Below are 57,671 nucleotides of genomic sequence, written 5' to 3' on the forward strand. Positions count from 1 at the left end.
ACAAGTCGAGCAGGGACGAAAGTCGGGCTTAGTGATCCGGTGGTTCCGCATGGAAGGGCCATCGCTCAACGGATAAAAGCTACCCCGGGGATAACAGGCTTATCTCCCCCAAGAGTCCACATCGACGGGGAGGTTTGGCACCTCGATGTCGGCTCATCGCATCCTGGGGCTGTAGTCGGTCCCAAGGGTTGGGCTGTTCGCCCATTAAAGCGGTACGCGAGCTGGGTTCAGAACGTCGTGAGACAGTTCGGTCCCTATCCGTCGTGGGCGCAGGAAATTTGAGAGGAGCTGTCCTTAGTACGAGAGGACCGGGATGGACGCACCGCTGGTGTACCAGTTGTCTTGCCAAAGGCATCGCTGGGTAGCTATGTGCGGACGGGATAAGTGCTGAAAGCATCTAAGCATGAAGCCCCCCTCAAGATGAGATTTCCCATAGCGTCAAGCTAGTAAGATCCCTGAAAGATGATCAGGTTGATAGGTCAGAGGTGGAAGCATGGTGACATGTGGAGCTGACTGATACTAATCGATCGAGGACTTAACCAAGTCATGTATTACTGGTGAACTCGTTTTTACAACACTTCTTCTGCATTATCTAGTTTTGAGGGAATGAAATTTTTAAAATTTCCTCTTGAAAAATATCAAAAAGACATTATAATAAAATAGTGTCGAATAAATGGTCTGGTAATAATGGCGAGAAGGTCACACCCGTTCCCATACCGAACACGGAAGTTAAGTTTCTCAGCGCCGATGGTAGTTGGGGCGAAAGCCCCTGTGAGAGTAGGACATTGCCAGGCTATATATGGAGGATTAGCTCAGCTGGGAGAGCATCTGCCTTACAAGCAGAGGGTCGGCGGTTCGATCCCGTCATCCTCCACCATATATAATATTTTTTTATTGTCGCGGGGTGGAGCAACGAGCGTTGCTTCGAAGAATAATCTGCGAGTTGTATCAATCGAGCTGCTGCTTGATTAAGCTTTCTGAGATTGATACAGTCATGCGTTATTTTAGCATGACGTAAACTTTTACTTCTTATTGTCGCGGGGTGGAGCAGTCCGGTAGCTCGTCGGGCTCATAACCCGAAGGTCGCAGGTTCAAATCCTGCCCCCGCAATCTGGTCTGGTAGTTCAGTTGGTTAGAATGCCTGCCTGTCACGCAGGAGGTCGCGGGTTCGAGTCCCGTCCAGACCGCCATTTATGATGGCTCAGTAGCTCAGTCGGTAGAGCAATGGACTGAAAATCCATGTGTCGGCGGTTCGATTCCGTCCTGAGCCACCATTTTGATTCAATTTTGCCGGTATAGCTCAATCGGTAGAGCAACTGAATCGTAATCAGTAGGTTGGGGGTTCAATTCCTCTTGCCGGCACGTTAGGCTGGCGCTTGCATAGTATAATGGTGGGGTAGCGAAGTGGCTAAACGCGGCGGACTGTAAATCCGCTCCCTCAGGGTTCGGCGGTTCGAATCCGTCCCCCACCACCACTTATATTTTTAAAAAAATTGGACATGCTAATTAGTATCCCATTATTGGGCTATAGCCAAGCGGTAAGGCAACGGACTTTGACTCCGTCATTCGTAGGTTCAAATCCTGCTAGCCCAGCCAAATAGTGAGCCATTAGCTCAGTTGGTAGAGCATCTGACTTTTAATCAGAGGGTCGAAGGTTCGAGTCCTTCATGGCTCATAAGTTATTGAAACCCCGGGATATTGTATCCTGGGGTTTTAGATTTTGCGGAGGTAGTTTATAGGCTCCACCATCTACTACATATGGAAATTCACCCTAGACCTTTTTTAGGTTTAGGTTTTTTTGTTTTATAAATTTACTAGCCTAATAATTATCTTACGGAAGGTACGAGACTCATCAAAGGGATCTAAATTAGACGGAAGAATGAGACCGTCGATTAATTGGTAGTTTAGTTCTCTTCTAAACCTTATTTCACAAACTTTGTGAATTTTATCAGGATTTTTCACAAACTTTCACTATTTTACTGATTTTTTCCCCTCTCGAGGCCATCTATTTGTCCTAATTTCCCTAATTTGGGCAGACGGGGGCCATCACCCGATTTTCGCATTTTTTGTAACGGTAAAAGGGCTTGATGGGTTCGGCTAATTTCTTAACCATAATTTTTAGATTGATGACCATGGCCGTCAATTTGGACGCAATCCTTAATGGTTCCCTTCCTCGTGTTCTTGGCTTCCTGAGCCCATGATGGTTGGCAGCTTCATGATTCGTCCTTTCCACATCATACCTGGCCCTTAATGCATGCTTTCCAGCTTCGGTTTGGTTAAAGGACTTCGCTTGTTCCATGAGTTCATAATAATCACTGATAAAGATAGACCGGCCGTCTTTATTCGTCGTACATTGTTCAAACAACGGGCAGGCTTTACACGTTTCTCCGAATTTAAATTGATACCCTTGCGCCTTGTTATTTCGTACTTTTTTAGAAGTCGAGTTCCCCAGCGGACAAGTGACTTCATCCAATTCAGTGTCATAGACAAACCAATCGTTTTCCAACAATCCCGTTGGATTTGTACTTCTTTGTATGGGGGCGCTCAGTAAGATCTGCATCTCTGTTATTTTCTGGCGATTTTCACCTGTACCATAAGCCGTGTCACCGATGACATGTTTCGGTGCCACACCATGGCGATTAATCATTTCCTCCACCATCGGGACAAGACGGTCCCCATCCCATTCGTTGCCTGGAATGGGTTCCGCATTTAAGATTAATCCGTGCTCCCTTGACTCCAAGACTTGGATTTTATCTCCGGTAAACTTCTTTGATTTCGTTTTGTGTCCACTCCGGATTTCTGGATCATAGGCACTTCGGATACGGTCTTGTGGTTTTTCTTTTTTCGATAATTCTTGGTAGTGGAGTGGTTCCTGTCCAGTACCTTCAGGTTTATTTGAAACCATCGGTTTCGTGTTCTCTTGTAAAATTTGATAGAGGGTCGCTTGAAGCTCCAAACAACGAAGCTGCTGCTCCGCTTTTTTCCATGTCCAAAATAAGGGGTGTACCCTTTCACTTTCTAGCCAATGTAATAGGCTGTAGGCTTCCACCGCCAGGCGGCTAAATAATACCAATCGATCCTTTTCAGTTGTTCGATCTGATAGCCGTTTCAGGAAGCTTTTGAGGGGACAGTCCTGTAAAAGATGGGTATATAACTTCGGATATGTACGTTTGATGTGTTGGATAAGTTGAAGGATCCCTTGCTGGATTAAACGGTATGCCCCCACCTTGGCAATGTTGGCGTAGGTATGAAAAGAATCGATAAGCCAACGGTCATCTTCTTTCCCCCATAGCCCTTTCGCCAAAGCCTGGGAAAGAATATGATGATGGCACGCATCAAAAAGGTCAGAACCCATGCGGTCTCGGTCGAGCCCCAAGGTACTATGATCGAATCCGTTAAAAGCTACAGGTACTCCGAAAAAACGTTTTAAATCCATACGATAAAGGATGGCCTCTTCCATTTCACGATCAGAGTAATTGTGATAGCGTTGAGCAAAATGAATCTTTAATTTTAATGAAGGGGCAAAAGGACGTTGCCCATTTGAGGAATATAAGGGCGCACAGAGTTCATCTGCAAAGGAAAAGTCAACCACTTGTTCCACTCGGCTCCAGAAAGGATGGGGAGGAACTGAAGCGAAGACTTCATAATCTGATAAGGTTAACTGGCCAAATGTTTTATATTTAATGTGCGCCATCACAATCACTCCATACATAAGATATATCTTAATTTTATCGTACATATGGAGTGGAGTGATAATAAAATAATAGAATTTAGAAAAGTATGTGAAAAAGGTGTTTGTGGTGAGTTAATCGACAGTCTCAGAATTCCGCTTATTTGGTAAATAGCGTTAAAAATAGCCAAAATAAACGGAGGAATTCCGCCTATTTACATAAAAAAGCTAAAAATGAGGGAATTTTCTTTGTGTAAGCGGAAAATCTCCCCTTATATTCGCCGAAACTGGCCCCATTCTGCAAACAACCGGAAATTTTCTGCTTATCCAGATACCCCATTATCTAAATCAGAGCATTTAATCGTCCATCTACATATATTCTCCTGCATAGGCCCCAACCCCGTATATATATACAGAGATTTGTCCAGTTGAGTCATTTGTTTGAAAGCGGTTAAAATATAAACATAGGAAATAGGGGAGGATCCAAAACTATGATAAAAAAGAAGCTTTCGATTATTGGAATGCCAATGGATTTAGGTCAAATGCGCAGAGGCGTGGACATGGGGCCGAGTGCCATCCGCTATGCGGGAATCAATGAACGGCTTAAACCATTATTTGACGAAATTCACGATTTGGGTGATATCGCGATTGGCAGACCGGAAGTAGTAGTGGATAAGGAGTCAAACCTAAGAAACTTGGATTTAATTGCGGAAAAAAATGTGCTGCTTGCTGAAAAAGTTGAAGAGGCCATTCAATCAGGAGCGTTCCCGCTTGTACTAGGCGGTGACCATAGCATTGCAATTGGGACACTGGCAGGTGTATCAAAGCATTATAAGAATCTCGGTGTCATTTGGTACGATGCACACGGCGATCTCAACACAGCTGAAACAAGCCCAACCGGCAACATTCACGGCATGCCGCTTGCTGTCAGTCTTGGACTAGGGCATGATAAATTGACGCAAATTGGCGGCTATGCGCCTAAAGTTAAGCCGGAGAACGTTGTCATCATCGGTGCACGTTCCCTTGACGAGGGTGAGAGGGCTTTAATAAAAGAAAAGGGAATCAAGGTTTACACCATGCACGAAATTGACCGTATGGGTATGGCGAAGGTCATGGAAGAAATCATTGCTTATCTGAAGGAAAATACGGATGGCGTGCATCTGTCCCTTGATTTGGATGGTCTTGATCCAAGCGAGTGCCCTGGCGTCGGAACACCGGTAATGGGTGGCATCAGCTACCGTGAAAGCCACCTCGCCATGGAAATGCTTGAAGAAGCAAAATTGATTACATCTGCAGAATTTGTAGAGGTAAACCCTATCCTTGATGAAAAAAATAAAACGGCTTCTATCGCTGTGGGGCTTATGGGATCACTGTTTGGAGAAAAACTTCTTTAAAAACTTAAGCTAAGTTTAATATAACTATTGTATAAATAGAGCAGCTGCAACAATCTAGCAGCTGCTATTATTTTGCTGCAAACCTAACTTCATGAAATCTTTACCAAATTTTTTAGCAATTTTTTGTAATCTTTTGTTAAAATTATAGGTATTGAGCATTTTTTTTCGTGGAGAACGAAACTTTTTCGCTAACGATTCGTATTATCGGATAGCAGCAATGGAGCTGAGGTAACTGAATGGAAGCTATTGTAAAAAAACGAATAAAGCAAGTTATTAAAGGCGATCAGGATGCATTTGGGGAAATCGTCGAGATCTATAAAAACAGTGTTTTCCAGCTTTGCTTTCGGATGCTGGGCAATCGCCATGAAGCGGAAGATATTGCACAAGAGGCATTCTTGCGTGCATATGTTAATATAAAATCGTTTAATCAGGATTTAAAATTCTCCACCTGGCTGTTTCGAATTGCGACCAATCTTTGTATTGACCGTATTCGGAAAAAGAAACCGGATTATTATTTAGATGCGGAGGTAGCCGGTACGGAGGGGCTTACGATGTATTCACAGATTCCTTCCGATACACCGCTGCCGGAGAAGGAATTGGAAAGTCTTGAGCTGCAGGAAACGGTTCAGAAAGAAATTTTAAAACTCCCCGAAAAATATAGATCGGCTATTCTTTTGAAATATATTGAGGACCTTTCCTTAAATGAAATTAGTGAAATTCTTGACCTGCCACTCGGAACGGTCAAAACGAGAATTCACCGCGGACGTGAAGCGTTACGGCAACAATTAAAGTATGTATGATAAGAGGTGAATAGAGAATGTGTCCAGAACAGATCATTGAACTAATGCATGAATACTTGGACGAAGAAATTGACCCTGCAGATGAAGTAGTCCTGAGAGAACACCTCCAAGGCTGTAAAGAATGCGAGATCCTCTTCAATGAATTGGAAAAGTCAATTGCGTTTGTAAAGAGCCTGTCGCATATGCAGGCGCCGGCTGATTTTACCGCCAATGTTCTGGCCAGGCTGCCAAAGGAAAAGAAACAAGTCTTAATGGGGCGCTGGTTGAAAAATCACCCGATTCTGTCTGCTGCCTCACTCTTTATCGTTCTAATGACAGGAAGCTTATTATCTACCTGGAATCAGGAGAGGGAGTTTTCGGTGTCTAAGCAGGAGAATTTGGTGGTCAAAAACAATACGGTTATTGTGCCGGAAGGGGAAGTCGTCAAAGGTGATGTCATTGTTCGAAATGGGACATTGAGAATCGAGGGCGAAATTCAGGGCGATGCAACGGTCATTAATGGGGAAAAATATTTGGCCTCCGCTGGTCATGTAACTGGCGAAATCGAAGAAGTAAACGAGGTCTTTGATTGGATTTGGTATCATATGAAGAAGACAACCAAGGATGTTGTCCATGTATTTGATGATGAAGCGAATTAACGGCAAATCACTCTCAATCGGGTGATTTGTTTTTTTAACCAAGGAAAATGCCAATATGTCTTTGCATTCGCACCAATGGACTGCCTAATCCGAGAGTTTTTATTTGTATACCAACATATAATAATAGGTACAAGGCATATTTATGATATAATATATTGGCTATATTCTACATCGCTTTTGAAGATTAGAGACGGAGGAAAAACCATGCCGTTTGACGATTGGACATTTTGGAAGTACATATCGAGTGCTGTTGATATTCTGCTTGTGTGGTATGTGATCTACAAGTTAATCAATATTATAAGAGGAACGAAAGCAGTTCAGCTGTTAAAAGGGATTCTCGTTATTTTAATCGTTAAGGTGCTCAGTGACTTTTTAAACCTTACGACCATGAGCTGGATGATGGGACAGGTAATTACGTACGGATTCCTAGCAATTATTATTATCTTTCAGCCCGAACTCAGACGGGCGCTTGAACAATTAGGGCGAGGTAAGTTTTTTTCAAGGAGTACCAGCTCGGATGATGAAGGACAAGAGAAAACGGTCGAAGCAATTATTAAAGCGACAGATTATATGGCAAAACGTCGGATTGGTGCCCTGATTTCGATAGAACGGGAGACGGGGATGAGTGATTATATTGAAACGGGTATTCCGTTAAATTCACAAATTTCCGCCGAACTGCTAATTAATATCTTCATCCCGAATACCCCGCTCCATGACGGTGCGGTCATTATTCAAAAAAACAATGTCGCAGCCGCAGCGTGCTATCTTCCTTTATCGGAAAGCCCTTTTATTTCAAAAGAGCTGGGTACAAGGCACAGGGCTGCCTTGGGAATAAGTGAGGTAACCGACAGTATTACCGTTGTCGTTTCTGAAGAGACGGGCAATATCTCGCTAACGAAAAACGGGGAATTGCACCGTGACTTAAAGGTCGACGGACTACGGGAATTACTGAACAGTGAATTAATTGAAACAGATAAAACGAAACAAGCTTCTTCAGCTCGTTGGAACTGGAGGGGGAGAATAAATGGATAAATGGATGGATAACCCCTGGTTTATCAAAGTCTTGGCCTTAGTTTTGGCGGTATTGCTATACTCTTCGCTAACCAATACGAGCGATAAAGCGACAGATGAATATGTGCCAGGGGGAAGCACCACCGAAACGATCAAGGATATTCCGGTTAAAGTGTATTATGATACGAAAAACCTGGTCATCACCGGCGTTCCTGACACGGTTGATGTCACAATAAAAGGTCCGATCACCCATGTTCAAACCGCCAAGGCGTTAAAGAACTTTGAGGTGGCTGTTGATTTGACAGATGCCAAGATCGGTCGTCAGAAAGCTAAAATGGAAGTAAGAAATTTATCCGATAAAATAAAGGCAACGATTAAGCCAGCCTCAGTCACTGTTACGATTGAGGAGAAAATAACGCAGGAATTTAATGTCGAGGCAGAGTATAATAGCGACCTGATAGGTCAAGGATTTTCTGCCGGTAAACCCGTCGTCCAGCCGAAAAAGGTGAAGGTGACCGGGGCCAAGAGTGTGATTGACCGAATCACTTATGTGAAAGCAGTAGTGGATCAAAGAGACAGGCTTAATGAAACCACCACAAGAGAAGCCAGCGTACAAGTCCTTGATAAAGGCTTAAATAAATTAAATGTGCAGGTAGAACCAGCAACGGTTAAAGTGACAATTCCAATTAAAGAGAATAGCAAGACAGTCCCAATCAATATCGTTCGAAAAGGAACGCCGCCAGAAGGTGTAACAATACAATCGATTGATTTGGAAACTACAGAAGCGGTCATAACCGCGGACGAAGACGTGTTAAAAAATACGGAGAGCGTCAGAGTGGAAGTCGATGTCAGCAAAATCACAGCTAATACAACACTTGATTTGCCGGTCATTATTTCCAATGGCGTCACTAAAGTTTCACCTCAAATGGTCAAAGTAAATGTGAAGGTGAACAGTCAGGCGGAGAAAACGGTCTCCGGGGTACCTGTAAAAATAAAAGGATTGTCTGCGGAGTATAAGGCGGACATTGACGACCCGGCCAATGACTTAATAAACTTAGTCATAAATGGTCCTAGCGGGACAGTAAATGCCCTAGGGCCGAGTGACTTTAATGTCTACGTGGATTTATCCGATCTTGAGGCTGGCAGTCATGATGTAAATATTCATGTAGAAGGGCCAGCAAATATTAACTGGAAACCTGACAAGGCAACTGCTAAAGTAACAATAACGAATAATGCCTAATTTGAAGCAAAACATGTTGAAGGAGCGGATTTTATAATGGGAAAATATTTCGGTACCGACGGTGTACGCGGTGTGGCAAATACTGAATTAACACCGGAGTTAGCCTTTAAAGTAGGCCGATTTGGCGGCTATGTATTAACGAAGGATAAGGCCCGTCCAAAAGTGCTGATTGGCCGTGATACCCGGGTATCCGGACATATGTTAGAAGGAGCCCTGGTAGCAGGCTTGTTATCAATTGGTGCTGAAGTTATGCGCCTGGGAGTTATTTCCACTCCAGGTGTTGCCTATTTAACGAAAGCATTAGGGGCACAAGCAGGTGTGATGATTTCTGCATCCCATAATCCAGTCGCGGATAACGGTATTAAATTCTTCGGACCGGATGGATTTAAACTTTCTGATGAACAGGAAGCCGAAATTGAGGAATTGATGGACCAACCAGGGGACCAATTACCACGCCCTACTGGCGCTGACCTTGGCAATGTGATTGATTATTTTGAAGGAGGGCAAAAATACCTCCAATATTTGAAGAATTCCGTTGAGGAAGATTTCTCTGGCATTCATGTCGCTCTTGATTGTGCCCACGGAGCAACCTCATCATTGGCATCGCATTTATTTGCTGATTTAGAGGCTGATTTGTCAACAATGGGGGCATCGCCAAATGGGGTTAATATTAATGAGGGTGTCGGTTCAACCCATCCTGAAGCACTTGCAGCTTTCCTAAAAGAAAAAGGCGCTGATGTCGGGTTAGCCTTCGACGGCGATGGAGATCGTCTGATAGCAATCGATGAAAATGGAAATATCGTTGATGGAGATCATATCCTATATATCTGTGGCAAATATATGAAGGAGTTTGGCCGGTTAAAACACAATACAATCGTTTCAACAGTCATGAGCAATCTTGGTTTTTATAAAGCAATTGAAAATCAGGGACTTCAAAGTGTAGCGACTGCTGTTGGTGACCGATATGTCGTGGAAGAAATGAAGAAAAATGGCTACAATCTTGGCGGTGAGCAATCGGGACATATCATTTTCCTTGATTACAATACGACTGGTGACGGATTATTAACAGGTTTGCAATTAGTTAATATTATGAAAGCAACGCAGAAGAAATTGTCTGAATTGGCGGGTGAAATGAAGAAATATCCGCAAAGACTGGTAAACATTCGTGTAACAGACAAATATCATGTTACAGATAATGGAAAGGTAAAAGCCGTAATTGACGAAGTGGAAAGTGAAATGGCTGGAAACGGCCGGATTCTTGTCCGTCCTTCTGGAACGGAACCGCTTGTCCGTGTCATGGCGGAGGCTGCGACCCAAGAGCTTTGCGATGAATATGTTAATCGTATCGCGGCGGTCGTTCAAGATGAGATGGGATTAAAAGAGGCATAAGCGGAACCCAAATAATATGCATAAGGGAACGATACCACTCCCTTATGCATATTTTATTATTGTAGGTTTGTTTACCTTTTTGGAAATTTATGTTGACGAGTTCTCCATCTTCCTGTTAGTATTAATTTGCTTGTTTTATACAGCGAATGCAATGAAAGGAGGGCAGTGAAAGAGGTAAATTGTATCATTAAAGCGCCAGAACTAACATTGAGGTTAGTTGACGAGGTGGAGGTTTATCGAAATGTTCGGCGGATACCTCCCGGTTGAAACGCACAACCGCAAATTTCTCCTTTAAAACACAGAGGCAACTTTGTGCACAAAGGGGAGAAAATGCGCATACTAAAACTAATGTTGAAAAAGGTATAGACAGATACCTGGAAAAAACAGAGATAAGGGGGCAAGTATGCCTCCAAGCCATCTTGCCCCCTGTATCAGGGAGGAAAAGATTAAATGTGCGGAATTGTTGGATATATCGGAATTAATGACTCGAAAGAGATTTTATTAAAGGGTTTAGAAAAACTCGAATATAGAGGTTATGACTCAGCCGGGATTGCTGTTAAAAATGAAGACGGCATCCATGTTTTTAAGGAAAAGGGACGCATCGCCGATTTGCGCAGCATCGTGGACGAAAGCGTGTTTGCACAGGCAGGAATTGGTCATACCCGCTGGGCTACTCATGGAGTTCCAAGCAGGGTGAATTCCCACCCGCACCAAAGCACGTCAGGTCGGTTTACTTTAGTTCATAACGGCGTTATTGAGAACTATGATCTGTTAAAGCGCGATTATTTAATCGATGTGAAGTTTAACAGTGAAACTGACACGGAAGTCATTGTCCAGCTTATTGAGAAGTTTGCTAACGAAGGCTTAGATACATTAGAAGCTTTCCGCAAAACACTAAAGCTGCTCCATGGCTCATATGCGCTTGCATTGTTGGATGCCCAAGATAACCAAACCATTTATGTTGCAAAAAATAAAAGCCCGCTGCTTGTCGGCCTAGGGGAAGGCTTTAATGTGGTCGCAAGCGATGCTATGGCCATGCTGCAGGTTACCGATCAATATGTTGAATTAATGGACAAAGAAATGGTTGTCGTCACTAAAAGCGAAGTAGTGATTCAGAACCTTCAAGGTGAAGTCATCGACCGTACGCCATATAAAGCAGAGCTTGATGCCAGCGATATTGAAAAGGGCACTTACCCGCATTATATGTTAAAGGAAATTGATGAACAGCCTGCTGTCATTCGAAAAATTGTTCAGCAGTATCGAAATGAGCAGGGTGAACTGGAAATTGCCTCTGATATTATTAAAGCGGTTAATGAATCCGACCGCATCTATATTATTGCTGCCGGTACCTCCTACCATGCAGGTCTTGTCGGTAAACAGTTTATTGAGAAATTGGCAAAGATTCCAGTGGAGGTTCATATCTCCAGCGAATTCGGCTACAACATGCCGCTGCTGTCCCAAAAACCATTGTTCGTGTTCATTTCACAAAGTGGTGAAACGGCCGACAGCCGTGCCGTTCTAGTGCAAGTAAAGGAAATGGGCTATCCTGCTTTAACGATTACCAATGTGCCTGGTTCTACACTTTCACGTGAAGCGGATTATACTTTATTGCTGCATGCCGGTCCGGAAATTGCCGTGGCATCAACTAAGGCGTATACTGCACAGTTGGCTGTTTTGGCAATTTTGGCACAGGTCACCGCAACCAGCCGTGGATTGGATAGCGGTTTTGACCTAACACATGAGCTCGGCTTAGTGGCCAATGCGATGGATGTCCTATGCGACTCCAAAGAACTGCTGGAAATTATCTCAAGAGAATTTTTCTCAACTACACGCAATGCCTTCTTTATCGGCCGCGGTATCGATTTCTATGTCGGCCTTGAAGGTGCCTTGAAGCTAAAGGAAATTTCTTATATTCAAGCCGAAGGTTTTGCTGGCGGCGAATTAAAGCATGGTACAATTGCCTTGATCGAAGAAGGCACACCGGTTATCGCGCTAGCGACACAAGAAAGCGTCAATTTAAGCATTCGCGGCAATGTGAAGGAAGTTGTTGCCCGCGGCGCCAATCCGTGCATCATTTCAATGAACGGACTTAACATGGACGAAGACAGCTTCGTCATTCCGGAAGTACACGAATTATTAACACCACTTATCTCTGTCGTACCATTACAAATCCTTGCCTACTATGCAGCCCTGCACCGCGATTGCGACGTCGACAAACCGCGTAACCTCGCGAAATCAGTCACTGTAGAGTAGGAAACAAGGGACGGTTTTATGCTTTTGTTGAAAGACAAAAAAGTCGGGAACTGGACAAAAAAGTCGGGAACCGTACAAAAAAGTTGGGAACTGGACAAAAAAGTCGGAAACTGACTTTAAATTATTTTTCAACAATTACCATTAAAAATATGATCAACTAAGACTCAATCCAATTTCAGGATTGGGTCTTTTTTTGTTAAGCAGGAATTCTTGAAAAATATTTGAATTAAGAATTGGTTGTATAATGATTTTTAATTGATAAAGGATATTAATGTTAAAATAAGAGTGTAGATTGTGAAAGAATGTACTTAAACTAACGGGGCAGGTGTGCGGCCGAGCCTAGGTCGTATCATATAGCGGGTGGGATTCCCGCCGAGTAAGAACTAGCCATTCACTCGTAGCGAGTCTTGGAGGGCTAAAGGTAACTTTAGTCTTTAAGCGTAGACAGTTAGGTGACGGGCCGAAAGCCAAATGGTTGAAGGGATTGAGCTCCATAATCGTTAGTAAATCGGGAAGGCTGATGCCTTACCTGCGTGCAGAAAGCAACATTTTATCCTTCGTAAAAGGCAAGAAGGGTAAAGCTTCCCTGGAGTCAGAGACCTTGGCACGTTACACATTGATATGATACGGCAACTCGGGAGACCCTACCGGTCTTTTCTTTTCTTTTGAAGAGTATGGTCTACAAGCGATAACAAGCAAGGAAACCAAATGCCGATGGTAGGGAGTCGGATAGCAGCGTAGTACCAATGAAGTTGGGTAATGCCTATGGAGGGAAGGCTAGCTACCAGTTATCACCCTTACTAGGGACACATTTACTACACACAGAGGTAGGAATAATAAATGGAAACAAAACTACTAAGGATAGCAGAATTAGCAAGATCTGAGCCTAAAATGAAGTTTACCTCTCTTGCACATTTACTGAATGAGCAATCTTTAACTCAGTGTCATCATGAATTACCTAATAAAAAGGCAACTGGTATTAACGGAACGACAAAAGAACAATACAGTGACAGCCTGGAAGAAAACATAGCAGATTTAGTAAGTAGGCTTAAAAGCAAAAGTTATCGTCCTGTTCCTGTAAGACGAATGTATATACCAAAGCTCAATTCAAACAAGATGAGACCATTGGGAATACCGGAACATGAAGATAAAATTGTTCAAAAGGGCATTACGAAAATACTAAATGCCATCTATGAAAATGACTTTCTAGACTGCTCATTTGGGTTCCGTCCAAATAGAAACTGCCACGATGCGCTGAAAATACTGAATCAATATATTGAGAAGAGAGCAGTAAGCTATGTAGTCGATGTAGATATTAAAGGATTCTTTGATAACGTTGACCACAAATGGATGATGGAATTCTTGAAACTCCGAATCACTGACCCAAACCTACTGAGAATAATCAGCAGGTTTCTTAAAGGTGGATACATGGAGGAAGGTAAGAAATACAAGACAGACAATGGCACTCCGCAAGGTGGAGTGATATCTCCTATATTAGCCAATGTCTATCTCCATTATGTGCTTGATCTATGGTTTGAGAAAGTGGTTAGAAAACAATGTAAAGGCCAGGCATTTATAGTAAGATACGCAGATGATTTTGTATGTTGTTTTCAGAATAAAAGCGAAGCGCATCAATTCTTCCATTCATTAAAAGCGAGGTTAAAGAAATTTAACCTGGAAATAGCTGAGGATAAAACGAAAATAATTCCCTTCGGACGGTTTGCGGAAAAGAATGCAAAACGTGACGGGACTGGGAAACCAGACACCTTTGATTTCCTCGGATTTACACACTATTGTGGGATAAGTAAACACGGGAAGTTCCGAGTAAAGCGGAAAACAAGCAGAAGGAAAGTCCAAGGCAAACTAAGAGAAACGAAAGAATGGCTGAAGAATAATAGAAATAAAGATATTCATATGATTATGGATAGATTTAAACGCTCACTAATAGGTTATTACAACTATTATGGCATCACAGATAATACCCAAACTGTTAATAACTTCAAAGCGAAAATTGAGTACTTACTGTTTAAGTGGCTAAACAGAAGAAGCCAAAGGAAATCCTTTACTTGGGATAAATTCAGGCTCTTTCTTAATAAATATCCACTACCTTCACCAAGAATCAAAGTGAATATCTATGACTTGAGAAAAGAAATTAGCTACATTCTGTGAACGGTAATTTGGAGGAGCCGTGTGCGTTAATAGCGCAAGCACGGTTCTGTGAGGGGGGAGGAGTACAATTTACCGAAAGGTAGAAAGGCTCCCTTCTACTCGACTAGTTGTGCGAAATGTTTCTAGCTTAAATGGAGGATGGTTACATTTCTCTGGTAAAGGCTAGACAGTTCCTGTCGGAACTGAAGGATTATATCGAAGAATCAAATGAAGGAGTAACGCCCTGAAGGGTTCTCTCTTAGTCGAATAGCACTTGATTTAGTAAGAAAGATAGTGTTATAAGCTCGGCGAAAAGGCGTGAGAATTTACCGTAACAGGTTAAGTTGACGAAAGCCTACCCGATGGGGTGGTGTAAATCATGATGCTTGAGTTGAATGAATATGGTGAGAATGCAAATTAAACCTAAAAGAAAAGGTTAAGCTGACAAACTTCTGAATGTACGGGTCTATACCTGCGATACATAGAAATGTGTATATCACCAAATTGTGAGGTTAGATGTGGGTGAGTAAAAATAACTAATATGAAAATCCATGATACGTTACAGGCGTATGAATGCTAACAGGCTTACAGGAAGCACCTAAGTTCATTCTATAATAGATATAATTCAACGTTGTAAGCTGATAACGTGGAGGGCTTACTCCCTAAGAAGCGTTGGCAAGGAAAGCAATATTGACATTAGTTATTGTATAACTTGCCTTTATGTCAGTGAAAGTGGTGGCACAGTACCAATGAAAGGTCTAATCAGCCTGGAGGGATAGCCACTAGACTAAAAAAGAATCATTTAATCATGCAAGGCAAATCTTTATCGGTTAATAAGGTTCTTGTGAGACTAATAGAGGTTCACCTCCTTCGGGAGGCACCGACTTATTAAAACGGAAGAATTGAGACGCGGAAGGGGCTGCGATTTCTGAAGTGTTGATGATTAAATCGAATTGGATTAGTTGGAACGCCGTATGAGGTGAAAGTCTCATGTACGGTGTGAACGGGGGGAAAAGGGAGCGATAACTTCAAACCCTTACCTATCTGTATAAAGAAGAAAGAGGTAATTCGAATATAGAAAAGGAATAGATAGTAGATAAATTTTTCTTACGGGGGAATAATATGTCATTTGAACAATGCCAGCGTATTACTTCACTAATGGCAGGGTTTAATAGAACGTGGTTCTTTGCTGGTGGATGGGCAATTGATCTTTTTATTGGTAAAAAAACAAGGGAACATAAAGATATAGAGTTTGCTGTTTTTCGAAAAGACCAACTATTTCTAAAAGATTATCTCAAAGAATGGGAGTTCAAAAAGGTCATTAAAGGTGAATTCCATACTTGGGAAAATGAGTTTTTAGAGTTACCAATTCACGAAATATACGCTTCGAATAAATTAAATGAAGATAAAATCGAAGTTCTTCTCAATGAAACAAAAGATAGTGATTGGAAATTTAGAAGAGATTTAAGGATTTCCTATCCACTCACTTCGGTTTGGACTTATTCTGAAACAGGTATTCCTTATCTAAATCCAGAAATTGTCCTTTTATATAAGGTGAAAAATACAAGAGAAAAGGACCATCAAGACTTTATGACAATAAAGGACTATCTCACTATTGAAAAGAAACAATGGCTTCGATATGCAATAGAATTACACGAACCAGAACATAAGTGGCTTCACTATTTGTAAAATTAAAGATACTTGAGCGAAAGAAAGGAGCTGTCATTTTTGGAAGCTTTTCTTGTTGCACTAACGGAGCAGGTTTGTTAAATAACGATTGAAACATTATTAATTGGAGAACGTATAAGAAAAGAGAATGATAAAAAGGAAATGACATAATGGACGCTTTAGTTGTTGGATTATTGTTATTAATTCCTGGAATAATCTTTTTCATATGGGTCTTGTTAAAATATACTGAAGACGCACATCTGAAGGAAGTTAAGAAGTGGAAATGGATAAGAAATGATACATATGCTTCTTGGGCAGAACAGGATATGATTCTTTTTCACAAAATAGCAAGTAAATCTTACATTTTAGCGAAAATAATTCTTCTGTTGTTATCACTTATTCCAGTAGTAATAGGTGCATTCGCTATATGGGTCTATTTTTCGTAAATTGACTCCTTGCTTAAGTCAGCTTGTGAAGGAATGTACTTAAGCTAAACGGGTGCTTTAATTAAAGAACAAAAGACCACTATTATGTGGTCTTTTCCTTTGGAACTGATATATAGCCAAAAATGATATATCCCAGTTCCCGACTTTTTTGTACGGCAGAAAAAAATGCGGTTCCCGACTTTTATTTTTAGATGTGACAAGAACGAACGTAGGAATGCGAGTTTCAACTCTCCATAGTTCCCGACTTTTTTGTACTTCAACAGCTTTTGTTCACCGACATTTATGTTGGTAACTAGACATCTATGTAAGTAACTAAACTATAATATTAGTAACCCGACAAAAATGTTGATAACCAGAAATATTCTGGTTATCAACATTTTTTAAAGAATAAAATGAATAAAATAGATTAATTTTGGTAATAAATTATTTAAATAGTTTCAGGGGCGCTAATTGTTGCCAGAGGGAAGAATAATTTAACCCAATAGCACCAATTAACATAAAAAATTTTAAGAATAGGTTTAATAAAATTTAATAAGCATTTAATAAATTAGATTTACCTCTAATGCTTATTTATTTTGTCTATTTTTAGATTTTTAATGTTAATTGGTGTTTTTTATTTTATATCTTTTTTGAATATTCAGGAGGTAAAAACACCACATAGTTATTCTAACTATCAAATAAAGAATGAAAAAGAAAGGAATACATTTATGTCAAGAGGGTCACGAATACAACAGCGGCAACAAAATCAAATCAGGGATGGAAGAGGCCAAGGGAGTGGAAAAGACTATAAACCCTTTATTCAAGCGCATGACAATAGAGTAGCTTCTGAAGGTTGGATGACTAGGCACTTAGGGTGGAAAACCCAAAGAATTGATCATACTTTGTCTAAACATGAAAGGAGATACCTGTATTTTTTGGAATGGGTAGATGAAATTGTTGACATAAGAGAACAGTATCCTCTTCTTCCACAAGGTAGAACAGAAGAAATAGCTCAGCAGCTTGGTATAAAGCATGCTCATGTAGAAGATCAATCGGTTGTAATGACCACAGACTTTGTTATTACTTTACAGAACTCAAATGGGTTAATTGATGTAGTCCGAACGGTAAAACCAGCTTCTAAATTAACTAAACGAACTTTAGAGTTATTTGAAATAGAAAGGAGGTTTTTCAAGGAACAAGGTATAGATTGGGATATAATCCTTGATCATAGAATCCCTCATACACTTATTTCAAATACAGAATGGATGTATGAAGGGCGATACTTAGATACTAGACCTGGTGGTCACTATGAAAAACCCTCTGGCTGTTTTTCCTCAAACATGACCTCGGTTTTCACTCAAATTCTACTCAAAAACACATTTCCAAATGAAAGATAAATTAAATAAAAAGGAGCAAAAAACATGAAGAAATCAAAATTTGTAAAATCAGTATGGAACCTATTAGGAGATATTGTAATTGAACATCATGAATATGAACCAGATACACTAACTATTCTTGTAAAAAATGTAAATGCAGAAATAGAAGGTGGAGAGTTAATGAAATATATTAAAGAAAAATTGGGAGTTGAGGGGGTTAAAGACATTAGCTTTAGTTTTGGAGATGGCTACTCACGATATTCGGAAGGTTACAACGGAAGAGGTCTGTTATTATGAAAAATGGAGAATGCTTGACGTTTAGATTCTCTTAATGGGCAAACATTTTTAGTTAGGGGCAAGGATGAATACCAGGAATTTTGTCTTCCTTTTTTGGGAGGGCCATTATCTTTCAGTGTTATTGATAGAACTGGTTTTCCTGATGTACGTGGTTTTGGAAAGATTGGTTTGCGTCCTCGTGGTAAATGCATGTCCAACCACTCTACATATTTATTTCGGGAATGAGAAAGGACAAATGAAATAAAATAAAGCTTTAAATCTCTATTCTCCGTTATTCTTAACTCTAATTTCTCCCCAATCTACCTGAACCTACATGCCGGGAGGCATTTCTTCAACGGCCTCATGGTGCCGTATATGTACCACTTTCGGAATATGATAGATATCCCTTAATTCACTGATATACCCCCTTAATGTACTGCTTCCAAACTTAAAGGTAGAATCCTTTCCCTTTAACCAATCCTCTACTTGAGCAGAAGAAAGATCAGGATGTTCCTTGAGCCAAGTGAGGACAATATCCCGGTAGGGATCTAACTTCTTACTCCTCGTCCCCAAACGAGAAACCCAATCCGTCGCCTCCTCAAATGTCATATCCAAATACTTATATACTGTATTTCTTGAAAGTCCTAGTTTCTTAGATATAGCAGCTACTTTAAATCCTTGGTCCTTTAATTGATGAACCTGAATATACAATTGCAGTTTTTCCACCTTTCAAATCCTTCAGCTACACTATGTTGATATAATCATAGCCTAGGTTAGGAGAAATGTAATGAAAAGTGTTCATTTTTATCTAGCAAAAACTGTTCACCTTAGTCTAGCAGTTACAAAGGAATCCTATCTCTTTTTACATAATAGGATTCCTAGTCCGCTAGTATTTATTGTGTGATTTGGTTCCATTACTACACAGACCCCTAAAGTAAGGAAAAAATTCGCGTAAAAATAATACCAAGAAAGCTTCCTATAGCGTAGCCAAAAATACCAGAAGCAACACCAGAAATAAGAACCTTTGGGTTTTTCAAATGAGTGACAACAACTGGGACATATCCCGGAGAAAATACTGCCCCAGCATGCGTTGATAACATTGTATCTGTATCAATCTTTGCAATCTTGCAGAATATTACACTTAATAAAAGAGTCAAATAGAGCATACCACAGCAGAACAGGAAGATATAGACCATCGACGGGTCTAAGAAAGTGCGTAAATCAGCGCCTGCAGTTAATGGGAAGGCAAAAATCATCACCACGTAAATACCAAGATTATATGTCCCCTTTATCTTTCGGAAAGGTCCTATTAATGAACAAAGGATACCAAAAATAGACGACCCGATAATAACTACCGTGCTACGTGCTCCAGGATCAAACAGTAACGAAAAGCCTTTGCAGACAAAGTAAATTGCTACCGTTAATACAAACATACTAAGGCACGGAAGGAGATTTTTCTCAGTGAAGATTCGAAGAAAACCACCCCATTCGGATGTATCTTCGGACGAGGCTTGCTTAGCTGCCGCAAGCTGACTATCCCAATCAGATGTTTTCACTGACGAGATTTGCCCAGTTGCTTTACGCTGCCCTTTGGATAAATATGAGACATTATCCTTATACGGAAGCAGGAATTTTCCAACCACCTGTTTCGCGCAGGTCACCATGAAGATCATCCAAGGAATTTCATAAACAAGCATCGAGCTCATCATCATAGTCAAAGTACCTTGAGACATGTCCGCTGCCTGCGCTACCGCTACTGCGTTAAACGTCGCACCCGTTAACCCGCCAATTAACGAACCCGCCATCTTATGCGCTTCTGGCAGTATATTTTTAAGAAGCAGAACCATAGTAAATCCGCTTACGGCTGCGGCGAGAGCCGAGCAGATAAACCCCCAAACCGACTTCAATCCCGATGTTTTCACCCAATGTTTAAAATCAGTTCCCATTAAAACTAGTGGAATTGCAAGCGGTATTGTAACTGTCGTAAACAGGCTACGCACCTCTAAATGTGTTTCTGGTGTGGGAAAGATATTTCCAAAGATCAGTCCAAGGAAAAAGCAGATCATCATTGCCCCAATCTTCATTAAAAAACTGTATTTTTGAGTCACCCACATTGCAAGGATCGGTACAACGATATAAGTAACCGCCATACCCCAGTCATACAGTGTCCATGTAGAAAAGAACATTTAACTACCCCTCTCAAAATTTGTATTGAACATTTGTAAATATAACTATGGATTAAGTAATTTTATCTTCTCCGTGTCTCTTTAAATACACGGAAGAAGTTTTCACTCACCACCTTTTTAGTATCTTCTTTACTAAAACCACGTTTGAGGAGATGATTAGTAATATTCATCAAATTTGCAAGGCTGACAATTCCCTCTGTAAACATTGATGTTTTTCCCTATCCGGCGTGTAGTTGTTTTTTCTTTATGTCTTTTTTCATGGATGGACGCCCTTGTTTCTTTGAATAAAGGACGTCTATACCTTGTTCTTCTAAAACTTTTTTCCACCGTAAAATGGTTGTTGGGGCTGAAATATTAAAGATCGCAGCAGTAATTCAATTTTAACTTATCCCTTGGTTTCCCATACTCCTACTCAATTTTGTGAGTGACCAAAAAAAGAACGTATCGTTGTTGTACCCGTTAAAGTTCTTTTACTTGCAGCTGTAGTACAAATTCTTTCGCTAACGTAATAAAAGGATTCACAATACAGGACTTTTCATTATTCCGCCAAACCACAGATGTTTCAATATTTGAAGATGTGTCATTAATTTCTTTAAAAACGATTCCATTTTTTTGATTGTTTTTCAATAGGTAAGGTACAATCGCTACCCCAATTCCTGCGGAAACAAGGGATGTAACCTCTGTCGAAACATGGGCAGTTGTAATTTTGGGGTAAACCCCTTTTTTATGGAAAATACCCATTACGGTATCATAATAAACTGAACCCTCTTGTCTTGGGGTCATAATAAATGTATCTTCAGCTAACTCTCGTAAATCTAAAGGAGAGTTGTTTTTAGCTAAGATATGGTTTTCTGGTAAAACTGCAACAAAATGTTGTCTTCGAATCGACATTATGTTTAAATTACTGTTTTCGTTAATGATGGGTGTGCAAATTAGCCCTATATGAATTCTTTCCTCATTTAAGGCGCGTAGTTGCTCGGTAGTACTCATCTGATGAACTATTACCTCAACGAGTGGGAACCTTGCTCTATAAGATTGCAATAGTGGAATGAGATCATAGGTTGCCGATCCCGTAAACCCAATCACTAATTCCCCAAATTCTCCTTGGTATACTTTCCGAGTTTGTTCACATGCTCTCTCTACCTCTCTAAGAATTTTATATGCTTTCTCCAAAAAGTACTTTCCAGCTTCCGTTAATTCAACTTTGCGTTTAGTACGATTAAATAACGAAACTCCTATTTCATTTTCTAATTGTTGAATTTGGTGACTTAGTGGGGGTTGGGAAATATTTAAACGATTAGCAGCATGACTAAAATTTAGTTCCTCCGCAACAGTGATAAAATATTTTAAGTGCCGTAGTTCCATGAACTTAACCCTCATCTCTAAATAGTAATACTTTAAAAGTATAATAACCTATTTTTTAAATATTTGTAATATTTTTAATTTAAATTAAAATTAAAAATAAGGTCAGAAGAGAATAGAGAGATTACTTAGAAACTTATATAACAATCTTCTGCTTACCAAAAAGTTTAATAGTGAAGAAATTATCACGGAATAGGAGATGATTATCCTCAAGTTGGAACTACTGAAGCTGAATAGTTTACTGATGTGCTCCGGTACTAGATACCCTTTTAGAAGATTTGTCTCAATTGGCGGGTGTGTATTTTGTTTGAAAAGTGGAGTGTGTAAAACACCAGGAAAGAGATTCATTATAAACCGAGAAATTTAAGAAGTTGATTTATGAAGGCTGAAAAGACTGCAATATTTTAACGCAAAATTGGAGGAAAATATGATGGAAAATTTATCACCATTGTTAACCATTGATGGCTGTGAATATGCGGAAGGGGATTTTGAAGGGTGCTCAGATGCGGTACTTCAATCTAAAATGAGTGCATTCTTCCTAACTTTGTCTTCCTTTGAGGGTTTCGCTGAAACAATTCGGTCAATTGGAAGGATATACAATTTAGCGGATAAGGAAGAGAAAAAAATTATGGTAGCACGATCCTATGGTGATTTAGTTAATGCTGCTGAAACGGGTAAAAAGTCAGTAATTTTAGCTTTCCAAGAACCCTATCCAATTGGTAATTCTTTAGATAACCTTCGCGTTTTTTATGAGCTTGGGGTGAGGGTGGTTCAACTCACCTATAATAAAGCAAATTATATTGGTACTGGTTGCACGGAATCGATAGATCGTGGTCTTACTGATTTTGGTAGGGAATTGATTGCGGAGATGAACCGGCTTGGTATGCTAATCGATGTTTCGCATTGCAGTAAATTAACTACACTACAAGCGATTAAAGAAAGTTCTCAGCCAGTCGTATTCTCCCATGCGAATGTAAAAAAAATAAGCGATAATCCACGAAACAAAACGGATGAAGAGATCAAGCTACTTGCTGAAAACGGAGGCGTAATCGGATTAACTCCCTGGTCACCGATTTGCTGGAAAAGAAAATTCGATCAGCAACCTTCCCTTAATGATTATTTAGATCATGTTGAATATGTTATCGATCTTGCAGGGATTGACCATGTAGGTTTTGGCAGCGATATCACGCCGGATGGAAAAGAAGATCGATCCGGAACGATTGTACAAGCAACCTTATATCCAGAAGTGGTAGGGGACTATTACAAAAGAGTAGGAACTGACCCAATTTTGGCACATGCAAAAAACTTTAAAGGAGCAAAAGAGATCGAAAACGTAATCGAAGGATTGGAAGAGAGAGGATACAGTGAGAATGAGATAGAGAAGTTTTTAGGTGGCAATTTTAAGAGAGTGATAAAACAAGTTTGGAAATAAAAAAGAAAGTTATTTAAGTGGGTCCATAGACGGTAGCTATTATAGAGAGGTGTTTTGTTAGATATTACTTTTTATAAGTGCAATCAAAGGATTAAGGTAACCTATACATGTTGGAAATAGATTGTCAGCCTAATTAAAGGTGGGGGATAATATGGGAATACCAAGAAAAATGACTAGTCTTCTTATGTGCGCTGTACTTGGTGTAGGAGTTATGGCAGCCTGTTCTCCTGGAAATAACAAAAAGTCTTCTTCGACGAAAAAACGCGACACTATTAACTATGCGATTAATGTAGATACTAAAACATTAGATCCTCAATATGAAAATGATAATAATTCTGAGCAAATTATTCGTCATATGTATGAAACATTGTTAGTTCGAAGCAGTGACGGTCCACAGCCTCACTTAGCAGAGTCATGGTCCATTTCAGAAGACAAATTGACTTGGACATTTAATCTGCAAAAAGGTATAAAATTTCATGATGGCACCGAACTCACTTCTGATGATGCTGTTGCTACATTCAGAAGAGTTAAAGAGCTTGGAGCGGGACGAACCCCTACAGGATTTGCTTTTGTAGATGCAATTGATAAGGTTGATGAATATACATTTACGATTCAAACGACAGAGCCAATGGGTGGTTTGCTATTTACTTTAACAGATCCAGCTTACTCTATTTTAGATGATGCTGCAATTAAGAAATACGGAACAAATATTGGTACAACTGTAGAAGCCGAAAATGGAACAGGCCCATATAAATTGGTTTCCTGGGAACTTAATAATAAACTTTTGATGGAAAGCTTCGAGGATTATTGGAAAGGAAAACCACCTACCAAGTATTTGAGTTTCATCACAATTCCAGAAAGCTCTTCAAGATTGGCTGCCTTGGAGAATGGTGAAGTAGATGTAATAGAAAAGTTCACTTTTGAGGATTTGGAACATCTGCGTCAGAATCCAGAAATCAATGTTACTGTAACACCAACTGATGGCTATAGGATATTCCAATTTGGAGCCGATGATCCAATTATGTCTAATAGTAAAATTAGAGAAGCTCTGATTTATGCAGTCGATAGACAGGCAGTAATTGATGCATTATATGGTGAAACTGCAGAACAGCCAACTTCAGTTATTGGTAAAAATGTTTTTGCTTATAAAGATTTAGGTGCTATCAAACCGGATCTAAACAAAGCAAAACAGCTTTTAGCAGAGGCTGGTTATCCGAATGGGTTTAAAACAAAAATTGTCACTACTCCAAGATATGAAAAAGGAGTAGAAATGGCAGAGATATTAAAATCACAACTGGAAAAAATCGGTGTAAACGCACAGATTGAAGTTATTGATTGGACCTCATTTGTACCAATGATTTCTGGCCTTACTCCAGAAGAATTCGATTGGCCAATCTTTATCATGGGTGTTGTTTCTATTACAGGGGATGCTGATAGTGCATTTAGAGGACTTTTCACTACTTCAGAAACGGGCAAGAATAATAGAAACTATGGATTTTATTCTAATTCAGAGGTTGATGAATTAGTAGCAAAGGCTGCAACAGAAATAGATCAGATTAAACGTAAAGAGTATTATGAAAAAGTTCAGAAAATTCTTTACCTGGAGGATCCAAGTGGAATCTGGATGTGGGGTGTAAATTATACCACTGCTTCTAATGCTAAATTAAAGAATATTACTATTCATCCTATTGGTGAACAAACCTTCGAGAATGCTGTTTTTGAGTAATAGCATTTGTGAAAGAGGGAGTTTTGATATAAACTCCCTTTTCTAAAAACATGGGGGAATATACATGACCGGATATATTTTTAAAAAAATTTTACAGCTGATCATAACATTATTCGTAATTTCAATTCTTGTATTTGTTTTAGTACATTTAGCACCGGGAGATCCGGTAAAAAACATGCTGGGTATGAATGTGTCGGAAGAAACGATCAATGCGGAACGTGAGCGCTTAGGGTTAGATAAACCGTTGGTTGTTCAATATACAAATTTTGTTAAAAATCTAACCCACGGCTATTTAGGTAAATCCATATATAGTCAAAGACCAGTAGAGGAGGAAATCCTGCAAAAATATACAGTTACCTTTCAATTGGCGTTAGGTGGTGTTCTTATGGCCACCGTTATTGGAATTATTTCAGGAATTATCTCAGCCACTAATCATAATAAAGCTATCGATAATATCATTATTACTCTTGCTCTTGTAGCTGTTTCAACACCACTTTTTTTCTTATCCATTATGGGGATATACTTGTTCTCTGTAAAGTTAGGTTTGCTCCCAAGCTTTGGCATAACTACATCCTTACATTATATTTTACCAATTACGATACTAGGTCTCTATTCAGCTGGAGAAATATCAAGATTGACAAGATCTTCTATGCTTGATGTGTTAAGTCAGGACTATATTCGGACATCAAAGGCAAAAGGAATACCTAATCGCATTATTATATATTTTCATGCGTTAAAAAATGCTGTCATACCGGTAATTACCAGTATTGGGTTACGTTTTGGCATTTTACTGGCTGGTTCAGCATTGGTTGAAACAGTATTTTCAATTCCTGGAATGGGCAGATATTTGGTAGACGGTGTATTAAACAGGGATTACCCGGTTGTTCAAGGAGCTGTATTAGTACTTGCAGCAACATTTGTTACTGTAAATACCATAACAGACCTGATATATGCCATTGTTGATCCTAGAATTAAATATTAATAGGAGGACGATAGCATGAAAGCATTTATAAGAAATTTTGCTCGCCGTAAAATAGCTGTTGCAGCATCTATTGTAATTATCGCTTTTATTTTAACTGCACTGATTGGACCTTTCCTTTTAAAATATGATCCTAACGCACAGGACTTGCTTAACAAATACCAGATGCCAAGTACGGATCATATATTAGGGACGGATAATTTAGGAAGAGATATTGCAACACGTATGGTTTATGGAGCGAGAATATCACTGTTGATAAGCTTTTGTGGTGTTATGATAGGAGCCCTTATCGGAGTAATCATCGGAGTTTGTGCAGGATATTTTGGTGGGGTTTTTGATACTGTGATTTCTGGAATTATTGATATATTACTAGCTTTTCCTGGTTTATTGTTAGCTATAGTAATCATATCCATTCTGGGGAGTGGGGTTACGAATACTATGTTAACTATCGCTTTTTATTCAATACCTAAAGTTGCCAGATTGGTTCGAGGAAGCGTCTTGGCCGTAAAACAATCTGAGTATATACAAGCATGCCGCACTATGGGAGCTTCTCATTTACGAATAATAACACTTCATATTATACCCAATATAGTGTCTGTCATAACTGTAGACACTACTTTAAGCTTGGGTTATGCGCTCTTAACAGCTTCTGGGTTATCCTTTCTTGGTATTGGTGTTCAGCCTCCAAATCCTGAATGGGGTGCGATGCTAAGTGAGGCTAGAGTTGCACTTCGGACTTTTCCATTGGGGGCAATTGTACCAGGAGTTGCTATAACGTTGGTAGTATTAAGTTTTAGTCTTGTAGGTGATGGTATTCGTGATGTGTTTGATCCTAAGCTAAAAAGAGGTAGGTGAGGATATGAGTGAAAATATATTAGATGTACAAAATTTGAAAATACATTTTTATACCGAAGAAGGAGAATTACCTGTTATAAATGGAGTTGATTTTTCTTTAAAAGAAGGAGAAATCATGTCAATCGTAGGAGAGTCCGGTTGTGGGAAAAGTGTTACTGCTATGTCTATACTGGGCTTAATTCCAAATCCTCCCGGTAAAATTGTAGATGGCGAAATTAAGTATAAAGGAAATGATTTGACGAAGCTCTCAAACAAAGAAATGGAAAAAATACGCGGGAATGAAATTTCAATGATTTTTCAGGAACCGATGACTTCCTTGAATCCTGTGTATACTGTTGGAAAACAGATTATGGAGTCCCTAAAATATCACCAGAGGATGAAAGCTAAAGAGGCCAAAGAAAAGGCAATTGAATTAATTAGTTTAGTAGGGATTTCTACGCCGGAACGATTCTTTTATAATTATCCACATCAATTAAGCGGAGGGATGCGTCAAAGGATCATGATTGCAATTGCATTGGCTTGTAACCCAAGAATATTAATTGCAGATGAACCTACGACAGCACTGGATGTTACGATCCAAGCTCAGATTATGAGCTTAATGGTAGACTTGAAGAAGAAAACTGGAACTTCCATTATTTTGATTACACATGATTTTGGTGTGGTTTCTAAAATGGCGGAAAAGGTAATCGTCATGTATGCGGGTGAAGTAGTAGAGGAGTGTTCAGTAAAAGAAATTTTTCGCAATACTCTGCATCCTTATTCGGAAGGATTACTAAAGTCGGTCCCTACGCTAAAGGATGAAAAGGAATATTTATATAACATTAAAGGAACAGTACCTACACCTAAAGACTTTTTGCCAGGATGCAGATTTGCCCCTAGGTGCGAATATGCAACAGATAAATGTCTACAATCCAAGCCACAGTTGAGGGAAGTGGAGCCTGGACACAAAGTGCGATGCTGGAATCGGGGGGCGTGACTATGGTTGAAAAAAAAGAATTAATGTCATTATCTGATGTGAAAATGTATTTTAGTATAAAAAATAATAAACGATTATTTGCAAAAAAACAGTTTTTGCGTGCAGTAGATAATGTCAGTTTTACAATTTATGAAGGAGAAACTCTCGGCATAGTTGGAGAAAGCGGATGTGGAAAATCAACCACAGGCAAGATAATGGCAAAGCTTCTTACTCCTACAGAAGGTAGAATTACATTTGAAAGTAAAGATATTAATAAATTGAACAAAAAAGAAGATTTGGCTTATAAAAAGAAAGTGCAATTAGTATTTCAGGATCCGTATTCTTCTCTTGATCCTAAATTTACTGTCGGTCGTTGCATTGAGGAACCACTAGTCATCCACAAGGTTGGAAACTCAAAAGAACGAAAAGTTGCCGCTTTATCACTTTTAGAAGAAGTAGGTCTATCAGCAAATGCTTATAAGAGACATCCACATGAGTTTAGTGGCGGTCAACGGCAGAGAATTGGAATTGCCCGTGCTTTGACGTTAAAACCTTCGTTAATAATATGTGATGAACCAGTATCAGCATTAGATGTTTCCATTCAGGCTAAAATCTTGAATATGATGAAGGATTTGCAGAAAAAGTACAATTTGGCCTATGTATTTATATCGCATAATTTAGCAGTTGTAAACCATATGTGTGACCGCGTTCTCGTTATGTACCTGGGGAATATTGTGGAAGAGGCAAGTAGGGAGGAATTATTTAATGCTCCATTGCACCCATATTCGGTCGCCTTGTTAAAAGCAATTCCGGTGATAGGGGAAGAAGGAGATTTTGGCGATGATATCCTTCATGGAGATGTACCTAGCCCTATTAATCCTCCAGAAGGATGCTGCTTTTATGGCCGGTGCAAATTTGCTATCGAGAGATGTCGTACAGAAAAACCAAAGATGCGAGCCACAAATTCTAACCATAGAGTAGCATGTCATATCATCTAAGTTGTATATCAATAGAAAGTACTGAGTTTTTATCCATTCTATGCTAAATAATTGGAGGAGAGATTATGTTAAGAGGCAAGCTAAAAGTAAAACTCGAAGACAATAAAGTAAAGCTCTCTTTTATGCAGAGAGGATTAACCGATGAAACAGCAAATGTTCCGGTGAAGATTTATCGTAGACAGGAAGAATTGCCCTATGGTACAGAAAATCGATATGAACCATGGGAGGAATATGTAGATAATCAATGTTATCAAGACAATTCCGAGCTCATATTTGAAGGTGTTCTTCCGTGTAATTATTCTTTTTGTGAATATGTAGACTGTGACGTTGAAATTGGAAAAACATATTTTTATTGGGTTGCAGCTAATTCCTATGGTGAAAATACAGTTTTAGGGGCAACAGCAGTTAAGGTTCGTGATCAAAATGTTTGGTGGTCTTATAAGAGAGCGGTCGAAGAGCTTTATAAGATGAAAGAGGAATTCCCAGCAGTTGAGATGAGCGTTGAACGGTATGGAGAAAGTACTTATCATGTGGATATTATGGGCATCACGATTGGAAAAAAGGATAATGCCATTGCCTTGACTGGTGCTATTCATGCTGGAGAACCTGGTCCAGAGCTTTTGATACTTGCAACTCGTTGGTTATTGGAAAATCACCCCGGTATGTTTGAGAAAGTTGGCTTTGCCATTCTTCCGGTTATTAACGTAGATGAAAGAGAAAAAGTTGTAGAGGGTGCTCCGTTCTATTTGCGTATGAATCCAAATGGAGTCGATTTAAATAGAAATTTTGATGCACAGTGGTCTAGAGAGTACGTGTATGGATTCGATAATGGTGTACTGGGTAGCAGTACATATCATGGACCATACCCTAATAGTGAGAACGAAACGAGAGCAGCAACCTTATTTTTAGAAAAGGTGAAGCCTAAGGGATTGTTTGTATATGATTCCTGTTCTGTGGTAACTGAAGACTATATGTTGTATTCACCGACGCCGGATGATCCTGAATTTGAAATGCTTCAGGCGGAAGTAGCAACATTATATTCTAAAGCATTTCGCGAAAATAATCCGGGATGCGGAACTTTTACAGCACCACATATTACTTATCCACATCAGTTGGAGGTGTTTTCCGATACTGGAAATCCAGTTGGAACTTATAATAATTTAGCTTACAATAAGTACCGTATTGTCAATTTTTCCTTGCAGGATGCTTGGTCCGATGAGGGGAAGAAGCACATGATAGATGCCACTGATGTTGATCTACTGAATAAATGGTCACTAAGGCATGCATATGCACTTTTAGCTATGATGAAGTATTTTTCAAAGTAATCAGATGGAAGTACAAAAGTAATAGATTGAAAGTATATGAAAGTCATCTATTTAATCATAAAATTAATTGCTGGAATCAGCACAAAGTGGAGGTAATAATAATGAATCTCGAAGAAAAATGGAAATTGGCAGGAGATTATGAAGTTAATTTTCTTTGTAATGATGATCCTGATTTGAAAGCTTTGGCAATCGAATATAATAATGCAATTTCACCTGAGGCTAGAAAATTGCATGATGAATCCATCATCATTGATATGTGTTCTTTCTATTTACACGAGTATAATTGGCAGTTGGAACAATCAAAAGCAACAGCTATGAATTTCACAATTGGTGATGTATACTGTCCAGATAGTAGCCAAATGTTAAGGGCTATTACGGGAATGCATAGTTCTGTCCACCGCTCGCCAAACCATTTAATGATGATTAATACCGTTGATGACATCTATGAAGCAAAGAAAACCGGGAAAACTGGCATAATCTTTGGTGCACAGCACTGCGATTTTATTTTTCATTCCGACATAGAGGCTTCTACGGAAGTGTTCTCTATGTTGGGCCTTCGTGTAATGCAGATTGCTTATAACCATCGGACTTTTGCAGCAGATGGATGTGCCTCAGGATCCGATGCCGGAATCACCAATCATGGTAAAATGTTAATCCGTGCTATGGAACGCAATGGTGTTACTTTGGATTTGAGCCACGCAGGAAGAAGATCTGCATTGGAGGCAATTGAATTTGCTGAAAAGCCAATGATCTATAGTCATCAAAATCCAACCGCTTTATTCCCTCACGTTAGAAACATTGATGACGAGCCATTGAAAAAATGTGCAGAGCGTGGAGGAGTAGTATGCGTTACTGCGTATGCCCCATTATTGTATGATGGTAAAAATTTACCGTCAGTAGAGAAATTTGTAGATGCAGTTGAACATTATGCTGATATACTTGGAATTGACCATATCGGTGTAGGCCTTGATTCTAATGGACAGGCTGGATGTTATGATAGAGATCATGCAATAAATTTGAATAAATTTCATCGTAGCTATTATGAAAAATACGGCTCTCCTTACATCGCTGGTATTGATGCAGGACGTGGCAAAGCTTCTGTTTGTGTAGATGGAATTATTAGTACAGCAAATTTACCTAATATAACATACCATTTATTAAACAGAGGTTTTAGTGAATCTGATGTTAAGAAGATAATGGGAGAAAATATGCTCCGTATTTTCAAAGAAACATGGAAATAATGGTATCTCGCAATTATAGTAATTGGTCTTAAAGGCGTTCGTCGCGCACCTCAGTTCTCAAAAAACGTTAATTCAACGTATCAAAGGCTCTCAAACAAATTATGGTTTGGGGGTCTTTTTTATTGTATAGCATACTAGGCCTAATCACAGGGTTACTGCTCTAGTCCGTCAGAAGATTACAATAAAAGGAAAATCGTTTAGTTTTACTGTTGCTTTGAAATAAGGTTGCGATGTTTATAAAAAAGACGCGATGTTTTAAAAAAAGTTACGATACTTTGTCTCTATCAATTAATGAATTTTAAGTGAATGTTGATCAAACTTTATTTCAAAGCTACACGAAGAAAGGCAATCAGAAATAGAGAACCCTTTACATTCTAATTTTCTTCCTTATTGCGGGTAGTGACAGCTTCGCTGGTACTACCCCATTAATTTAATACTGGAGATTCTAATGTATTTAGCTTCGTCTATTTGAGGAAGACTTGGGTACTTTTCAGCATTATATCCGTGTAGGTTGGTTATAATCTCATCGGATTGAATGTTAACTAATTGCTTTTCGATTACATTAAAATGTATTTTATCTAGAAATTTTTTACACTATTTCGCTTAAAAATTTGCAGATATAACTACACCACCTGTTTCATAAACTTCCAGCATCTGTACTCCATCTATCCCTATAGGAATGACTTTTTCAATTACGATATCCGAGTTACTTCCGACAAGTATTAAGCCATTTTGATTAGCAGATATCTTAATACCCGACAAAATAGGGAAAGGTATTATCCCTTATACTTTACCATTAGTTTACTGTCCACTTGTTTGTTAACTATCTCAACCATTTTAATAATGAATTGTTCCTCATAAAAAAATTCTTATTCCTTCTCCAAGTTAAGGAGGTTTTTGTTTAATTTGGCATAATTGAAAAAAACTCCATCGATGTTCTTTTTGTGTATGAACCACCAATATGAAGTTTTAGTTACCAACATTAATGCCAAGTCCATTTAAAAATCAAAAATTGGTTACCAACACTAATGTAGTTTAAATATTATGCCAAAAACTCGTTAATCCTTGATATTAAGGGTTTTTCTAATTACCAACATTAATGTCCCTAAACACTTTTATATACCTGTAACTTTCTCGGTTTCCATGCTACAAAGTCGGTACCCGACCGGTAGGGAATCCAGGCGGAACAGGCAGCAACATCATTAGTATCAAACCGTTAATCAAACGTTCGTAATATAAGGTTAGCCAGATTTTTCTGGTTGACCTTTTTCTTATTAGTCTTATTATAGCGGTAGTCGGGGTAGAACGGCTCAAACGTGGGACTTGATCCCGAAATCAAAACTGTTCACCCCCTACTTGTATGAACATGTTTCGGGCTGGTTGGGACGCAGATCCCGTTTAACAAGCGAACCTATGACATTACAAGGAGCTTTAGGGGTTACCGACTAATACTATATTTTGGAGGGGGAGATTAAGTCATGAATCCAGTCGTAGGTCTGGATGTAGCAAATGGGGAAAGCCAAGTTCAGGGCTTTTTAGATAAGGGGAAACCGTATCGTAAGGGATTTAGTTTTAAACATAATCTTGATGGCCTGGGGAAGTTATTGAGATTCCTTAAAGAACTTGAAAAAATAACAGGTGGTCATCAACCTTCGGTTGTGTTGGAATCGACAGGTCATTATCATACTCCTGTTGTTCATTTTTTGGAGGAACAGAACTATGTCTATATTATTGTGAACCCACTTATTTCTCATAGAGCTAAAAGTTCAAGTCTTAGAAAGGTAAAAACGGATGCGATTGATGCTTACCATTTATGTGAATTGTATTATAAAGAGGAATTAGAGCCCCACAAAAAGCGTGGAATACAACTTTTAAACCTTCGAAATCTTACAAGGCAACAAGAGTCTTTAGCTGAAGTAGCAGCTCAAACAAAGTTACAATTTCACGCTATTTTGGATCAGGTTTTTCCTGAGTTTAAAGGTGTATTCGGGAGTTTATTTTCAAAGGTTTCATTGCTTACTCTTCTAGCTTTTCCAACTTCTGAAGCGGTGTTAAGTGCAAGCGAGTGTGAAATAGCAGCTAAGATTACCTCACTGTGCCATAGTCGCTCGAAAAAATGGGCAAAAGAAAAGGCCCAAGCATTAAGAAATGCGGCCCTTCGTAACCCGTTTCAAAAAAACTTATATCAGAGTCATATTATCAATATCGAAATACTGGCAAATATAATTCTTCAATACCAAGAGCATCTATCGAAGTTACAAGCAGAAATAGATGCCCTAGCTAAAGAATTTGAAGAATATAAGATTATCCAGTCTATCCCTGGGATCGGAGAAAAAATCGCCGCCACGATTATTTCCGAAATTGGAGAGATAGATCGGTTTAATCACGCAAAAAAGCTGATAGCATTCGCAGGAGTCGATCCAAGTGTTTATTCCTCAGGTAAATTTACCGCCTCGAAAAACCGTATCACTAAACGAGGTTCTATCAGGCTCAGACATGCTTTATATCTGGCAGTTCAAAGTGGGATACGTGATTCTCGTAGGAAGAAAACAACAGAAGAAATCATCCCACGTAACAAAAGGTTAAGAGCTTTTTATGACAAAAAGCGAGACGAAGGAAAACCTTATAGAGTAGCTGTCATTGCCTGTGTTAATAAGTTATTACATTGGATTTATGCCTTACTAAAAAGCAAAACAAATTTCCATGATATGGATTAAATCCTATATATAACTAAATAAAACAAAACCTTCCAGTATAGTAGTGAGGGAAGGTTATTTGGCATGCTTATTTTTAGTATAACACGTGTATTTTTAACTTTTTACTGAAAAATGTTGACAAACTATTAGCTGGTTTTGTTTAAAACTAAAATTAATACAAAATCAGGCTGGATCCAAGAGCGGGTCCAGTCTTTTTCTGTTTATCCAATACGCCATCAATCCCTTGTCCAGTAAGGTTTTTTTATTTTTTATTCATTCCCCTGATTCTATTCTGTTGTTATCCACACTGGTTATATCCGTTGGGTTTCGATTCTGTTTCAATGTTTTATAATGGTATTATTATAATAAAAAGTAAAGAAGTGAGATGGAATGAAATCAGCGAGGATTATCCTTATAGATGATGAGGAAGCTATTTTGAATATGATTGATATAGTTTTACGAAAGGAAGGATTCGAGAACATTCAAACTGCTTCTACGGGAACAGAGGGACTCTATAAGTGCAATTCCTTTGACCCGGACATAATTATTTTAGATGTCATGCTTCCTGATATGGAAGGCTTTGAAGTTTGTCGTAGGTGTCGTGAAATAACCCGGGCCCCAATATTATTTTTGACTGCAAGAACATCTGACTTGGATAAGCTGATGGGTTTTGGGATGGGTGGAGATGACTATATTACCAAACCCTTTAACCCATTAGAGGTGGTTGCAAGGATTAAAGCTATTTTACGACGATCACAGCCGGAATATAAAGAAGAAAGAACACAGAATCGTATTTATGATTTTGGCCACTTTAAAGTAAATGAATCATCTGCAGAACTTATAGTAGATAACGAAAAAGTTACTTGTCCTGCAAGAGAATTTCAATTGCTTTTATTTTTATGTAAGCATCCAAATCGTGTCTTTAGTCGGAGCCAATTGTTTGAACAGGTATGGGGCGAGGAAAGTATAGGGGATGATAACACGGTTATGGTTCATATTCGCAGACTTCGAGAAAAAATTGAGAGTAACCCAGGTCATCCTAGTTTCCTCATAACTGTTCGGGGATTAGGCTACAAACTTGTTAGTCCTAAAATGGGGGACTGAGTTATGAACTTGTATTCTCGGATTACAATTAGGTTCCTGCTTCAAATTGTTTTACTTTTTATTGCCTTGTGGTGTGTCATTGGAGCCACCTTTATTTTTTATCTTTATAGTAAAAAATCCGCATCTGTGGAAGGGTTAAATTCTTTAGTTATCTTATTGCTACTTTTTACGGGCAGTTTGTTGGTAACGATTTTTGTGGCTATTTTCTTTGGACGTAGAATGGGTGCACCTATCATGCATATGATGCACTGGATACAGAACTTAGCAGATAAGACTTATTCGGAGCCTACCGACAAACAAGGAATCCCAAAGAGCAAAATTAATCATGATGGAGATTTACGCAAACCTTACAGAATATATCGAGATGTCTTTCTAGCTCTTGAGAATCTTGCTTTTTCATTGCAACAAAGCGATTTGGAGCGGAAGCGTATGGAAAAGACAAGAGAGGAATGGATAACGGGTATCACACATGACCTTCGAACACCACTTTCATCGGTCAAGGGTTATGCTGATTTGTTCGCAGCAGCAGAATACGACTGGACAGATAGGGAGATACGTCAGTTTGGTAACGTTATTTCTGAAAAAGCAACATATATGGAGGAACTTATTGATGATTTAGGGCTTACCTTCAGGCTGAAAAACGCAGATTTACCTTTAAACCGAAGTTCAGTAAACATCGTTGAAATTGTCCGTAGAGTGGTGATTGACTTAATCAACAATCCCCGTACAGAGGGACAGACGGTTCTTTTTGAAAATGATGTAGATACTCTCGTTTATCCGGTAGATACCAAGTGGATAACTAGAGCATTGGATAATTTGCTTACAAATTCTGTACTGCACAATCCAGTTGGCACCACGATTTCGGTGAGTATTCAATCTTTGTGTGAAAAGGACTTGCCATATTCAGGAGTATGTATTGAAATACGGGATAATGGTGCTGGAATGGATAAGGAAACAGTGGATCGTTTATTTGATAGGTATTACCGAGGAACGAATACATCTGACCATCAGGTAGAAGGGTCTGGTTTAGGGGCAGCAATCTCCAAGCAGATAATCGAAGCACATGGGGGTAATATTTCCGTTGAAAGCAGATTAGGTTGGGGAACTGTCATTGTGATAGAACTTCCTCCTGATAATTAAGGTCCTGTTAAGGTTCCGTTTAGCACCTTGTAAACTTAGTCCATTAAACTATGGACTGAGGTGATAAACAATGAGTGAATTAATAATCGAAACATCTAATCTTACACGAAAATATGGAAACAAAACTTCGGTAAATAAATTGAATCTGCAAGTACCTAAAGAAAGTATTTATGGATTTTTAGGACCGAATGGTGCAGGGAAAACGACCACCATTAAGATGCTGCTTGGACTCATACGGCCAACATCGGGAACCATTTCTATATTCAATCAGGAACTTTCTAAACACCGGATAAACATCTTGGGCCGTACGGGATCTCTTGTTGAAAATCCTTCTTATTATGGTCATCTAACAGGCTACGAGAACCTTGATGTCGTCGCAAAGTTATTAAAGGTTCCATCCAAACGAATAAACGAAGTGCTTGAGATTGTTCGTTTGACAACTGCAGCCAATCAAGCTGTCAAAGGGTACTCGCTTGGGATGAAACAGCGTTTGGGGATTGCCACTGCACTACTTGGAAACCCCGATTTAATCATTCTTGATGAACCTACTAATGGACTCGATCCAGCAGGTATACATGAAATTAGAGCATTAATTAAAGAAATGCCAACTCAACATGGAATTACAGTGGTTGTCTCAAGTCATTTATTAAGTGAGATCGATCAGATGGCAACTCATGTAGGGATTATAGACCACGGAAACTTATTATTCCAGGACGCTATTAGTAAACTTCATGAGCAGAGTGCTCCTCTGCTAATGATACAGGTGGATAAACCATATGAGGCGCAAAAACTATTGCATGCCAAGGGATTTCAAGTCTCAATGAATGGTGATGTATTACAGATTCCAAGTATAGACATGACAACCACCAATAGCATTAACAGATACCTGTTTCAGGCTGGATTTTCAATTTATCATATTAAAGAACAGAGTCGATCCTTAGAAGAAATTTTCCTTGATTATGTAGGAAAGGAGGGGAGTCTGTGATGAAAAGTGCACTCATGTCAGATTGGATAAAAATGCGAAGGACTTGGATAAAGATCCTTGTAGTTCTCGGTCCCTTTGGTGTGATCTCCTTAAATGCCCTACGATATATGCAAAATTTCCATGGTATTGTTAACCAAGGAGATGATGCCTTTAATTGGGCATTGCTCAATCAGAACATTAGCCACCTGTTAATGCCCTCCTTAATGCTAGGGATTGCATTGCTAACATCGTTACTCTGTGGTTTAGAACATCAAGGTCATTCTTGGAAACAGTTATTTGCTTTACCAGTGTCACCAGTTCAAATTTATTTAAGCAAGTTTATTTGGGTTACTGGACTATTGTTCATTTCAGCTACGCTTTGTGCTATTGGAACATTTGGAATCGGATTTGCTTTTGGTTTTACTACCCATATTCCTTGGCTTAAGGTTCTTCAAGGATGCTATTACCCTTATTTTGCGGCCTTTGGGATTGTCGCTATCCAGTTGTTGCTATCATTACTGTTTGCCAATCAGTCATTCGCCATTACATTAGGGGTTTTAGGAGTGATTGTTAGCGGGCTTACAAATGCGTTAGCACCTGACTCATTGGCACATGCGGAAACCTGGGCCCGGTGGGTACCGTGGACTTACCCGTCTTTGTCATCTATTAGTCATGGAGCAGTCCAACACATTAACTTTATCTATGTGATTTACGGACTCGCGGTAGCTGTTATAATGGTAGCCTTTGGGATTCGTCTATTCGCAAGAAAGGAAGTGCAATAAAACATTGATCTTCCGAATGTTAAGTTGCGAATGGAAAAAAATTTGTACTACGAGTATATGGATCCCTATTTTGGCAGTCCCACTATTGATGGTCCTAATTGGATTTATCATTCCGAGAAATTTGGGATTAATTGGTCGTGAATGGTCTTGGCTTTCTCTATATAGTGCAATGGTCCATATTTATGCCATTGTATTGCTTCCGATGGTGGCGGGTATACTTGCATCTTTATGTTGTCGATGTGAACATCTTTCAGGTGGTTGGAAACAATTACTGGCATTACCTATCAGTCGTATGGTTGTCTATAGTTCAAAGATATTTTATACTTTACTCTTTTTAGCAATAGTACAAGTTTTAGTCTTAGTGACTGTGCTTGTGGATGGATTAATGTTTTTGCATATAAAGGCACCTATTCCCTGGTATTTGTTGATAAAAGGTTTTATTGCCGGCTGGATTGCAACTATCCCGTTAGCTGCATTACAACTATGGGTTTCCACTTGGTGGAAAAGTTTTGGTGCCCCCTTTGCTCTGAACATCATTTTAACTATCCCTGCTTTAGCGGTTTCCAATTCCAGTGTTTTTGCACCTCTATATCCTTGGGCTCAACCAATGCTAGTCATGTTACCGTCTCATAATGGGATATTGAATTTAACACTGGAAACTACTATAACAATCACTACAGCTGGAATTGTTTTTATAATTGGTGGCTTGCTTCATTTTATGAAACAGGATATATAGAGTCTGGCATTAGTGGTGCTATTTTGATTAGTGAGATGCCGAGATATTATGGTAAGCGTTCTCTTTAAATCTTTGCTCTTTTTTCTATTGTATATAGCTGTAACTTTCCCTTTCCCTGTGCTTTATAGTCGGTACCCACTGCCGCATAGTCGGTACCGAAGCGGAAGGGAAACAGGCGAGTACAGGCAGCCGCAAAACTATAAATATGATCATTAAACAACCGTTAATCAAACGTTCGTAATATAAGGTTAGCCAGATTTTTCTGGTTGACCTTTTTCTTATTAGTCTTATTATAGCGGTAGTCGGGGTAGAACGGCTCAAACGTGGGACTTGATCCCGAAATCAAAACTGTTCACCCCCTACTTGTATGAACATGTTTCGGGCTGGTTGGGACGCAGATCCCGTTTAACAAGCGAACCTATGACATTACAAGGAGCTTTAGGGGTTACCGACTAATACTATATTTTGGAGGGGGAGATTAAGTCATGAATCCAGTCGTAGGTCTGGATGTAGCAAATGGGGAAAGCCAAGTTCAGGGCTTTTTAGATAAGGGGAAACCGTATCGTAAGGGATTTAGTTTTAAACATAATCTTGATGGCCTGGGGAAGTTATTGAGATTCCTTAAAGAACTTGAAAAAATAACAGGTGGTCATCAACCTTCGGTTGTGTTGGAATCGACAGGTCATTATCATACTCCTGTTGTTCATTTTTTGGAGGAACAGAACTATGTCTATATTATTGTGAACCCACTTATTTCTCATAGAGCTAAAAGTTCAAGTCTTAGAAAGGTAAAAACGGATGCGATTGATGCTTACCATTTATGTGAATTGTATTATAAAGAGGAATTAGAGCCCCACAAAAAGCGTGGAATACAACTTTTAAACCTTCGAAATCTTACAAGGCAACAAGAGTCTTTAGCTGAAGTAGCAGCTCAAACAAAGTTACAATTTCACGCTATTTTGGATCAGGTTTTTCCTGAGTTTAAAGGTGTATTCGGGAGTTTATTTTCAAAGGTTTCATTGCTTACTCTTCTAGCTTTTCCAACTTCTGAAGCGGTGTTAAGTGCAAGCGAGTGTGAAATAGCAGCTAAGATTACCTCACTGTGCCATAGTCGCTCGAAAAAATGGGCAAAAGAAAAGGCCCAAGCATTAAGAAATGCGGCCCTTCGTAACCCGTTTCAAAAAAACTTATATCAGAGTCATATTATCAATATCGAAATACTGGCAAATATAATTCTTCAATACCAAGAGCATCTATCGAAGTTACAAGCAGAAATAGATGCCCTAGCTAAAGAATTTGAAGAATATAAGATTATCCAGTCTATCCCTGGGATCGGAGAAAAAATCGCCGCCACGATTATTTCCGAAATTGGAGAGATAGATCGGTTTAATCACGCAAAAAAGCTGATAGCATTCGCAGGAGTCGATCCAAGTGTTTATTCCTCAGGTAAATTTACCGCCTCGAAAAACCGTATCACTAAACGAGGTTCTATCAGGCTCAGACATGCTTTATATCTGGCAGTTCAAAGTGGGATACGTGATTCTCGTAGGAAGAAAACAACAGAAGAAATCATCCCACGTAACAAAAGGTTAAGAGCTTTTTATGACAAAAAGCGAGACGAAGGAAAACCTTATAGAGTAGCTGTCATTGCCTGTGTTAATAAGTTATTACATTGGATTTATGCCTTACTAAAAAGCAAAACAAATTTCCATGATATGGATTAAATCCTATATATAACTAAATAAAACAAAACCTTCCAGTATAGTAGTGAGGGAAGGTTATTTGGCATGCTTATTTTTAGTATAACACGTGTATTTTTAACTTTTTACTGAAAAATGTTGACAAACTATTAGCTGGTTTTGTTTATAACCAAAATTAATACAAATTCAGGCTGGATCCAAAAACTACATTCTTCTAAGACCCAATCCATTTTTAGGTTTGGGTCTTTTTTCCTTCCTAATTTCTTCATAAATTTCACAAAAGATTGTCACTAATCTATCAAATGAAGGCACTAAAATTCCTGTCAACTTCCGTTACAATGAATGTGGATTAAATTTTTCGATAGTATTTGTGAATATATTCACAAATACTGGGTAAAGGGAGGATTGAATATGAAGTTTCAACACTTGTTTAAAGCGGGGAAAATAGGCGACTTGACCCTAAAAAACCGAATTGTCATGCCAGCCATGGGAACCAATCTGGCTGGCATTGATGGGGAGGTCACAGATCATCTTATCGCCTATTATGAAGAGAGGGCAAAGGGTGGCACAGGGCTCATTATTACTGAATTCACTTGTATCGATTATGAATATGGAAAAGGATTCGTCAGGCAATTAAGGCTTGATGAGGACCGTTTTATCCCTGGAATCTATCGTTTGTCCAATGCAGTACATAAATATGGAGCCAAGATTTTTGTCCAAATTCATCATGCGGGCAGACAGTCTAATTCGTCGTTAATCAATGGGCGACAAATCGTTGCTCCCAGCAGTGTGGCCTCTGCTGCAGTAGGTGAAGAACCGAGAGAATTAACAACAACAGAAGTAAAAGAATTAGTAGGCAAATTTGTGCAGGCCGCCGTAAGATGTAAGCAAGCCGGGATAGATGGTGTTGAAGTACACGGTGCTCATGGCTATTTAATTAACCAATTCTTAAGCCCTGAGGCAAATTTGCGTACTGATGATTACGGAGGAAGCTTTGAGAATCGAATGAGGTTCCTTGAGGAAATCATTGCTGGCATAAGAGAAAAGTGCGGTGAGGATTTCCCTGTTACCGTTCGTCTCAGTGTCGATGAATTTATCGAAGGGGGCATCGATTTAGAATCAGGCAAGGAAATCTGTCGCTATTTAGAAAAACTAGGAGTAGATGGACTCCATATCAGTTGCGGAACCTATGACTCTATGGACAAAATCATTGAATCTCCCTTATATGAACAAGGCTGGAGAGTTTATTTGGCTGAGGAGATCAAACAAGTGGTTAATATTCCAATCATTACAGTCGGGTCCATTCGCGAGCCACAATTTGTTGAAGATATTCTAACTGAAGGAAGAGCAGACTTCGTGGCCATAGGCAGGGGGTTAATTGCCGACCCTGAGTGGGTAAATAAAACAACCGAAGGACGCGAGACGGAAATTAGAAAATGTATCAATTGTCTCCATTGTATCCATTCGGTTACGGGAAACCTGCAAATTCGCTGTTCCCTTAATGCCAGAGCAGGCCGAGAACTGGAGTTTAAAGAGTTGCAGCACCTTTCTGCAAATGAACACCGCCATGTTGCAATTGTTGGCGGCGGCCCAGGCGGAATGGAAGCGGCACGAATACTGTCATTGAAGGGATATCATGTCACCCTTTTTGAAAAGGACGATAAGCTTGGCGGACAATTGCACCTTGTAACCGACCCGGTTTATAAACAGAAAATGACATGGCACATTCAGTACCTATGCAATGAAATGAAACGATTAAATGTGGATGTCATTTTGAATACTGAGGCTGCCGCCGCAGATATTACCAGATTAGATCCCTATGCTGTTTTATTGGCGACAGGTGGAAAACCAAGGCTCCCGCAGGTGAAGGGCATTAATTTAGACCATGTATTAACCTATGAGGATGTAAAACTACAGGAAAAAGTTTTTTATCATAATAAAATTACCGTAGTCGGGAGCGGCATGACCTGCCATGGAACTGCCCGCCGCCTAGCAGAGGCTGGTAATGATGTCACATATGTAGAAATTCCTACAAAAGCCAGCAAAAGAATTGGACCAGAAACAAGAGCAAGACTTCTTAATAAGCTAAAACAAGCAAATGTAAAGATTGTGACGGACCACAAATTGGAAGAAATTCTTCCAAACCTTACGATTGTGGAAGACATGACATCCGGAAAACAGTCAGAATTGGAAACAGAGTATGTGGTCGTTGCTATGGGTGTTGAAGCGTATAACCCATTGGAGAACATCCTAAAGGAACAGATAGAAAATGTGTTTGCATTAGGAGATGCCGTAGGCTATGGATCACTTGGCGATGCTACCCGTGATGGTTTTGAGAAGGCATATATCTTGGAATCCATTGTTACTCATAGAAGCGAAAAAAGGGATTTTGGAAACAGTATGATATAGTTGCAGGGAAGGGATTGCTGTCACTCTCGCCTGGAAAGAACCCGCCTTTGCGGCGAGCTAAAGATTCCTAGCGAAAAGTCCAAGAGACTCTTGCCTCTTGGACTTTTTGCATTTTAGATAGCCCAATCCCCATTACGGAAAATTGGAACGACAGTGCCATCTTGCTTGATACCGTCGATATTCATTTGGTTGGAGCCAATCATGAAGTCCACGTGAACAGTTCCCGTGTTCATCCCGTGTTGTTGCAGCTCTTCCTGGCTCATTTTTGTGCCGCCTTGGATCGTAGTCGGATAGGCCGAACCGATTGCCAAGTGGTTGGAAGCATTCTCGTCATAAAGGGTATTAAAGAAAATGATTCCGGATTGTGAAATTGGTGACGGGTCCGGTACAAGAGCGACCTCACCAAGGCCTGTACCGCCTTCGTTGTCAAATACCAATTTCTTGATCGCTTCAGCGCCTTTATCAGCAGTAATATCGACGATTTTGCCATCCTTAAAATGCACTTCAATGCCTTCAATTAATGTCCCGGCATAGCTTAATGGCTTAGTGCTGCGAACAACACCGTCCATACGGCGGGTATCGGGAGCAGTGAAAACTTCCTCTGTCGGCATGTTGGCGAGGAATTCCTCGCCTTTTGGATTGACGCTTCCGGCGCTTGCCCAAATGTGGTTTTTCGGCAGGCCAAGTGTCAAATCAGTGCCTGGAGCCGTATAGTGAAGCGCATCAAACTGGATTTCATTCAATTTAGCAGCTTTTTCATCCAATGTTTGTTTGTGCTGATCCCAGGCAGCAATCGGATCATCCGCGTAAACCCGGCAGGTTTTAAAAATTTGATCCCATAAGGCGTCTACCTGTTCTTCAGAAGTGGCTAGGTTAGGAAATACTGTGGCAGCCCATCCTGCGCCGGCAGCAGCGGCAACGGTCCATTTCAAATCATCATTTTGTGTCGCTTTGCGTTGGGCTTGGAATGCTTTTCCGGCAACCTTTTGGTACTGTGCCACTTTCGTTGAATCGACTTCATTCAACAGGCCCGGATCGCTTGAAAGAATGGAAAGGCGGCTGACGCGATGGTTTAATACATGATCTTCAGATTCCTGAATCTCATAGTCAGGGATGTTAGTCAATACTTCAATTGGTTGATGCAGATAATGTTCTTTTGTAATTTCATCATCTGACCATTTGACAATAACCTTTTCAGCCCCTAATGCATAAGCTTCTTTCGTGATGTGACGGGCTAACGGCGCCTGATCCACATTAATCGTCATCTTCACCCAATCACCGGGCTGAACATTGATTCCTTTTGCGACTAAAAGCTTCGCATACTTATGTAAGTTTTCTTCAAAATTAGGCAGCACCATTTCTGTCCCTCCAAAAGTAAAGTCTCAATATTATAGTAGCATAGTTAGGGGAAAAACATGCAACCGGTATCATAGTGTTGATTATTGGTCATTGGTCATAACGAAAGGGAAAGTAGTCTAATACATCCAGTTTGTCTTAAATATTTCGAATTTTATTTCATTTTATACTTTTTTTTCATATAATACAGTTATATGGGAGAATTCGAAAGGTAGGTTTATGCAGATTGGATCAATATGATAAAAGAATACTGGAGTTATTGGTTGAAAATGGAAGATTATCATATGTAGATATCGGAAAGGAATTAGGGGTCTCTAGGGTTGCAGTTAGGGAGAGAGTTGCAAAATTAATCGAGGATGGAGTAATTGAGCAATTTACCATCGTTATCAATAGCAGTAAGGCGGGAAAAGAGGTTTCCGCTTTCTTTGAAATAGATTGTGAACCTGGATCACTTGTGAAAGTCGCAGAGGCATTAGCTGAAAACCCAAGTGTGGCAAGCTGCTATCAGATGACAGGGCCTTCTACCTTGCACACCCATGTATTGGTCGATAATTTTGAGGCATTAGAAAGATTTATTAATGAAGAGTTATATATATTGGATGGAATTACAAGAGTAGAGAGTCATATTTTACTTAGACGATTTAAAAGTCGCAGAGGTCTAAAACTATAATGAAAGCTGCAAACTCATCGTTCAGGTGAGTTTTTTTATTTGCCTTCTGCAGATCAGGAATTGGAAGTTTTTAATAGATTCAATATGACACCTAAATGTGCATTTAGCTTTACAAAATGGTATTGTAAGCGCTTCAAAAATAACTAACCAAAAATAAAGTTTTTTCCATAAGATACCGACATTTCGAAAGTGCATATGCAAAAAGGGAAATCAAAAAGTATTTAAAAAGGAATAAATTATAAAAAAAATGAGTTTTTATGTAGATTTTTAGAATTAATTGAATTATAATCACTTTTATACAATTCTAAACATTAAGTAATCAAATATTTAGAAATGATTTACAAATGTTAAAAAGAGGAGGGTGCGCAGTGATTTCGATGATTATCCGCAGGTTCTTTCAATTACTATTCCTTTTGTTTGGAATCTCATTTTTGGTTTTCTCATCTATGTATCTTGCCCCAGGGGATCCTGCTGCGATGGTTGGAGGACCAACAGCCACAGCGTCTGATTTAGAGGCGATTCGTGACAACTTGGGATTGAATGACCCCTTCCTGGTCCAGTATGGAAGCTACCTGGCCAATATTGCCCAAGGTGATTTTGGTTTTTCCTACCAGACCCGGCAGCCTGTCGCTGAAGCAATTGCAATTCGCTTTCCCAATACATTAAAATTGGCGGTTGCCAGTATGATTATTGCAGTGTTTATTGGGATAATCGCAGGGTTGATTTCAGCACTTAGACAAAACAGCTGGCTGGATGTAACCTCCACTACCTTTGCATTAGCGGGGATCTCCATTCCAAACTTTTGGCTGGGGGCATTGTTGATCTTAGTTTTTTCTGTCAACCTTCAGTGGCTGCCTGTAGCGGGATTATCAAATTCATGGTTTACCGTTGAAGGGATGAAAGAAATGATCCTTCCGGCCATTACGTTAGGCACAAGTTCCGCTGCGATGATTGCCAGAATGGTAAGGTCATCAATGCTGGAAGTTGTCAGGGCCGACTTTGTCAGAACAGCTAGAGCCAAAGGGGTAAAGGAACGAAACGTTATTTGGATTCACACCTTAAAAAATGCAATGATTCCTGTTATCACCGTTATTGGCCTTAACTTTGGCGGACTCTTAGGTGGAACTATTATTACTGAGAAGGTATTTGCGATTAATGGTGTGGGCAGGTTGATGATTGATGCGATTGCAGCACGTGATTTTCCAATGGTTCAAGGGTCTGTCTTGCTGGTTGCCACGTTGTTTGTAGTCGTGAATCTGGTCGTTGACATTGTCTATACCTATATTGATCCAAGAATTAAATTTCAATAAGAGAGGGGGAGCATGATGGCGGAAATAGCAACAGTTGCGCCGGCCAAAGTGAAAAAAGCAGCTGGTAAAGAAAAAACCTATCTGGTCATAGCAAAACGATTATTAAAAAACAAACTGGCGGTACTTGGTTTAATTGTTATCGTCCTGCAAATTGGTATGGCCATTTTTGCGCCGGTAATTACCTCTTATGATCCGGTAAAACAGAATTTGGATGCCAGTGAACTGCCAGTGTTCAGCGAGGGGCATTGGCTTGGGACCGATAACTATGGCCGTGACGTTTGGAGCAGAATTGTTTATGGCGCCCGCATCTCTTTAGTAGTCGGGATAGTCGCTGTTACCCTGGGCTTGTTAGGAGGCATAATCTTAGGTTTGCTTGGTGGCTATTATAAAAAATTAGATGGCGTGATTATGAGAATAGTAGATTTGTTGTTCTCCTTTCCGGGTATCCTGCTTGCCATGCTGATTATTGCCATTTTAGGTACAAGCTTGATCAATGTCGCTATCGCAATTAGCATCTGGTCGATTCCGACCTGTGCGAGAATTGTCAGAGGCTCCGTTCTTTCCATTAAGGAAAAGGAATACATCATGGCAATGAAATCACTTGGAGCCTCAGATTTCCGAATCATGGTAAAGCATATTTTGCCAAATGCCTTTGCGCCAATCATCGTATTTGCGACGATGAGGATGGCAACGGCGATCCTTTCAACAGCATCGCTAAGCTATCTTGGATTAGGGGCGCAGCCGCCGACACCTGAATGGGGAGCCATGATCTCACAAGGGCAGGCATTCATGTGGAGTTCACCACACTTAACAGTCGTACCTGGTATCGCCATTATGCTGACTGTATTTGCCTTTAACGTTGTGGGAGATGGCTTGCGCGACGCCATTGACCCAAATATGGATATTCAATAAGAAAAGCGAAAGCACTAAGGCGCTGGAGCTGGAAAAAGAAAACGAGGGGGATTTAATAATGAAGAAAAATTGGCTTGCATTAATCACCATTATTTCAGTACTGCTGCTTGCGGCCTGTGGCGGAGGTTCAGCTTCCAAATCAAGCAGCACAGGCAGTTCAAACTCAAGCGGAGAAAAGAAAGATATTGAATCATTCACTTATGCATCACTTACAGACGCAGTTGGTCTATCACCGATTATGACCAATGACTCCGCATCATCTAATGTGACAGAACATGTGTATGAAACACTGTTTAAGCGAAATGCCGATAACAAGATTGAACCATTATTAGCAGAATCATATGAAAATCCGGATGAAAATACATGGGTTATTAAATTGAAACAAGGCATTAAATTCCATGACGGCACACCATTTAATGCTGAAGCTGTTAAGTACACTTTTGACAAACTTCGCGATCCTAAAACAGCAGCACCGCGTGCCAGCTTGATGGCTCCGGTTGATACAATCAATGTCGTTGATGAATATACAGTTGAAATCAAAACAAAAAATCCATATGGACCGTTCTTGGCTGCATTGTCACACTCCAATGCGGCAATCGTAAGCCCGACAGCAGATAAGAAGCAAGATTTAATGAAAGAACCTGTAGGAACAGGTCCATTCAAATTTGTCAGCTGGACTCCTGGCGACCAAGTTGTTTTAGAAGCAAATTCTGACTATCGCGACGGTGCTCCTGCCATCAAAAAACTAGTGTTTAAAGTCGTTCCAGAAGTATCTACAGCCATCTCCATGCTTCAGGCTGGCGAAGTCCAATTTATTGATAGTATTCCGGCTGAGCAGTTAAGCCGTGTAGAAGCATTGAAGAATGTAAATGTTGATAAGATTCAAGGCACACCAGAATATTACCTAACAGTTAATCATGCAAAAGCTGAATTTGCTAACCCAGAATTTAAAAAGGCAATCGCCAGTGCAATTAACCGCGATGCGATTGTAAAGAAATTAAATGGATTAGGCGTAAGAAGCGATAGTGTCATCGGACCAAAAGTTTTTGGTCACAAAGATTCTGCCGATAAAGGCGGAACAGCTTATGATTTGAAAAAAGCAAAAGAGTTAGTGAACAAAAACGGCTTTGGCGACCGCACCATCAAGCTATTGACAGCAAACCGCGGCACATACCCATTAATGGCTGAGCTGGTTCAAGCGCAACTTGCGGAAGCTGGCTTTAAAGTAGAGATTGAATCAATGGAATGGGCAGCATTCTTAGATACTGCACGTGCTGGAAAATATGATCTTACATTCTTAAGCTGGTCCAATGTTACCGGTGATGGTTCCGAATTGTTATATCCAAACTTCCATAGTGCAAATGTTGGTGCCTCCAACATGACCTTCTTAAAGGATCCTGAACTGGATAAATTGATTGACCAATCAAGAACAACAACTGATCAAAAGCAGCGGGAAGACTTCTTAAATCAAGCCAATGAATTAATGCTGAAGAACGATGATATCGTTATTATGTACCATGGGGTTGTCACAGCTGCAGTGAATAATGAATTCACTGGCCTTGAACTCTATCCGATTGGAAAATGGGATGTAACGAACGTAACAAGAAAGTAGGGTTGAATGATGGGAGAGACATTACTTGAAGTCAAAAACATCGTGACGGAATTTCGCACAGCAGACGGGCAATTGCCTGCTGTGCGTGATGTCTCCTTTTCGATAAAAAAAGGGGAAACGCTCTGCATTGTTGGTGAATCGGGCTGTGGTAAAAGTATTACTTCTCTCTCGGTTATTGGTCTATTACCTAGCAACGGGAAAATTACCAGTGGGGAAGTCCTCTTTGAGGGATCCCCCATTCATAATTTATCTGCAGAAAAAATGCGGCAAATACGCGGTAATAAAATTTCGATGATATTCCAAGAGCCGATGACGGCACTAAATCCAGTATTGACAATTGGGTATCAAATTCGTGAACCGTTAATGCTTCATCATAACCTTTCGAAAAGCGAAGCAACGAAACAAGGGATTGAGCTTTTAAAGCAAGTGGGAATTCCTTATCCAGAGAAGAGGATGAATCAATATCCGCATGAATTGAGCGGCGGGATGCGGCAGCGGGTGATGATCGCCATTGCTTTATCATGTAATCCTGGTTTATTGATTGCCGATGAACCAACAACAGCCCTTGATGTCACGATTCAAGCGCAAATCTTGGATTTAATCAATGATTTGAAAGATAAATATAACATGGGTGTTATGTTAATTACCCATGATATGGGTGTTGTTGCTGAGGTCGCAGACCGTGTCATGGTCATGTATGCAGGCAAAAAAGTGGAAGAAGGCAATGTGGAAGAAATCTTCAATAATCCAAAGCATCCTTATACAATTGGTCTATTAAACTCGGTTCCTAACGTAGATGACCCTGAATTTGAATTAGAACCAATCCCGGGCTCGCTGCCAAGTTTACATGAGCAGATTAGCGGATGCCGATTTCATGACAGATGCAAATTTGCGACAGATCGCTGCCGAACCCAAGAACCACAAGTAACAAACGTCTCAGATACACATAAGGTCAGCTGCTGGTTAGTGGAAGAGGAGGTGCACTAATGGCTGTCGTAACGGAAAAAACAGTCTCAAAACAGAAGGCGGAGCCAAAGGTGCTCCTGGAACTTCAAGGAATTAAAAAATATTTTCCTATTAAAGGTGGAATCCTGCAGCGGAAACAGAGCGATGTAAAAGCCGTTGAGAATGTTTCGTTACAGCTTTATGAGGGAGAAAGCTTAGGGGTTGTAGGGGAATCGGGCTGCGGCAAATCAACCTTAGGAAGAGCCATTTTAGGATTGGAAGAAATAACAGCCGGGAAAGTATTTTTCCAAGGCAGGGAAATTCAAGATTTAAAGAGAAAAGAAAAACTGGAATTTGTTAAACAGATGCAAATGATCTTCCAAGATCCGTTTGCTTCCTTAAATCCACGGCAGCGGATTGGTCATGCGCTTGAAGAGGTATTCACGATGCATACCAATATGTCGGCCAAGGAAAAAAGGGAGACCGTCATTAGCTTATTAGAGGAAGTTGGCCTAAAAGAGGAGCATTTTTATAAATATCCTCATGAGTTTAGCGGCGGACAGCGTCAGCGAATTGGGATTGCTCGTGCCATCGCGCTGCATCCTTCCTTTGTGATTTGTGATGAAGCCGTATCGGCACTTGATGTATCTGTGCAAGCACAGGTTTTAAAACTGCTCAAATCGTTGCAGCAAAAATATAACCTTTCCTATTTATTTATCTCGCACGATTTAGGGGTTGTCCGCTATTTCTGCGACCGAGTATTGGTCATGTATCTTGGGAATACAGTCGAGTTGGGCACGGTAGGGGACTTATTTGAGCGGCCATTGCATCCTTACACCCAAGCGCTATTGTCGGCGATCCCCAGACCAAGTATCAATCAAAATCGGAGCAGGGTTCGCTTGCAGGGGGATTTACCGAACCCGGCAAATCCGCCTAGCGGTTGTCCGTTCCATACAAGATGTCCGATTGCAACAGAACGCTGTTCCGCAGAAAAACCGGAATGGAAGGAATACGAACCCAATCATTTTGCTGCCTGTCATTTCGCTGGTCAGTCAATAGTTTAATAAAAATACATCCTCCTACCTACTAAGTAGGGGGAATCTTACTTTATAGAATATCGTAGAATAATAACATTGAACTCTATCGGAATCCGAGAGTACATCGAGGAGGAAAATTAAATGGATTATTTGTATCATCCCTTTGCGTCCAAACGCCATACCGTGTTTGCCAAAAAAGGCATGGTGGCAACATCCCAGCCATTGGCTGCTCAAGCTGGTCTTGAGATTCTGCAAAGAGGGGGAAATGCCATTGATGCGGCAATTGCAACTGCCGCTGCATTGACGGTAGTGGAACCGACTTCAAATGGAATCGGCGGAGATGCCTTTGCTTTAGTTTGGGTAAAAGATGAATTATTCGGATTAAATGCATCAGGGCCGGCACCACAATCGATTTCTGTTGAAGCATTGAAAAAATTAGGCTATGACAAAATGCCTGTTCATGGCGTTGTTCCGGTAACGGTACCGGGGGTCCCGGCAGCATGGGCTGCATTGTCAAAGCGGTTTGGTAAATTATCGTTGGCGGAGGCACTTCAGCCGGCGATTCGTTATGCCGAGGAGGGTTACCCGCTGACCCCGATTTTAGGAAAGTATTGGAAACTCGCCTATAATAAATTTAAAGACAATTTTAAAACAGAAGAGTTTGAAGCATGGTTTGAAACCTTTGCCCCGGGCGGAAAAGCGCCAGAAATTGGCGAGGTATGGAAGTCCCCAGATCATGCTGCAACCTTGAAGAGTATTGGTGAGAGTAATGCCCGCTCTTTTTATGAAGGGGAAATTGCTGATAAGATTGATAGTTTCATGAAACAGCATAATGGTTATCTTTCCAAAAGTGATTTAAGTAAATTTGAGCCGCAATGGGTGACACCGATTTCAACTAATTACAGAGGCTATGATGTTTGGGAGATTCCACCGAATGGTCAAGGGATGGTTGCCCTAATGGCACTGAATATTTTTGAGAAATTATCCCCCCCTGCCTGGCAGAGTGCGGAAACGCTCCATCAGCAGATTGAAGCGATGAAACTGGCATTTACCGATGGTCAAGCCTTTATTACGGAACCGGAAGATATGCCTATTTCTGCAGAAGTATTACTGTCTGATCGATTTGCCGAAGAGCGTAGTCAAGTGATTACTGATACAGCAATGGATCCTGAACCATATGAACTTCCGAAAGGCGGTACCGTTTATTTGGCAACAGCAGACGAGGAAGGAAACATGGTTTCGTACATCCAAAGTAATTATATGGGCTTTGGTTCCGGCATTGTGATTCCGGGAACGGGGATTGCCTTGCAGAACCGAGGTGCTGACTTCTCCCTGGATGAGTCGCATCCGAATGTATTAAAACCGGGGAAAAGAACGTACCATACCATTATCCCTGGATTTTTAACTAAAGATGGCCAAGGTGTTGGCCCATTCGGGGTAATGGGAGGTTACATGCAGCCACAGGGCCATTTTCAGGTAGTCACCAATACGATTGATTATTTACTGAATCCGCAAGCAGCATTAGACATGCCGAGATGGCAGTGGATAAAGGGAAAATCCGTTCATGTCGAACCGGAATTTCCTAACTATTTAGTCCAGGCGCTAGCCCGCAAAGGCCATGAAGTACATGTAACTCCAGAAGGTGGAAGTTTCGGGCGTGGCCAAATTATCTGGAGAAACAATGAGACAGGTGTGCTGCAGGGCGGCACGGAATCACGCACGGACGGGGCAATCGCAGCTTGGTAAATGCACTTGCAAAAGAAAAAACACCTAATTCTTCATCCAATCCACGCCCGTATTGGAAAAGAAATTGGGATATCATTGCAGCGTTTTTTCGCGTTGGCATGTTAGGTTTTGGAGGGGGCCCCTCGTCTATTCCGCTTGTTCATCAAGAAGCAGTTAAGAGATATAAGTGGATGACAGAGGAGGAATTTGCTGATACGCTGGCGATTGCCAATACGATGCCTGGTCCCATTGCGACCAAAATGGGAGGCTATATTGGATATCGGGTTTGCGGCGTAGCCGGCTGTATTGGCGCATTGCTTGCTACAGTAGCACCAACGGCATTGATGATGATTTTTTTACTGCAATTATTACAAAAATTTAAGGATATCCCTTGGGTTCAGCATATGTCGATGTCAGTAGTGCCGGTTGTCGCGGTTATGCTGGCGACAATGACCTGGGATTTTGTCAAGAAGTCGGGGCAAACCCTTGGCTGGATTAAAGGGGCAGCCATCATTATCGGCTCGCTCATTTTAACAGAAGGCTTCCAGGTGCATCCGGCCATCCTGATTCTAGTCTTAATTATTTATGTATTTTTACCATTTGGAAAAAGGGGGTCCAAACCTTGATTTATTGGGAGCTTTTCATGGCCTTCTTTATTCCGGGGATATTGGGGTATGGCGGCGGGCCGGCCTCGATTCCATTGGTAGAAAATGAAGTAGTCGGAAACTATGGCTGGATGACAAGGCAGGAATTCAGTGAAGTGCTGGCAGTAGGTAATTCATTACCTGGTCCTATCGCAACGAAACTGGCCGCTTATATTGGATATACAGAGGGCGGCGTAATCGGAAGTTTGGTGGCGCTTTTTGCATCTGTTGCCCCATCAATCATCCTGATGCTGATATTAATGACGGTATTATTGAAATATAAAGACAATCCGCAAGTTAAAAATATCTCCAGCATTGTGCGTCCGATTATCGCAGTTTTGCTTGGCGTCATGACCTACCAATTTGCCAAAGACTCTATCATTGGCCTGGGAGTTATCTATACGATCGTCTTAATCGTTGGAAGCTACTTAATGCTGGAAAAATTGAAATGGCATCCGGCATTGGTCATTGTCATAGCATTAGTGGTTGGTGCTGTCACGGGAATATGATAAATACATAAAAAGGCCAAGAGTTTGACTCTTGGCCTTTTTATTATACTGTTACTAATGAAAGCTTTTGTGCTGCTTCTGCAACCTTTGTTAAACCTTGCTCAATGATTTCATCTGCTTTGTCCGGTGCAGCATTATGGCCTTCGATAATCACTTCGTCGATAATTTCCATACCGAAAATACCGGCAACAACATTTTTAATATAAGTTGCGGCCATTTCCATCGGAGCTGCTTCCGGCGTTGAGTAAATTCCGCCGCGCGCGCTTAGAATAATTACTTTTTTATCCGTCATCAGGCTGACTAAATTGCCGTTTTCATCATATTTAAAAGTGAACCCAGCTTGGTACACATAATCGATAAATGTTTGTAATGGTGCGGGAATCGTTAAGTTCCATAGCGGGAAGGCAAAAACAACAACATCCGCTGCCTTGAAGGCATCCATAGCCTTTTGTTTTGCAGCGAGGATGCGTTTTTCAATGTCAGTCATTTCCTCGCCAGATTGTGTTTTCGCAAAGGCATTAAACAAATCTTGGCCAAAATAAGGCATATCTTCAGCAAAAACGTCAAAGGTTGTTACATTTACACCTCTTAAATTTTCCATAAATGTTTCATACATTTTACTAGAAACTGCTTCAGTAGCAGGACGATTGTTTGCTTTAACTACTAATACGTTCATGTATATAACCTCTCCTTTGAAGTAAATTCATATGGTGAATATCTCGAATTAATAATATATAGATTTAATAATATAGTCAACCGAAATACCTTTTCATAAAATGGTAAGTTATTCCGGTATTATTTATTAAATTAGCATATTGGAAGCAGTTATTATATATTAAGAAAGTTTCATTTTTTGTACATGGTTATTAGGTTAAAAGGAGCAATTGCAATTGAATCTAACTAATCCATTCGGCTATACTTTCAATGACACGTGTGTAATCAAATGGGTATTTTTCAAAAAATGAGTGAGGGAATATATGGAGCAGCATATAGATTTTCTTATAGGACATTTTGGCTATTTTGGTATCATCATAGTATTGGCCGGCGGCATTGTCGGGCTGCCATTACCAGATGAAGTACTCTTAACTTATGTGGGATATAATGAGCAAGCAGGCTAATAAGGTTTAGGGGCGTGTGATTTTAAATATAAAAATAGGTATTTGAACATCTCTGGAGGGGTCAAATTGGAGTTGCTGGTGATACGTCATGGACAATCGGAAGCTGATTTATTAGGGGTGCATGAAGGCAGAGCTGATTTTCCGTTAACAGAATTGGGCGAGCAGCAGGCACGGAGGATGGCAGAGTTTGTCACTGCCCACTGTCCTCCTGATATTCTTTTGTCTAGCCCTTTAAAAAGAGCGTTACAGACAGCCTTAATTCTACAGGAGGCCGTGGACTGTAAATTGGTTGAGTCTCCCGATTTAATGGAGTTTAATAACGGGGTCCTAGCTGGAATGTCCCGTGCGGAGGCATTGGTAAAATATCCATTGCCGCCCGCCGGCCGTCCTGTACACGTTCCAATTCAGGGTGGTGAGTCTGAACTTGAATTCCGCTGTCGCGCCGAGAAAGTATTAAGCGAGATTATTGCTGAGTTTGGGAAGGTTGGCCGGGTCGCCGTTGTATCTCATGGAGGGCTGATTTCCCATTTTATAAATGCCTTTCTAAGGCAGCCGGTCAGCAGTGGAGTCGTATTTGCGACTGGCGATACAGGGATTCATCTGTTGGAACTCAAGAACGATTTAAGAATTGTGCGGTTTCTTAATAAGCAGGAGCATTTGAGGTGAAGCAACGAGTTATTGAGGACAGAACAGGCTTGAAAGAGAGCTAAAGTGTCCTCAATGAGGCTGACAGAGGACAGAACTGCTTGGAATGAGTGAGGAAGTGTCCTCAATAAGGTGGATAGAGGACAGATCTGGCTTGAAAGAGAGCTAAAGTGTCCTCAATGAGGCTGATAGAGGACAGAACAGCTTGGAATGAGTGAGGAAGTGTCCTCAATAAGGTCGATAGAGGACAGATCTGGCTTGAAAGAGAGCTAAAGTGTCCTCAATAAGGTTGATAGAGGACAGAACAGCTTGGAATGAGCGAGGAAGTGTCCTCAATGAGGTCGATAGAGGACAGAACAGCTTGGAATGAGCGAGGAAGTGTCCTCAATGAGGTCGATAGAGGACAGAGCAGCTTGGAAAGAATGCAGAAGTGTCTTCAATAATGCCTTTAGAGGACAGAACCGCCGAACAAAAGAGCGGAAATGTCCTCAATAAAGGCGATAACTATAAATTACTATACCGACAACATAAATTACTCATAATAAGACCATTGACCAAACCCGCTTATCGTAAAATGTCGCCTTAAACACCTGTTAATTCTCTTTTTGGACAATTGACCACCGCACCACTCATAAACCACATTCACTGTAATTTTCATATCCGGAAAAAGTAACTTAATTTCCCCCACACTCCGCAAAATAGCCGATTCTACTGTCTCTTCATGCCCGCAATCACAACACACTAAAATCCTGTCCCCAACTGTAACCGAAAACGATTGACACTTCCGGCAATTGTTACCCTTTCTCAGAGAATCAAAATCATACGCCGGTGCCAGATCATATGGTGATTCTACGATATGCAGAGAAATTAACTTATCAGCCAGTCTCCGGTGCCAGTCGGTTAATTTGGCGTGGTTATTGTTTAGTTTTTTATGTAAGCTGTTTAATTGTGATAGAAATATAATTGGGTAAGATCGAGGTACTTGGTATAAGGTAAATTCGGGGTTAACGTGGACAACGTATGCCTCAACATCCCCCTTGTATCCGAGGGTATACAGTTGCTGACGGAAATGGGATAGACAACGCTCCAACTGAACTAGCGGATCATCTCGTTCACTTCCGTTTATTGAAAAGAAGCGCCCTTCTTCGTAATAATAGTCGCCTTGAAAGTTTTTAATATCATAAAGATTAATGATATCCCTAAAAATAATCGTTGTATCAATCTGAAAAAAGGTGTTATTAAATTTAAACAACAAATCATTTAAAACAAGCCCTTTACCATGAAGCGGATCAGTCACCACCTTGTCAAAAAACACCTCCCCCTCATATCCTTTCTTCTTGTTTTCTAAATACTTTCTTTCGTGTTGTGTCAAATTCCCGCGTACATTCAACAAGCTCAAAATCTTTATTATTTCTGGTTCCAATCGGGGCTTATAAGCCATGGAGCACATCCTTCCTTTTTCAAAGTCCAATTAAATCATACCATTCAAAAACGTGCCGATTCCTGAACATTTTGTTAATTTTGTCGACAATCAAAAAGGAAATTTAAACCAAATAATGAATATATAAATAAAGGGCAAGCGCCCTATTTTTCAAAAGAGGGGAGTTTTAAGAAATGGCAAAAAAGGTTCTGATTTTGGCAGGCGATGCGGTTGAGGCTTTGGAGATTTATTACCCATATTTCCGCTGCCTCGAAGAAGGATTTGATGTTCAAATTGCCGCACCTTCAAAAAAGAAGCTGCAAACGGTCGTGCATGATTTCATCGGCTGGGATACTTACACGGAAAGCAAAGGATACTTAATTGAAGCCCAGACAGCCTTTGAGGATGTGAACCCTGAGGATTATGACGGCTTGATCATTCCGGGTGGAAGAGCCCCGGAATATATCCGTCTCAACGAAAATGTCCCAAGAATTGTGGCTCACTTCTTTGAAGCCAACAAACCAGTAGGTGCTATTTGTCATGCGAGCTTGGTTCTGACCACGGTCCGACAGTACATGGAAGGCCGCGAACTGACGGCCTATATTGCCTGCAAACCGGATGTGGAAGCAGCAGGTGCAACCTATATCGAGGACCATCTCCACGTGGAAGGGAATCTCGTATCTGGTCACGCCTGGCCTGATCTTCCGGGCTTTATGAAAGAGTTTATTAAACAATTATCTTAATAGCCAAGGCAGGGGCACTTCAGCTCCTGTTTTTTATTTTTAAAAAATAGTTTGGATATGATAGTGTGGGGATATAAAGATATTGGAGGGATGTTCATGGCAATGTTAGCTGCTATTGAAAAAGCGACAAGCGGATATACAGCCAGA

The 57,671-nt window shown here is 40.2% G+C and carries 50 protein-coding genes, 8 tRNA genes, 2 rRNA genes and 1 pseudogene (2 of these 61 running past the window's edge); 51 read left to right on the forward strand and 10 right to left on the reverse strand.

Annotated elements, in window-relative coordinates; all coding sequences use genetic code 11:
- The 10 genes from ACZ43M_RS00915 to ACZ43M_RS00960 all read left to right on the forward strand — a co-directional run.
- A 23S ribosomal RNA gene (locus ACZ43M_RS00915) occupies positions 1 to 543 on the forward strand (it extends 2,393 nt beyond the left edge of the window).
- A 134-nt stretch (positions 544 to 677) separates the two neighbouring features.
- A 5S ribosomal RNA gene (rrf, locus tag ACZ43M_RS00920) occupies positions 678 to 794 on the forward strand.
- Between the two features lie 7 nt (positions 795 to 801).
- A tRNA-Val gene (locus tag ACZ43M_RS00925) sits at positions 802 to 877 on the forward strand.
- A gap of 159 nt (positions 878 to 1,036) precedes the next feature.
- Positions 1,037 to 1,110 (forward strand) — tRNA-Met (locus ACZ43M_RS00930).
- 3 nt (positions 1,111 to 1,113) lie between these two features.
- A tRNA-Asp gene (locus ACZ43M_RS00935) sits at positions 1,114 to 1,190 on the forward strand.
- Between the two features lie 8 nt (positions 1,191 to 1,198).
- Positions 1,199 to 1,274, forward strand: a tRNA-Phe gene (locus ACZ43M_RS00940).
- A gap of 15 nt (positions 1,275 to 1,289) precedes the next feature.
- Positions 1,290 to 1,362, forward strand: a tRNA-Thr gene (locus ACZ43M_RS00945).
- A 28-nt stretch (positions 1,363 to 1,390) separates the two neighbouring features.
- Positions 1,391 to 1,475 (forward strand) — tRNA-Tyr (locus ACZ43M_RS00950).
- Positions 1,476 to 1,521: 46 nt separating this feature from the next.
- Positions 1,522 to 1,596: transfer RNA gene (locus tag ACZ43M_RS00955), tRNA-Gln, on the forward strand.
- A gap of 6 nt (positions 1,597 to 1,602) precedes the next feature.
- Positions 1,603 to 1,675 (forward strand) — tRNA-Lys (locus ACZ43M_RS00960).
- A 348-nt stretch (positions 1,676 to 2,023) separates the two neighbouring features.
- On the opposite strand, the gene ACZ43M_RS00965 is transcribed toward ACZ43M_RS00960, so the two are convergent.
- Complete coding sequence (locus ACZ43M_RS00965) at positions 2,024 to 3,694, reverse strand: transposase (protein WP_464505648.1); 1,671 nt, start codon at positions 3,692 to 3,694, stop codon at positions 2,024 to 2,026.
- A gap of 467 nt (positions 3,695 to 4,161) precedes the next feature.
- Between ACZ43M_RS00965 and rocF the strand changes: the two genes are divergently transcribed.
- The 12 genes from rocF to ACZ43M_RS01025 all read left to right on the forward strand — a co-directional run bounded on the left by rocF (position 4,162) and on the right by ACZ43M_RS01025 (position 18,309).
- Complete coding sequence (gene rocF / locus ACZ43M_RS00970) at positions 4,162 to 5,064, forward strand: arginase (protein ID WP_464505649.1); 903 nt, start codon at positions 4,162 to 4,164, stop codon at positions 5,062 to 5,064.
- 236 nt (positions 5,065 to 5,300) lie between these two features.
- A complete protein-coding gene (sigW, locus tag ACZ43M_RS00975; RefSeq protein WP_464505650.1) occupies positions 5,301 to 5,864 on the forward strand; it encodes an RNA polymerase sigma factor SigW in 564 nt (187 codons plus the stop codon).
- A 17-nt stretch (positions 5,865 to 5,881) separates the two neighbouring features.
- Complete coding sequence (locus tag ACZ43M_RS00980; protein WP_464505651.1) at positions 5,882 to 6,502, forward strand: anti-sigma factor family protein; 621 nt, start codon at positions 5,882 to 5,884, stop codon at positions 6,500 to 6,502.
- 204 nt (positions 6,503 to 6,706) lie between these two features.
- Positions 6,707 to 7,534, forward strand: a complete 828-nt coding sequence (gene cdaA, locus ACZ43M_RS00985) for a diadenylate cyclase CdaA (protein WP_464505652.1) — start codon at positions 6,707 to 6,709, stop codon at positions 7,532 to 7,534.
- Positions 7,527 to 8,753 carry a CdaR family protein gene (locus tag ACZ43M_RS00990; protein ID WP_464505653.1) on the forward strand — a complete coding sequence of 409 codons (1,227 nt, stop codon included), beginning with the start codon at positions 7,527 to 7,529 and terminating at the stop codon, positions 8,751 to 8,753. The genes cdaA and ACZ43M_RS00990 overlap by 8 nt, the downstream gene beginning before the upstream one ends.
- A gap of 36 nt (positions 8,754 to 8,789) precedes the next feature.
- Positions 8,790 to 10,142 (forward strand): phosphoglucosamine mutase, encoded by a 1,353-nt coding sequence (gene glmM / locus ACZ43M_RS00995; protein ID WP_464505654.1) that lies wholly within the window; start codon positions 8,790 to 8,792, stop codon positions 10,140 to 10,142.
- A gap of 450 nt (positions 10,143 to 10,592) precedes the next feature.
- Positions 10,593 to 12,395, forward strand: a complete 1,803-nt coding sequence (gene glmS / locus ACZ43M_RS01000; protein WP_464505655.1) for a glutamine--fructose-6-phosphate transaminase (isomerizing) — start codon at positions 10,593 to 10,595, stop codon at positions 12,393 to 12,395.
- Positions 12,396 to 13,235: 840 nt separating this feature from the next.
- Complete coding sequence (ltrA, locus tag ACZ43M_RS01005) at positions 13,236 to 14,564, forward strand: group II intron reverse transcriptase/maturase (RefSeq protein ID WP_144481371.1); 1,329 nt, start codon at positions 13,236 to 13,238, stop codon at positions 14,562 to 14,564.
- 1,101 nt (positions 14,565 to 15,665) lie between these two features.
- Positions 15,666 to 16,232: a nucleotidyltransferase domain-containing protein gene (locus ACZ43M_RS01010; protein ID WP_464505656.1), complete on the forward strand. Its 567-nt coding sequence runs from the start codon at positions 15,666 to 15,668 to the stop codon at positions 16,230 to 16,232.
- 149 nt (positions 16,233 to 16,381) lie between these two features.
- Positions 16,382 to 16,657: a hypothetical protein gene (locus ACZ43M_RS01015; RefSeq protein ID WP_464505657.1), complete on the forward strand. Its 276-nt coding sequence runs from the start codon at positions 16,382 to 16,384 to the stop codon at positions 16,655 to 16,657.
- Between the two features lie 596 nt (positions 16,658 to 17,253).
- Positions 17,254 to 18,033 (forward strand): TnsA endonuclease N-terminal domain-containing protein, encoded by a 780-nt coding sequence (locus ACZ43M_RS01020; RefSeq protein ID WP_464505658.1) that lies wholly within the window; start codon positions 17,254 to 17,256, stop codon positions 18,031 to 18,033.
- Positions 18,034 to 18,057: 24 nt separating this feature from the next.
- A complete protein-coding gene (locus ACZ43M_RS01025) occupies positions 18,058 to 18,309 on the forward strand; it encodes a hypothetical protein (protein WP_464505659.1) in 252 nt (83 codons plus the stop codon).
- A gap of 309 nt (positions 18,310 to 18,618) precedes the next feature.
- Here the strand turns inward: ACZ43M_RS01025 and ACZ43M_RS01030 are convergent, their stop codons facing one another.
- From ACZ43M_RS01030 to ACZ43M_RS01050, 5 genes and pseudogenes are all read right to left on the reverse strand, one after another.
- The gene (locus ACZ43M_RS01030) at positions 18,619 to 19,014 is read right to left on the reverse strand and encodes a helix-turn-helix domain-containing protein (protein WP_464505660.1); all 396 of its coding nucleotides are present in this window, start codon (positions 19,012 to 19,014) and stop codon (positions 18,619 to 18,621) included.
- A gap of 203 nt (positions 19,015 to 19,217) precedes the next feature.
- Positions 19,218 to 20,474, reverse strand: coding sequence for a DUF819 family protein (locus ACZ43M_RS01035; RefSeq protein ID WP_464505661.1), 1,257 nt, complete (start codon positions 20,472 to 20,474; stop codon positions 19,218 to 19,220).
- Between the two features lie 62 nt (positions 20,475 to 20,536).
- On the reverse strand, positions 20,537 to 20,680 hold the full coding sequence (locus ACZ43M_RS01040) for a membrane dipeptidase (protein WP_464505662.1): 144 nt from the start codon (positions 20,678 to 20,680) through the stop codon (positions 20,537 to 20,539).
- A gap of 30 nt (positions 20,681 to 20,710) precedes the next feature.
- Positions 20,711 to 20,845, reverse strand: a pseudogene (locus tag ACZ43M_RS01045) (helix-turn-helix domain-containing protein); the annotation flags it as partial.
- 88 nt (positions 20,846 to 20,933) lie between these two features.
- The gene (locus tag ACZ43M_RS01050) at positions 20,934 to 21,839 is read right to left on the reverse strand and encodes a LysR family transcriptional regulator (protein WP_464505663.1); all 906 of its coding nucleotides are present in this window, start codon (positions 21,837 to 21,839) and stop codon (positions 20,934 to 20,936) included.
- A gap of 424 nt (positions 21,840 to 22,263) precedes the next feature.
- On the opposite strand from ACZ43M_RS01050, the gene ACZ43M_RS01055 reads away from it, so the two are divergent.
- The 8 genes from ACZ43M_RS01055 (at position 22,264) to ACZ43M_RS01090 (ending at position 31,347) form a co-directional block, all read left to right on the forward strand.
- The gene (locus ACZ43M_RS01055; protein WP_464505664.1) at positions 22,264 to 23,268 is read left to right on the forward strand and encodes a dipeptidase; all 1,005 of its coding nucleotides are present in this window, start codon (positions 22,264 to 22,266) and stop codon (positions 23,266 to 23,268) included.
- 151 nt (positions 23,269 to 23,419) lie between these two features.
- Positions 23,420 to 24,994 (forward strand): ABC transporter substrate-binding protein, encoded by a 1,575-nt coding sequence (locus ACZ43M_RS01060; protein WP_464505665.1) that lies wholly within the window; start codon positions 23,420 to 23,422, stop codon positions 24,992 to 24,994.
- A 64-nt stretch (positions 24,995 to 25,058) separates the two neighbouring features.
- Complete coding sequence (locus ACZ43M_RS01065) at positions 25,059 to 25,976, forward strand: ABC transporter permease (RefSeq protein ID WP_464505666.1); 918 nt, start codon at positions 25,059 to 25,061, stop codon at positions 25,974 to 25,976.
- 15 nt (positions 25,977 to 25,991) lie between these two features.
- Positions 25,992 to 26,828 carry an ABC transporter permease gene (locus ACZ43M_RS01070; RefSeq protein ID WP_464505667.1) on the forward strand — a complete coding sequence of 279 codons (837 nt, stop codon included), beginning with the start codon at positions 25,992 to 25,994 and terminating at the stop codon, positions 26,826 to 26,828.
- 4 nt (positions 26,829 to 26,832) lie between these two features.
- Positions 26,833 to 27,804: an ABC transporter ATP-binding protein gene (locus tag ACZ43M_RS01075; protein ID WP_464505668.1), complete on the forward strand. Its 972-nt coding sequence runs from the start codon at positions 26,833 to 26,835 to the stop codon at positions 27,802 to 27,804.
- 2 nt (positions 27,805 to 27,806) lie between these two features.
- Positions 27,807 to 28,781 carry an ABC transporter ATP-binding protein gene (locus ACZ43M_RS01080; protein ID WP_464505669.1) on the forward strand — a complete coding sequence of 325 codons (975 nt, stop codon included), beginning with the start codon at positions 27,807 to 27,809 and terminating at the stop codon, positions 28,779 to 28,781.
- Positions 28,782 to 28,846: 65 nt separating this feature from the next.
- A complete protein-coding gene (locus tag ACZ43M_RS01085) occupies positions 28,847 to 30,106 on the forward strand; it encodes a M14 family zinc carboxypeptidase (protein ID WP_464505670.1) in 1,260 nt (419 codons plus the stop codon).
- Between the two features lie 101 nt (positions 30,107 to 30,207).
- A complete protein-coding gene (locus ACZ43M_RS01090) occupies positions 30,208 to 31,347 on the forward strand; it encodes a dipeptidase (protein ID WP_464505671.1) in 1,140 nt (379 codons plus the stop codon).
- A gap of 603 nt (positions 31,348 to 31,950) precedes the next feature.
- Here ACZ43M_RS01090 and ACZ43M_RS01095 read toward each other — a convergent pair.
- A complete protein-coding gene (locus tag ACZ43M_RS01095; protein ID WP_464505672.1) occupies positions 31,951 to 32,109 on the reverse strand; it encodes a hypothetical protein in 159 nt (52 codons plus the stop codon).
- Positions 32,110 to 32,825: 716 nt separating this feature from the next.
- Between ACZ43M_RS01095 and ACZ43M_RS01100 the strand changes: the two genes are divergently transcribed.
- The 8 genes from ACZ43M_RS01100 (at position 32,826) to ACZ43M_RS01135 (ending at position 42,878) form a co-directional block, all read left to right on the forward strand.
- The gene (locus ACZ43M_RS01100; RefSeq protein ID WP_464505251.1) at positions 32,826 to 34,064 is read left to right on the forward strand and encodes an IS110 family RNA-guided transposase; all 1,239 of its coding nucleotides are present in this window, start codon (positions 32,826 to 32,828) and stop codon (positions 34,062 to 34,064) included.
- Between the two features lie 369 nt (positions 34,065 to 34,433).
- Entirely contained in the window at positions 34,434 to 35,147 is a 714-nt protein-coding gene (locus ACZ43M_RS01105) for a response regulator transcription factor (protein ID WP_464505673.1), read from the forward strand.
- A gap of 3 nt (positions 35,148 to 35,150) precedes the next feature.
- Positions 35,151 to 36,287: a sensor histidine kinase gene (locus tag ACZ43M_RS01110; RefSeq protein WP_464505674.1), complete on the forward strand. Its 1,137-nt coding sequence runs from the start codon at positions 35,151 to 35,153 to the stop codon at positions 36,285 to 36,287.
- Positions 36,288 to 36,357: 70 nt separating this feature from the next.
- On the forward strand, positions 36,358 to 37,272 hold the full coding sequence (locus ACZ43M_RS01115; RefSeq protein ID WP_464505675.1) for an ABC transporter ATP-binding protein: 915 nt from the start codon (positions 36,358 to 36,360) through the stop codon (positions 37,270 to 37,272).
- The gene (locus ACZ43M_RS01120; protein ID WP_464507911.1) at positions 37,272 to 38,033 is read left to right on the forward strand and encodes an ABC transporter permease; all 762 of its coding nucleotides are present in this window, start codon (positions 37,272 to 37,274) and stop codon (positions 38,031 to 38,033) included. The genes ACZ43M_RS01115 and ACZ43M_RS01120 overlap by 1 nt, the downstream gene beginning before the upstream one ends.
- A gap of 16 nt (positions 38,034 to 38,049) precedes the next feature.
- Complete coding sequence (locus ACZ43M_RS01125; RefSeq protein WP_464507912.1) at positions 38,050 to 38,769, forward strand: ABC transporter permease; 720 nt, start codon at positions 38,050 to 38,052, stop codon at positions 38,767 to 38,769.
- A 485-nt stretch (positions 38,770 to 39,254) separates the two neighbouring features.
- Positions 39,255 to 40,493, forward strand: coding sequence for an IS110 family RNA-guided transposase (locus ACZ43M_RS01130; protein WP_464505251.1), 1,239 nt, complete (start codon positions 39,255 to 39,257; stop codon positions 40,491 to 40,493).
- A gap of 387 nt (positions 40,494 to 40,880) precedes the next feature.
- Complete coding sequence (locus ACZ43M_RS01135) at positions 40,881 to 42,878, forward strand: oxidoreductase (protein ID WP_464505676.1); 1,998 nt, start codon at positions 40,881 to 40,883, stop codon at positions 42,876 to 42,878.
- Positions 42,879 to 42,991: 113 nt separating this feature from the next.
- Here ACZ43M_RS01135 and ACZ43M_RS01140 read toward each other — a convergent pair whose 3' ends face one another.
- On the reverse strand, positions 42,992 to 44,236 hold the full coding sequence (locus tag ACZ43M_RS01140; RefSeq protein WP_464505677.1) for an aminopeptidase: 1,245 nt from the start codon (positions 44,234 to 44,236) through the stop codon (positions 42,992 to 42,994).
- A gap of 224 nt (positions 44,237 to 44,460) precedes the next feature.
- Here ACZ43M_RS01140 and ACZ43M_RS01145 point away from each other — a divergent pair, with 224 nt between their 5' ends.
- The 9 genes from ACZ43M_RS01145 to ACZ43M_RS01185 all read left to right on the forward strand — a co-directional run bounded on the left by ACZ43M_RS01145 (position 44,461) and on the right by ACZ43M_RS01185 (position 53,598).
- A complete protein-coding gene (locus tag ACZ43M_RS01145) occupies positions 44,461 to 44,904 on the forward strand; it encodes an Lrp/AsnC family transcriptional regulator (RefSeq protein ID WP_464505678.1) in 444 nt (147 codons plus the stop codon).
- Positions 44,905 to 45,272: 368 nt separating this feature from the next.
- Positions 45,273 to 46,214: a nickel ABC transporter permease gene (nikB, locus tag ACZ43M_RS01150; RefSeq protein ID WP_464505679.1), complete on the forward strand. Its 942-nt coding sequence runs from the start codon at positions 45,273 to 45,275 to the stop codon at positions 46,212 to 46,214.
- Between the two features lie 12 nt (positions 46,215 to 46,226).
- Positions 46,227 to 47,126, forward strand: a complete 900-nt coding sequence (locus tag ACZ43M_RS01155) for an ABC transporter permease (RefSeq protein WP_464505680.1) — start codon at positions 46,227 to 46,229, stop codon at positions 47,124 to 47,126.
- Positions 47,127 to 47,184: 58 nt separating this feature from the next.
- Positions 47,185 to 48,738, forward strand: coding sequence for an ABC transporter substrate-binding protein (locus ACZ43M_RS01160; protein WP_464505681.1), 1,554 nt, complete (start codon positions 47,185 to 47,187; stop codon positions 48,736 to 48,738).
- A 9-nt stretch (positions 48,739 to 48,747) separates the two neighbouring features.
- Complete coding sequence (locus tag ACZ43M_RS01165; protein WP_464507913.1) at positions 48,748 to 49,725, forward strand: ABC transporter ATP-binding protein; 978 nt, start codon at positions 48,748 to 48,750, stop codon at positions 49,723 to 49,725.
- Positions 49,725 to 50,747, forward strand: a complete 1,023-nt coding sequence (locus tag ACZ43M_RS01170; RefSeq protein ID WP_464505682.1) for an ABC transporter ATP-binding protein — start codon at positions 49,725 to 49,727, stop codon at positions 50,745 to 50,747. Before ACZ43M_RS01165 ends, ACZ43M_RS01170 begins: the two co-directional genes overlap by 1 nt.
- A gap of 114 nt (positions 50,748 to 50,861) precedes the next feature.
- A complete protein-coding gene (locus ACZ43M_RS01175) occupies positions 50,862 to 52,466 on the forward strand; it encodes a gamma-glutamyltransferase family protein (protein WP_464505683.1) in 1,605 nt (534 codons plus the stop codon).
- 71 nt (positions 52,467 to 52,537) lie between these two features.
- Positions 52,538 to 53,071 (forward strand): chromate transporter, encoded by a 534-nt coding sequence (locus tag ACZ43M_RS01180; protein ID WP_464507914.1) that lies wholly within the window; start codon positions 52,538 to 52,540, stop codon positions 53,069 to 53,071.
- Entirely contained in the window at positions 53,068 to 53,598 is a 531-nt protein-coding gene (locus tag ACZ43M_RS01185) for a chromate transporter (RefSeq protein ID WP_464505684.1), read from the forward strand. Before ACZ43M_RS01180 ends, ACZ43M_RS01185 begins: the two co-directional genes overlap by 4 nt.
- A gap of 43 nt (positions 53,599 to 53,641) precedes the next feature.
- Here the strand turns inward: ACZ43M_RS01185 and ACZ43M_RS01190 are convergent, their stop codons facing one another.
- Positions 53,642 to 54,274, reverse strand: coding sequence for an FMN-dependent NADH-azoreductase (locus ACZ43M_RS01190; RefSeq protein WP_464505685.1), 633 nt, complete (start codon positions 54,272 to 54,274; stop codon positions 53,642 to 53,644).
- A 301-nt stretch (positions 54,275 to 54,575) separates the two neighbouring features.
- Here ACZ43M_RS01190 and ACZ43M_RS01195 point away from each other — a divergent pair, with 301 nt between their 5' ends.
- Both ACZ43M_RS01195 and ACZ43M_RS01200 read left to right on the forward strand, forming a co-directional pair.
- The gene (locus ACZ43M_RS01195; RefSeq protein ID WP_464508129.1) at positions 54,576 to 54,716 is read left to right on the forward strand and encodes a hypothetical protein; all 141 of its coding nucleotides are present in this window, start codon (positions 54,576 to 54,578) and stop codon (positions 54,714 to 54,716) included.
- A gap of 66 nt (positions 54,717 to 54,782) precedes the next feature.
- Positions 54,783 to 55,382, forward strand: coding sequence for a histidine phosphatase family protein (locus ACZ43M_RS01200; protein WP_464505686.1), 600 nt, complete (start codon positions 54,783 to 54,785; stop codon positions 55,380 to 55,382).
- 511 nt (positions 55,383 to 55,893) lie between these two features.
- Here ACZ43M_RS01200 and ACZ43M_RS01205 read toward each other — a convergent pair.
- On the reverse strand, positions 55,894 to 56,802 hold the full coding sequence (locus ACZ43M_RS01205) for a nuclease-related domain-containing protein (RefSeq protein WP_464505687.1): 909 nt from the start codon (positions 56,800 to 56,802) through the stop codon (positions 55,894 to 55,896).
- A gap of 173 nt (positions 56,803 to 56,975) precedes the next feature.
- Here ACZ43M_RS01205 and ACZ43M_RS01210 point away from each other — a divergent pair, with 173 nt between their 5' ends.
- Both ACZ43M_RS01210 and ACZ43M_RS01215 read left to right on the forward strand, forming a co-directional pair.
- Positions 56,976 to 57,524, forward strand: a complete 549-nt coding sequence (locus tag ACZ43M_RS01210) for a DJ-1/PfpI family protein (protein ID WP_464505688.1) — start codon at positions 56,976 to 56,978, stop codon at positions 57,522 to 57,524.
- Positions 57,525 to 57,620: 96 nt separating this feature from the next.
- On the forward strand, positions 57,621 to 57,671 hold the start of the coding sequence (locus tag ACZ43M_RS01215) for an SRPBCC family protein (RefSeq protein WP_464505689.1). 432 nt of this gene lie beyond the right edge of the window; only the first 51 of its 483 coding nucleotides appear in the window; its start codon is at positions 57,621 to 57,623; its stop codon lies off the right edge, out of view.

The sequence above is a fragment of the Neobacillus sp. B24 genome, from assembly GCF_055381825.1.

Bases quoted from the DNA above. Each gene is read 5' to 3' on its own strand.
- ACZ43M_RS00965 (WP_464505648.1), bottom strand. From the start codon at position 3,694: ATGGCGCACATTAAATATAAAACATTTGGCCAGTTAACCTTATCAGAT.
- rocF (WP_464505649.1), top strand. From the start codon at position 4,162: ATGATAAAAAAGAAGCTTTCGATTATTGGAATGCCAATGGATTTAGGT.
- sigW (WP_464505650.1), top strand. From the start codon at position 5,301: ATGGAAGCTATTGTAAAAAAACGAATAAAGCAAGTTATTAAAGGCGAT.
- ACZ43M_RS00980 (WP_464505651.1), top strand. From the start codon at position 5,882: ATGTGTCCAGAACAGATCATTGAACTAATGCATGAATACTTGGACGAA.
- cdaA (WP_464505652.1), top strand. From the start codon at position 6,707: ATGCCGTTTGACGATTGGACATTTTGGAAGTACATATCGAGTGCTGTT.
- ACZ43M_RS00990 (WP_464505653.1), top strand. From the start codon at position 7,527: ATGGATAAATGGATGGATAACCCCTGGTTTATCAAAGTCTTGGCCTTA.
- glmM (WP_464505654.1), top strand. From the start codon at position 8,790: ATGGGAAAATATTTCGGTACCGACGGTGTACGCGGTGTGGCAAATACT.
- glmS (WP_464505655.1), top strand. From the start codon at position 10,593: ATGTGCGGAATTGTTGGATATATCGGAATTAATGACTCGAAAGAGATT.
- ltrA (WP_144481371.1), top strand. From the start codon at position 13,236: ATGGAAACAAAACTACTAAGGATAGCAGAATTAGCAAGATCTGAGCCT.
- ACZ43M_RS01010 (WP_464505656.1), top strand. From the start codon at position 15,666: ATGTCATTTGAACAATGCCAGCGTATTACTTCACTAATGGCAGGGTTT.
- ACZ43M_RS01015 (WP_464505657.1), top strand. From the start codon at position 16,382: ATGGACGCTTTAGTTGTTGGATTATTGTTATTAATTCCTGGAATAATC.
- ACZ43M_RS01020 (WP_464505658.1), top strand. From the start codon at position 17,254: ATGTTAATTGGTGTTTTTTATTTTATATCTTTTTTGAATATTCAGGAG.
- ACZ43M_RS01025 (WP_464505659.1), top strand. From the start codon at position 18,058: ATGAAGAAATCAAAATTTGTAAAATCAGTATGGAACCTATTAGGAGAT.
- ACZ43M_RS01035 (WP_464505661.1), bottom strand. From the start codon at position 20,474: ATGTTCTTTTCTACATGGACACTGTATGACTGGGGTATGGCGGTTACT.
- ACZ43M_RS01040 (WP_464505662.1), bottom strand. From the start codon at position 20,680: ATGTTTACAGAGGGAATTGTCAGCCTTGCAAATTTGATGAATATTACT.
- ACZ43M_RS01050 (WP_464505663.1), bottom strand. From the start codon at position 21,839: ATGGAACTACGGCACTTAAAATATTTTATCACTGTTGCGGAGGAACTA.
- ACZ43M_RS01055 (WP_464505664.1), top strand. From the start codon at position 22,264: ATGATGGAAAATTTATCACCATTGTTAACCATTGATGGCTGTGAATAT.
- ACZ43M_RS01060 (WP_464505665.1), top strand. From the start codon at position 23,420: ATGGGAATACCAAGAAAAATGACTAGTCTTCTTATGTGCGCTGTACTT.
- ACZ43M_RS01065 (WP_464505666.1), top strand. From the start codon at position 25,059: ATGACCGGATATATTTTTAAAAAAATTTTACAGCTGATCATAACATTA.
- ACZ43M_RS01070 (WP_464505667.1), top strand. From the start codon at position 25,992: ATGAAAGCATTTATAAGAAATTTTGCTCGCCGTAAAATAGCTGTTGCA.
- ACZ43M_RS01075 (WP_464505668.1), top strand. From the start codon at position 26,833: ATGAGTGAAAATATATTAGATGTACAAAATTTGAAAATACATTTTTAT.
- ACZ43M_RS01080 (WP_464505669.1), top strand. From the start codon at position 27,807: ATGGTTGAAAAAAAAGAATTAATGTCATTATCTGATGTGAAAATGTAT.
- ACZ43M_RS01085 (WP_464505670.1), top strand. From the start codon at position 28,847: ATGTTAAGAGGCAAGCTAAAAGTAAAACTCGAAGACAATAAAGTAAAG.
- ACZ43M_RS01090 (WP_464505671.1), top strand. From the start codon at position 30,208: ATGAATCTCGAAGAAAAATGGAAATTGGCAGGAGATTATGAAGTTAAT.
- ACZ43M_RS01100 (WP_464505251.1), top strand. From the start codon at position 32,826: ATGAATCCAGTCGTAGGTCTGGATGTAGCAAATGGGGAAAGCCAAGTT.
- ACZ43M_RS01105 (WP_464505673.1), top strand. From the start codon at position 34,434: ATGAAATCAGCGAGGATTATCCTTATAGATGATGAGGAAGCTATTTTG.
- ACZ43M_RS01110 (WP_464505674.1), top strand. From the start codon at position 35,151: ATGAACTTGTATTCTCGGATTACAATTAGGTTCCTGCTTCAAATTGTT.
- ACZ43M_RS01115 (WP_464505675.1), top strand. From the start codon at position 36,358: ATGAGTGAATTAATAATCGAAACATCTAATCTTACACGAAAATATGGA.
- ACZ43M_RS01120 (WP_464507911.1), top strand. From the start codon at position 37,272: ATGAAAAGTGCACTCATGTCAGATTGGATAAAAATGCGAAGGACTTGG.
- ACZ43M_RS01125 (WP_464507912.1), top strand. From the start codon at position 38,050: ATGTTAAGTTGCGAATGGAAAAAAATTTGTACTACGAGTATATGGATC.
- ACZ43M_RS01130 (WP_464505251.1), top strand. From the start codon at position 39,255: ATGAATCCAGTCGTAGGTCTGGATGTAGCAAATGGGGAAAGCCAAGTT.
- ACZ43M_RS01135 (WP_464505676.1), top strand. From the start codon at position 40,881: ATGAAGTTTCAACACTTGTTTAAAGCGGGGAAAATAGGCGACTTGACC.
- ACZ43M_RS01140 (WP_464505677.1), bottom strand. From the start codon at position 44,236: ATGGTGCTGCCTAATTTTGAAGAAAACTTACATAAGTATGCGAAGCTT.
- ACZ43M_RS01155 (WP_464505680.1), top strand. From the start codon at position 46,227: ATGATGGCGGAAATAGCAACAGTTGCGCCGGCCAAAGTGAAAAAAGCA.
- ACZ43M_RS01160 (WP_464505681.1), top strand. From the start codon at position 47,185: ATGAAGAAAAATTGGCTTGCATTAATCACCATTATTTCAGTACTGCTG.
- ACZ43M_RS01165 (WP_464507913.1), top strand. From the start codon at position 48,748: ATGGGAGAGACATTACTTGAAGTCAAAAACATCGTGACGGAATTTCGC.
- ACZ43M_RS01170 (WP_464505682.1), top strand. From the start codon at position 49,725: ATGGCTGTCGTAACGGAAAAAACAGTCTCAAAACAGAAGGCGGAGCCA.
- ACZ43M_RS01175 (WP_464505683.1), top strand. From the start codon at position 50,862: ATGGATTATTTGTATCATCCCTTTGCGTCCAAACGCCATACCGTGTTT.
- ACZ43M_RS01190 (WP_464505685.1), bottom strand. From the start codon at position 54,274: ATGAACGTATTAGTAGTTAAAGCAAACAATCGTCCTGCTACTGAAGCA.
- ACZ43M_RS01195 (WP_464508129.1), top strand. From the start codon at position 54,576: ATGGAGCAGCATATAGATTTTCTTATAGGACATTTTGGCTATTTTGGT.
- ACZ43M_RS01205 (WP_464505687.1), bottom strand. From the start codon at position 56,802: ATGGCTTATAAGCCCCGATTGGAACCAGAAATAATAAAGATTTTGAGC.
- ACZ43M_RS01210 (WP_464505688.1), top strand. From the start codon at position 56,976: ATGGCAAAAAAGGTTCTGATTTTGGCAGGCGATGCGGTTGAGGCTTTG.